General features: G+C 69.8%; 60 protein-coding genes and 1 tRNA gene. 16 read left to right on the top strand and 45 right to left on the bottom strand.

Annotation, left to right across the window (positions count from 1 at the left end):
- Positions 1–85: 85 nt before the first annotated feature.
- Positions 86–1,183 carry a site-specific DNA-methyltransferase gene (locus DOO78_RS23710; RefSeq protein WP_207803033.1) on the bottom strand — a complete coding sequence of 366 codons (1,098 nt, stop codon included), beginning with the start codon at positions 1,181–1,183 and terminating at the stop codon, positions 86–88.
- Positions 1,184–1,424: 241 nt separating this feature from the next.
- Between DOO78_RS23710 and DOO78_RS27170 the strand changes: the two genes are divergently transcribed.
- Positions 1,425–2,741, top strand: a complete 1,317-nt coding sequence (locus DOO78_RS27170) for a P-loop ATPase, Sll1717 family (RefSeq protein WP_128080138.1) — start codon at positions 1,425–1,427, stop codon at positions 2,739–2,741.
- 316 nt (positions 2,742–3,057) lie between these two features.
- Here the strand turns inward: DOO78_RS27170 and DOO78_RS23705 are convergent, their stop codons facing one another.
- Together DOO78_RS23705 and DOO78_RS23700 are read right to left on the bottom strand one after the other, a co-directional pair.
- A complete protein-coding gene (locus DOO78_RS23705; RefSeq protein WP_111472366.1) occupies positions 3,058–3,690 on the bottom strand; it encodes a ribonuclease HII in 633 nt (210 codons plus the stop codon).
- A gap of 101 nt (positions 3,691–3,791) precedes the next feature.
- Positions 3,792–4,211: a cupin domain-containing protein gene (locus tag DOO78_RS23700; protein WP_111472365.1), complete on the bottom strand. Its 420-nt coding sequence runs from the start codon at positions 4,209–4,211 to the stop codon at positions 3,792–3,794.
- Positions 4,212–4,343: 132 nt separating this feature from the next.
- On the opposite strand from DOO78_RS23700, the gene DOO78_RS23695 reads away from it, so the two are divergent.
- Complete coding sequence (locus DOO78_RS23695; RefSeq protein ID WP_207803032.1) at positions 4,344–4,763, top strand: cupin domain-containing protein; 420 nt, start codon at positions 4,344–4,346, stop codon at positions 4,761–4,763.
- Positions 4,764–5,095: 332 nt separating this feature from the next.
- Here the strand turns inward: DOO78_RS23695 and DOO78_RS23690 are convergent, their stop codons facing one another.
- The gene (locus DOO78_RS23690) at positions 5,096–6,211 is read right to left on the bottom strand and encodes a PA0069 family radical SAM protein (RefSeq protein WP_111472364.1); all 1,116 of its coding nucleotides are present in this window, start codon (positions 6,209–6,211) and stop codon (positions 5,096–5,098) included.
- Positions 6,212–6,298: 87 nt separating this feature from the next.
- Here DOO78_RS23690 and DOO78_RS23685 point away from each other — a divergent pair, with 87 nt between their 5' ends.
- Positions 6,299–6,973, top strand: a complete 675-nt coding sequence (locus tag DOO78_RS23685) for a TIGR04283 family arsenosugar biosynthesis glycosyltransferase (protein ID WP_111472363.1) — start codon at positions 6,299–6,301, stop codon at positions 6,971–6,973.
- 213 nt (positions 6,974–7,186) lie between these two features.
- A complete protein-coding gene (locus tag DOO78_RS23680) occupies positions 7,187–7,816 on the top strand; it encodes a TIGR04282 family arsenosugar biosynthesis glycosyltransferase (RefSeq protein ID WP_111472362.1) in 630 nt (209 codons plus the stop codon).
- Positions 7,817–8,031: 215 nt separating this feature from the next.
- On the opposite strand, the gene DOO78_RS23675 is transcribed toward DOO78_RS23680, so the two are convergent.
- The 6 genes from DOO78_RS23675 to DOO78_RS23650 form a co-directional block, all read right to left on the bottom strand.
- Positions 8,032–8,367, bottom strand: coding sequence for a BrnA antitoxin family protein (locus tag DOO78_RS23675; protein ID WP_207803031.1), 336 nt, complete (start codon positions 8,365–8,367; stop codon positions 8,032–8,034).
- Positions 8,330–8,602, bottom strand: a complete 273-nt coding sequence (locus DOO78_RS23670; RefSeq protein WP_111472360.1) for a BrnT family toxin — start codon at positions 8,600–8,602, stop codon at positions 8,330–8,332. The genes DOO78_RS23675 and DOO78_RS23670 overlap by 38 nt, the downstream gene beginning before the upstream one ends.
- 204 nt (positions 8,603–8,806) lie before the next feature.
- Positions 8,807–9,898 carry an OmpA family protein gene (locus tag DOO78_RS23665; protein ID WP_111472359.1) on the bottom strand — a complete coding sequence of 364 codons (1,092 nt, stop codon included), beginning with the start codon at positions 9,896–9,898 and terminating at the stop codon, positions 8,807–8,809.
- A 332-nt stretch (positions 9,899–10,230) separates the two neighbouring features.
- On the bottom strand, positions 10,231–11,370 hold the full coding sequence (locus DOO78_RS23660; protein WP_111472358.1) for a 5-(carboxyamino)imidazole ribonucleotide synthase: 1,140 nt from the start codon (positions 11,368–11,370) through the stop codon (positions 10,231–10,233).
- Complete coding sequence (gene purE / locus DOO78_RS23655; RefSeq protein WP_111472357.1) at positions 11,367–11,891, bottom strand: 5-(carboxyamino)imidazole ribonucleotide mutase; 525 nt, start codon at positions 11,889–11,891, stop codon at positions 11,367–11,369. The genes DOO78_RS23660 and purE overlap by 4 nt, the downstream gene beginning before the upstream one ends.
- A gap of 55 nt (positions 11,892–11,946) precedes the next feature.
- Positions 11,947–12,147, bottom strand: a complete 201-nt coding sequence (locus DOO78_RS23650) for a YdcH family protein (protein WP_111472356.1) — start codon at positions 12,145–12,147, stop codon at positions 11,947–11,949.
- Between the two features lie 133 nt (positions 12,148–12,280).
- Between DOO78_RS23650 and DOO78_RS23645 the strand changes: the two genes are divergently transcribed.
- Positions 12,281–12,451 (top strand): YdcH family protein, encoded by a 171-nt coding sequence (locus tag DOO78_RS23645; protein WP_111472355.1) that lies wholly within the window; start codon positions 12,281–12,283, stop codon positions 12,449–12,451.
- Positions 12,452–12,672: 221 nt separating this feature from the next.
- Here the strand turns inward: DOO78_RS23645 and DOO78_RS23640 are convergent, their stop codons facing one another.
- Positions 12,673–13,248, bottom strand: coding sequence for a DUF1013 domain-containing protein (locus tag DOO78_RS23640; protein WP_111472354.1), 576 nt, complete (start codon positions 13,246–13,248; stop codon positions 12,673–12,675).
- A gap of 117 nt (positions 13,249–13,365) precedes the next feature.
- On the opposite strand from DOO78_RS23640, the gene DOO78_RS23635 reads away from it, so the two are divergent.
- Complete coding sequence (locus DOO78_RS23635) at positions 13,366–13,557, top strand: DUF1192 family protein (RefSeq protein WP_111472353.1); 192 nt, start codon at positions 13,366–13,368, stop codon at positions 13,555–13,557.
- A 163-nt stretch (positions 13,558–13,720) separates the two neighbouring features.
- Here DOO78_RS23635 and DOO78_RS23630 read toward each other — a convergent pair whose 3' ends face one another.
- The 3 genes from DOO78_RS23630 to rpmE form a co-directional block, all read right to left on the bottom strand.
- A complete protein-coding gene (locus DOO78_RS23630) occupies positions 13,721–14,560 on the bottom strand; it encodes a helix-turn-helix transcriptional regulator (RefSeq protein WP_111472352.1) in 840 nt (279 codons plus the stop codon).
- Between the two features lie 131 nt (positions 14,561–14,691).
- Positions 14,692–15,177: an Hsp20 family protein gene (locus DOO78_RS23625; RefSeq protein WP_111472351.1), complete on the bottom strand. Its 486-nt coding sequence runs from the start codon at positions 15,175–15,177 to the stop codon at positions 14,692–14,694.
- Positions 15,178–15,373: 196 nt separating this feature from the next.
- Positions 15,374–15,601 (bottom strand): 50S ribosomal protein L31, encoded by a 228-nt coding sequence (gene rpmE, locus DOO78_RS23620; RefSeq protein ID WP_111472350.1) that lies wholly within the window; start codon positions 15,599–15,601, stop codon positions 15,374–15,376.
- A 445-nt stretch (positions 15,602–16,046) separates the two neighbouring features.
- Here rpmE and DOO78_RS23615 point away from each other — a divergent pair, with 445 nt between their 5' ends.
- Positions 16,047–17,642 (top strand): 2-isopropylmalate synthase, encoded by a 1,596-nt coding sequence (locus DOO78_RS23615; protein WP_111472349.1) that lies wholly within the window; start codon positions 16,047–16,049, stop codon positions 17,640–17,642.
- A 31-nt stretch (positions 17,643–17,673) separates the two neighbouring features.
- Here DOO78_RS23615 and DOO78_RS23610 read toward each other — a convergent pair whose 3' ends face one another.
- The 5 genes from DOO78_RS23610 to DOO78_RS23590 all read right to left on the bottom strand — a co-directional run bounded on the left by DOO78_RS23610 (position 17,674) and on the right by DOO78_RS23590 (position 20,985).
- On the bottom strand, positions 17,674–18,579 hold the full coding sequence (locus DOO78_RS23610) for a helix-turn-helix domain-containing protein (protein ID WP_111472348.1): 906 nt from the start codon (positions 18,577–18,579) through the stop codon (positions 17,674–17,676).
- 341 nt (positions 18,580–18,920) lie between these two features.
- Positions 18,921–19,160, bottom strand: coding sequence for a hypothetical protein (locus DOO78_RS23605; RefSeq protein ID WP_111472347.1), 240 nt, complete (start codon positions 19,158–19,160; stop codon positions 18,921–18,923).
- A 364-nt stretch (positions 19,161–19,524) separates the two neighbouring features.
- Positions 19,525–19,683, bottom strand: coding sequence for a NepR family anti-sigma factor (locus DOO78_RS23600; RefSeq protein ID WP_456309954.1), 159 nt, complete (start codon positions 19,681–19,683; stop codon positions 19,525–19,527).
- A 111-nt stretch (positions 19,684–19,794) separates the two neighbouring features.
- Positions 19,795–20,403, bottom strand: a complete 609-nt coding sequence (locus tag DOO78_RS23595) for a sigma-70 family RNA polymerase sigma factor (RefSeq protein ID WP_111472369.1) — start codon at positions 20,401–20,403, stop codon at positions 19,795–19,797.
- Positions 20,404–20,481: 78 nt separating this feature from the next.
- The gene (locus tag DOO78_RS23590; protein WP_111472345.1) at positions 20,482–20,985 is read right to left on the bottom strand and encodes a sigma-70 family RNA polymerase sigma factor; all 504 of its coding nucleotides are present in this window, start codon (positions 20,983–20,985) and stop codon (positions 20,482–20,484) included.
- 93 nt (positions 20,986–21,078) lie between these two features.
- Between DOO78_RS23590 and DOO78_RS23585 the strand changes: the two genes are divergently transcribed.
- Both DOO78_RS23585 and DOO78_RS23580 read left to right on the top strand, forming a co-directional pair.
- On the top strand, positions 21,079–21,867 hold the full coding sequence (locus DOO78_RS23585; protein ID WP_111472344.1) for a PhyR family response regulator anti-anti-sigma factor: 789 nt from the start codon (positions 21,079–21,081) through the stop codon (positions 21,865–21,867).
- A gap of 229 nt (positions 21,868–22,096) precedes the next feature.
- A complete protein-coding gene (locus DOO78_RS23580) occupies positions 22,097–22,261 on the top strand; it encodes a DUF1328 domain-containing protein (RefSeq protein ID WP_111472343.1) in 165 nt (54 codons plus the stop codon).
- Between the two features lie 286 nt (positions 22,262–22,547).
- Here the strand turns inward: DOO78_RS23580 and obgE are convergent, their stop codons facing one another.
- The 3 genes from obgE to rplU form a co-directional block, all read right to left on the bottom strand.
- A complete protein-coding gene (obgE, locus tag DOO78_RS23575; protein ID WP_111472342.1) occupies positions 22,548–23,591 on the bottom strand; it encodes a GTPase ObgE in 1,044 nt (347 codons plus the stop codon).
- An 85-nt stretch (positions 23,592–23,676) separates the two neighbouring features.
- Positions 23,677–23,946 carry a 50S ribosomal protein L27 gene (gene rpmA, locus DOO78_RS23570; protein WP_111472341.1) on the bottom strand — a complete coding sequence of 90 codons (270 nt, stop codon included), beginning with the start codon at positions 23,944–23,946 and terminating at the stop codon, positions 23,677–23,679.
- A 12-nt stretch (positions 23,947–23,958) separates the two neighbouring features.
- Positions 23,959–24,276: a 50S ribosomal protein L21 gene (rplU, locus tag DOO78_RS23565; protein WP_111472340.1), complete on the bottom strand. Its 318-nt coding sequence runs from the start codon at positions 24,274–24,276 to the stop codon at positions 23,959–23,961.
- Positions 24,277–24,525: 249 nt separating this feature from the next.
- Here rplU and DOO78_RS23560 point away from each other — a divergent pair.
- Both DOO78_RS23560 and DOO78_RS23555 read left to right on the top strand, forming a co-directional pair.
- A tRNA-Ser gene (locus tag DOO78_RS23560) sits at positions 24,526–24,615 on the top strand.
- Between the two features lie 160 nt (positions 24,616–24,775).
- Positions 24,776–25,204 carry a hypothetical protein gene (locus DOO78_RS23555; protein ID WP_111472339.1) on the top strand — a complete coding sequence of 143 codons (429 nt, stop codon included), beginning with the start codon at positions 24,776–24,778 and terminating at the stop codon, positions 25,202–25,204.
- Here DOO78_RS23555 and DOO78_RS23550 read toward each other — a convergent pair.
- The 5 genes from DOO78_RS23550 to DOO78_RS23530 form a co-directional block, all read right to left on the bottom strand.
- Positions 25,197–25,724 carry an OB-fold nucleic acid binding domain-containing protein gene (locus tag DOO78_RS23550; protein WP_111472338.1) on the bottom strand — a complete coding sequence of 176 codons (528 nt, stop codon included), beginning with the start codon at positions 25,722–25,724 and terminating at the stop codon, positions 25,197–25,199. The genes DOO78_RS23555 and DOO78_RS23550 overlap by 8 nt on opposite strands.
- A 138-nt stretch (positions 25,725–25,862) precedes the next feature.
- Positions 25,863–27,956: a hybrid sensor histidine kinase/response regulator gene (locus DOO78_RS23545; RefSeq protein WP_111472337.1), complete on the bottom strand. Its 2,094-nt coding sequence runs from the start codon at positions 27,954–27,956 to the stop codon at positions 25,863–25,865.
- On the bottom strand, positions 27,953–29,455 hold the full coding sequence (locus DOO78_RS23540; RefSeq protein ID WP_111472336.1) for an ATPase domain-containing protein: 1,503 nt from the start codon (positions 29,453–29,455) through the stop codon (positions 27,953–27,955). The genes DOO78_RS23545 and DOO78_RS23540 overlap by 4 nt, the downstream gene beginning before the upstream one ends.
- On the bottom strand, positions 29,448–29,804 hold the full coding sequence (locus tag DOO78_RS23535) for a HigA family addiction module antitoxin (protein WP_111472335.1): 357 nt from the start codon (positions 29,802–29,804) through the stop codon (positions 29,448–29,450). Before DOO78_RS23535 ends, DOO78_RS23540 begins: the two co-directional genes overlap by 8 nt.
- A 248-nt stretch (positions 29,805–30,052) precedes the next feature.
- Positions 30,053–30,289: a hypothetical protein gene (locus DOO78_RS23530; RefSeq protein ID WP_111472334.1), complete on the bottom strand. Its 237-nt coding sequence runs from the start codon at positions 30,287–30,289 to the stop codon at positions 30,053–30,055.
- A 180-nt stretch (positions 30,290–30,469) separates the two neighbouring features.
- Here DOO78_RS23530 and DOO78_RS23525 point away from each other — a divergent pair, with 180 nt between their 5' ends.
- A complete protein-coding gene (locus DOO78_RS23525; protein WP_111472333.1) occupies positions 30,470–31,153 on the top strand; it encodes a class I SAM-dependent methyltransferase in 684 nt (227 codons plus the stop codon).
- A 304-nt stretch (positions 31,154–31,457) separates the two neighbouring features.
- Here the strand turns inward: DOO78_RS23525 and DOO78_RS23520 are convergent, their stop codons facing one another.
- From DOO78_RS23520 to DOO78_RS27165, 11 genes are all read right to left on the bottom strand, one after another.
- Positions 31,458–32,675 (bottom strand): hypothetical protein, encoded by a 1,218-nt coding sequence (locus tag DOO78_RS23520; protein ID WP_128080136.1) that lies wholly within the window; start codon positions 32,673–32,675, stop codon positions 31,458–31,460.
- Positions 32,676–32,723: 48 nt separating this feature from the next.
- Complete coding sequence (locus DOO78_RS23515) at positions 32,724–33,560, bottom strand: hypothetical protein (RefSeq protein WP_111472331.1); 837 nt, start codon at positions 33,558–33,560, stop codon at positions 32,724–32,726.
- On the bottom strand, positions 33,560–34,480 hold the full coding sequence (locus DOO78_RS23510) for a hypothetical protein (RefSeq protein ID WP_111472330.1): 921 nt from the start codon (positions 34,478–34,480) through the stop codon (positions 33,560–33,562). Before DOO78_RS23510 ends, DOO78_RS23515 begins: the two co-directional genes overlap by 1 nt.
- On the bottom strand, positions 34,480–36,468 hold the full coding sequence (locus tag DOO78_RS23505) for a transglycosylase SLT domain-containing protein (protein WP_165839057.1): 1,989 nt from the start codon (positions 36,466–36,468) through the stop codon (positions 34,480–34,482). The genes DOO78_RS23510 and DOO78_RS23505 overlap by 1 nt, the downstream gene beginning before the upstream one ends.
- Complete coding sequence (locus DOO78_RS27735) at positions 36,437–36,886, bottom strand: hypothetical protein (protein ID WP_165839056.1); 450 nt, start codon at positions 36,884–36,886, stop codon at positions 36,437–36,439. Before DOO78_RS27735 ends, DOO78_RS23505 begins: the two co-directional genes overlap by 32 nt.
- Positions 36,883–37,455, bottom strand: a complete 573-nt coding sequence (locus DOO78_RS23500) for a hypothetical protein (RefSeq protein WP_243634761.1) — start codon at positions 37,453–37,455, stop codon at positions 36,883–36,885. The genes DOO78_RS27735 and DOO78_RS23500 overlap by 4 nt, the downstream gene beginning before the upstream one ends.
- Entirely contained in the window at positions 37,452–37,919 is a 468-nt protein-coding gene (locus DOO78_RS23495) for a hypothetical protein (protein ID WP_111472328.1), read from the bottom strand. Before DOO78_RS23495 ends, DOO78_RS23500 begins: the two co-directional genes overlap by 4 nt.
- A gap of 280 nt (positions 37,920–38,199) precedes the next feature.
- Positions 38,200–39,444, bottom strand: a complete 1,245-nt coding sequence (locus DOO78_RS23490; protein ID WP_111472327.1) for a VapE domain-containing protein — start codon at positions 39,442–39,444, stop codon at positions 38,200–38,202.
- On the bottom strand, positions 39,441–39,683 hold the full coding sequence (locus DOO78_RS23485; RefSeq protein WP_111472326.1) for a hypothetical protein: 243 nt from the start codon (positions 39,681–39,683) through the stop codon (positions 39,441–39,443). The genes DOO78_RS23490 and DOO78_RS23485 overlap by 4 nt, the downstream gene beginning before the upstream one ends.
- Before the next feature lie 117 nt (positions 39,684–39,800).
- On the bottom strand, positions 39,801–40,286 hold the full coding sequence (locus DOO78_RS23480) for a bifunctional DNA primase/polymerase (protein ID WP_165839055.1): 486 nt from the start codon (positions 40,284–40,286) through the stop codon (positions 39,801–39,803).
- Positions 40,276–40,623: a hypothetical protein gene (locus tag DOO78_RS27165; protein ID WP_128080135.1), complete on the bottom strand. Its 348-nt coding sequence runs from the start codon at positions 40,621–40,623 to the stop codon at positions 40,276–40,278. The genes DOO78_RS23480 and DOO78_RS27165 overlap by 11 nt, the downstream gene beginning before the upstream one ends.
- Before the next feature lie 253 nt (positions 40,624–40,876).
- On the opposite strand from DOO78_RS27165, the gene DOO78_RS27160 reads away from it, so the two are divergent.
- Positions 40,877–41,134: a hypothetical protein gene (locus DOO78_RS27160; RefSeq protein WP_128080134.1), complete on the top strand. Its 258-nt coding sequence runs from the start codon at positions 40,877–40,879 to the stop codon at positions 41,132–41,134.
- Positions 41,135–41,262: 128 nt separating this feature from the next.
- Here DOO78_RS27160 and DOO78_RS23470 read toward each other — a convergent pair whose 3' ends face one another.
- From DOO78_RS23470 to DOO78_RS23445, 6 genes are all read right to left on the bottom strand, one after another.
- Positions 41,263–41,481: a MerR family transcriptional regulator gene (locus tag DOO78_RS23470; RefSeq protein ID WP_207803030.1), complete on the bottom strand. Its 219-nt coding sequence runs from the start codon at positions 41,479–41,481 to the stop codon at positions 41,263–41,265.
- A gap of 129 nt (positions 41,482–41,610) precedes the next feature.
- Positions 41,611–42,024, bottom strand: a complete 414-nt coding sequence (locus tag DOO78_RS23465) for a hypothetical protein (protein WP_111472323.1) — start codon at positions 42,022–42,024, stop codon at positions 41,611–41,613.
- A 65-nt stretch (positions 42,025–42,089) separates the two neighbouring features.
- The gene (locus tag DOO78_RS23460) at positions 42,090–42,440 is read right to left on the bottom strand and encodes a hypothetical protein (RefSeq protein ID WP_128080133.1); all 351 of its coding nucleotides are present in this window, start codon (positions 42,438–42,440) and stop codon (positions 42,090–42,092) included.
- A 13-nt stretch (positions 42,441–42,453) separates the two neighbouring features.
- Positions 42,454–42,855 carry a hypothetical protein gene (locus DOO78_RS23455; RefSeq protein WP_111472321.1) on the bottom strand — a complete coding sequence of 134 codons (402 nt, stop codon included), beginning with the start codon at positions 42,853–42,855 and terminating at the stop codon, positions 42,454–42,456.
- Positions 42,856–42,907: 52 nt separating this feature from the next.
- The gene (locus DOO78_RS23450; RefSeq protein WP_111472320.1) at positions 42,908–43,396 is read right to left on the bottom strand and encodes a hypothetical protein; all 489 of its coding nucleotides are present in this window, start codon (positions 43,394–43,396) and stop codon (positions 42,908–42,910) included.
- Entirely contained in the window at positions 43,393–43,758 is a 366-nt protein-coding gene (locus DOO78_RS23445; protein WP_111472319.1) for a hypothetical protein, read from the bottom strand. Before DOO78_RS23445 ends, DOO78_RS23450 begins: the two co-directional genes overlap by 4 nt.
- Positions 43,759–43,904: 146 nt before the next feature.
- On the opposite strand from DOO78_RS23445, the gene DOO78_RS23440 reads away from it, so the two are divergent.
- Positions 43,905–44,156, top strand: a complete 252-nt coding sequence (locus DOO78_RS23440) for a helix-turn-helix domain-containing protein (RefSeq protein WP_111472318.1) — start codon at positions 43,905–43,907, stop codon at positions 44,154–44,156.
- 53 nt (positions 44,157–44,209) lie between these two features.
- On the opposite strand, the gene DOO78_RS23435 is transcribed toward DOO78_RS23440, so the two are convergent.
- Positions 44,210–44,476, bottom strand: a complete 267-nt coding sequence (locus DOO78_RS23435) for a hypothetical protein (RefSeq protein WP_128080132.1) — start codon at positions 44,474–44,476, stop codon at positions 44,210–44,212.
- A gap of 114 nt (positions 44,477–44,590) precedes the next feature.
- Here DOO78_RS23435 and DOO78_RS23430 point away from each other — a divergent pair, with 114 nt between their 5' ends.
- Together DOO78_RS23430 and DOO78_RS23425 are read left to right on the top strand one after the other, a co-directional pair.
- On the top strand, positions 44,591–45,049 hold the full coding sequence (locus DOO78_RS23430) for a hypothetical protein (RefSeq protein ID WP_111472316.1): 459 nt from the start codon (positions 44,591–44,593) through the stop codon (positions 45,047–45,049).
- 294 nt (positions 45,050–45,343) lie between these two features.
- Positions 45,344–45,643 carry a DUF1902 domain-containing protein gene (locus DOO78_RS23425; protein WP_111472315.1) on the top strand — a complete coding sequence of 100 codons (300 nt, stop codon included), beginning with the start codon at positions 45,344–45,346 and terminating at the stop codon, positions 45,641–45,643.
- Positions 45,644–45,742 lie beyond the last annotated feature (99 nt).

The raw sequence follows: 45,742 nt of genomic DNA, 5'->3' as shown, positions 1-45,742 counted from the left end.
CCCTCGCAGGCCTGCACGTCATCGCCTTCGTCAGCCTCATGCTCGCCAAAGCCACAGCCGCCTTCGACTTGGTCCGTAACACCGTCTAGCGCGAGCCGAGCATCTCCGCCCGGTACTCGTCGAGCAGGCGCAGCGTCCCGCCCGGCTGCTCGACATGCCAGAAGGCCCAGCCGTTGCAGGAGGGCGCCTCCTGCACCGCCGCCCCGACCTGGTGGATCGAGCCCTGCGCCCGGCCGCAGCGGATCGAGCCATCGGCCGCGACCGTCGCGCTCCAGCGCCGGGCGCGGTCGGTGAGGATGCTGCCGGCCGGGATCACGCCGCGCTCGACCAGCGCGCCGAAGGGCAGGCGCGGCTGCTCGCGCTTGCTGGCCGAGACCAGCGCCGCGCTCTCCGGAATCGGCTCGATCGCGGCGATGCGCGCCTCCGCCGCCGCGGCATAGACCGGGTCGCGCTCGAGGCCGATGAAGCGGCGGCCGAGCCGGCGGGCGACGGCACCGGTGGTGCCGGTGCCGTGGAAGGGGTCGAGGATCACCTCGCCCGGCAGGGTGCAGGCGAGGATCACCCGGTGCAGCAGCGCCTCCGGCTTCTGAGTCGGGTGCAGCTTGGCGCCCGTCTCGTCGCGCAGCCGCTCGGCGCCGGTGCAGAGCGGGATGAACCAGTCGCTGCGCATCTGCAGGTCGTCGTTCAGCGCCTTCATGGCGGCGTAGTTGAACCGGTAGCGGCTCTCCGGCCCGCGCGCCGCCCAGATCAGCGTCTCATGCGCGTTGGTGAAGCGCCGGCCGCGGAAATTCGGCATCGGGTTCGCCTTGCGCCAGATGATGTCGTTCAGCACCCAGAAGCCGAGATCCTGCAGCGCCGCACCGAGGCGGAAGACGTTGTGGTAGCTGCCGATCACCCAGATCGTGCCGTCCTTGCGCAGCACCCGCCGCGCCTCGGCGAGCCAGGCGCGGGTGAAGGCGTCGTAGGCGGGCAGGCCGTCGAAGCGGTCCCATTCCTCGTCGACGCCATCGACCAGGCTGTCATCCGGGCGGCGGAGGTCGCCCTTGAGCTGCAGGTTGTAGGGCGGGTCGGCGAAGATGGCGTGCACGGAGGCCGGCGGCAGGCGCCGCATCAGTTCGATGCAGTCCCCGACCATGATCCGGTCGAGCGGCAGATCGAGCCCGGTCCCCACGCTGTCCCTCATTCCATTGCGGCGCGCCGGCCTCCGTCCTGCCCGGATCGCCCGGATCGGTGCGAGCGGGCGCGACTCCCGAAGAGCCGCCACCATCGCCGCGCCGAGTCGCCGGGTCAACCGAAGCCTGACCGGGTTCGGCCGTTATATCGTCTGGTATAGCTAAATGGGAGCTGGAAGCGCGTTGGAGCCCTGAAACAACATAGGGAACAATAGTCTAAGTATATTGCTTTGGGCAGTCAGCACTGGCAAAGTGTTCAACACGCACCCTAGATTTGCCAAACCTAAAAATACTGAGGGAAGAATGACAATACCCGTGAAAAAAATTAAATTCGGCGAATTAGATGCAAAGAACGAATTGTTTCAGCAGGACAGGTACGGACAGTCGATATTTATGAATTCATTCCAAATTCCACCAAAAATTGACTTAGATGAGCTTAAATTAGGATCTAGGTTCTTTATATATGGACAAAAAGGTTGCGGTAAGACAGCTTTGATGCTGTACATCCAGAGAATTCTTGCTGATTGCGGAGCAAACACACATGTAATACTGTTTAAGTCAGGAATTAGTGAGACTGAGAGGGCTAAAATTGCCGGAAAAATAGATTTTGATTTGATAGATACTAAAAGCGGAATTGATATACAATACAACTACTTAACAAATTGGCTTTGGATGATTTACAAGAATCTTCTCTTTCTTATAAAAGATGAAGACATAATGGATGGGCATGACTACGTCACTTCGCTGAGTAAGCTATTCGGCGTTTCGAAAAATATGCGGCGCTCAGTTTTTTCTGATCTTGCTTTGGGCCCATTAAAACTGGCCGCAAAACTCGGGTTAGCGGCTGGTCCATTCAATGCTGAAATTACCACAGATGTGGAGACTGCAAAAAGAGATATTGATAACAGGGGGCCACAAGAAATTATCGAGATATGCGAGAGATATATAGGGAAAATAATTTTAAGGCCCAGAAACAGATGTATTTTGTTTTTTGATGAGTTGGAATTATTTTGGAATAGGCCAGATCAGCGCGAAAGAGACCTATTTTTGATTCGAGATCTCTTGGCTGCTGTAGCCAGAGTGAACAGGATTATTGGAAATAACAATGCTTCTTTTGTGGTTTATGCTTCGGTTCGCTCAGAAGTTCTTGAAGATGTTAATCGGGTGGGGCCTGAAATCGGAAGAGATATTAATGATTTCGGCGTTCCAGTGCAGTGGAATGCTAGTGTTTCATCGGAAAATCAACCAATACTGAAAATTGTTGAAGCAAAAATTAGCGCTTCCGAAATAGAAGAAGGCATTCTAGTCTCTGATGATCCATGGCAGGCTTATTTTTCTGAAGAAAAAATCTATAGGAAAGATATTAAAAGGCATCTCCTTGACATATCGATGTTTAAGCCCCGACTTATTGTGAGTCGTCTGACTTTAGCGGCTCAATTTAATGGTGATGCACAAAAATTACAGCGAGAGCGTTGCAAGAGACTTTATTGGGATTTTCTCAAGTTGCATGGCGTGAAGTTGAAGAAGAATTGCTTAGCCGATATGCGCCTCAAAAAGTCCAAGGCATAAAAACAATATTTACAAATTTCAAACATGTTTTTCGAATAAAAGATCTTCACGTAAGAATAAATGAAATTAGCAGAATTGATCATAGGATCACGAATGGCTTTCGAGAAAGGGAAGAAATAGTGGATTTGTGCATATCGCTCTACAGAGCTGGCGCAGTCGGCAACAATTTCAAAATAAATAATGGACCAAAATCTGAAACTAGAAATCGCTGGTCTTTTCGGGGTTTAAATGATCCTGTTTTGGATGCTGATTTTATTATTCATGAATCATTGCGGAAGGTATTTCAACTAGGCTATAGTTAAAAATAAATTTTGATCTATGCACTTGTTTGATTTTTCAACCGAGCATTCTCGACCGGCGCATAGCCGCGGCGGTGATGCGGGCAGGGGCCGTGCGCGGCCAGCGCCGCGCGGTGCCGCGCCGTCGGGTAGCCGGCATGGGCGGCGAAGCCATAGGCCGGCCAGCGCGCATCGAGCCGCGCCATCGCCCGGTCGCGCGTGACCTTGGCGAGGATGGAGGCGGCGGCGATCGAGAGGCTGAGCCCGTCGCCGCCGACGACGCAGCGCACCGGGCAGGGCAGGGGCGGCGCCCGGTTGCCGTCCACCAGCGCGAGCCGCGGCGGCGCCGCGAGCCGGGCCAGGGCGCGGGCCATGGCGAGCTGCGTGGCGCGCAGGATGTTCAGCCGGCCGATCTCGGCGGCCGAGGCGGCGGCGACGGCGCATTCCGCCTCGCCCCGCCGCGCCGCCTCGCGCAGCGCCGCGAAGGCGGCCAGCCGTGCCGCGACGCTGAGGCGCTTGCTGTCGTCGAGCAGCCGGGCGAGCGGCGCCGGCACGCCCGCCGGGAAGACCACGGCGGCGGCGAGGACCGGGCCGGCGAGCGGGCCCACCCCCGCCTCGTCGAGCCCGGCGACCCGGCCGCCGGCCTCGCGTTCCAGATCGAAGCTCGGCATCGCCGCCTTCTACCGCGCCCGGCCCGGCCTGGGCAGTGGCTTGCCGGGCAGGGGCTTCGGGGGTGGGGGCTTCGGGGGTGGGGGCTCCGGGGGCAAGGGCCTCAGGCCGGCGAGGCGAGCGGCTTGTCCTTCTCGACGACATAGGTGATGGCCAGGCGCACGCGCGAGACGGTGCGGCCGCCATGCGGCAGGCCGGGGGGCACCTGGAAGCCCTCGCCGGCGGCGAAGCGCTTGGTCGGCTGGCCCTGCACCTCCAGCTCCAGCTCGCCCTCCATCACCACCGAGGATTCGATGCCGGGATGGGTGTGGCGCGGGATCACTGTGTCGGCCGGGGCGTCGAGGGTCATCAGGATCGAGATCTTGCCGTCGCCCGGATAGTCGATGGTGCTGAGCGTCTTGCGGGTGGTGCCGCCCGGCGTCGGCGGCTGCCCCTGGGCGAGGGCGGGGCCGGCGACCGCCGTGGCCACCAGCCCCGCGGCGCTGCAGAGGGCGCAGGCGAGGAATCCGCGACGCATCGCCATGATGGCTGACCTCTCCGGGTGTTTCGATGCCGTCACGCTATGCCGCGCCGCCGCCGCCGTGCAAGCGGCTTGGCCGTGCCGGCCGGCGCGCGCTACGCTTCCCGCGCCAACGAGAACAGAAGGGATGCGTCCATGCCCGACGGAGCCCAGAAGCCCATGCGCCGGCGGCTGACCGCCGACGCACCCTCGCCGCGCTCGGTCTTCCTCGACGTGCCCAACATGCCTTGGGAGGAGACCAAGTTCCCGGGCATCCGCTGCAAGACCCTCTTCACCGACGGCAGCGGCATGGCGACGCTGCTGATGCGCCTCGAGCCCGGCGCCGAGGTGCCGCTGCACGAGCACACGGCGATCGAGCAGACCTATGTGCTGGAGGGGCATTTCATCGATGAGGAGGGCGAGTGCCTGCCCGGCCAGTTCGTCTGGCGTCCGGAAGGCAACACGCATGTCGCCTGGGCCGGCAAGGAGGGGGCGACGATCCTCGGCGTCTTCCTCAAGCCGAACATCTTCGCCGATGGCCGCCCCTTTTTCACCGAGGAGAAGGCGGGGGACTGACCGCCCGCCGCGCCCAATCCGCCACACCCAAGGCCGGCCACGCCCAGGCCCGCCCAGGCTGCCGGCAGGGCCTCCCGCCATGCACGGCACCGGCGCGGGGGGTGCCGGTGCCGTGCACCCCGCCCGGCCGCGCATCGGGGGGATGCGCCCTGGGCGGGATGGCCGGCGGGCCCGGGGAGAGGCTGCCGGCCAGGGGGGAGGGGAGAAGGCGAAGGCGCGCGCCCGGCCCCGTCGGGCCACGATCCGCGCAGGCGGTTCACGGCGCATGGCCCAGCCCGATGCCTGGCCGCGTGACGGCCGCCTTCGGCGAGGCCATCCCGGGCGACCATCCTCTAGAGCAAGGCCAGTTGCCGCGCCGCGCCCTGCGGCTGCGGCGGCGCGAATTGCGAGCAGTCGAGCGGCTGGCTGCGGGCATTGGTCCCGAGCAGGCCGAGCCGGGTCGCCGCCAGCCGGAAGCGCCGCGCCAGCATGTCGGCATAGACCCCGATGCCGGTCTGGCGCAGGCCCCAGCGGCTGTCATAGGTCCGGCCGCCGCGCGTCTCGCGCACCAGCGCCAGCACCCGCGCGGCGCGGTCGGGGACATGCGCCTGCAGCCACTCCTCGAAGAGGGGCGCGATCTCGAGCGGCAGGCGCAGCAGAACATAGCCGGCGCGGGTGGCGCCGGCCGCGGCGCTTTCGGACAAAATCCTCTCCAGCTCGGCGTCGTTCAGCCCCGGGATCATCGGCGCCGCCAGCACGCCGGCCGGCACCCCCGCCTCGGCCAGGGCGCGGATCGCCCCCAGCCGGCGCAGCGGCGAAGCCGCCCGCGGCTCCATCCGCCGCGCCAGGGTCGGATCGAGCGTGGTGACGGAAAGGCAGACATGCACCAGGTTGCGCCGCGCCATCCGCGCCAGGATGTCGAGGTCGCGCAGCACGCCGGCGGATTTGGTGACGATCGTCACCGGATGCCCGAAGCGCTCCAGCACCTCCAGCACCTGCCGGGTGAGGCGCAGGCTGCGCTCGACCGGCTGGTAGGGGTCGGTGTTGGCGCCGAGCGCGACCGGCCGCGGCACATAGCCCGGGCGGCCGAGCTCCTTCTCCAGCAGCGCCGGCAGGTCGGGCTTGAACAGCAGCCGGGTCTCGAAATCGAGGCCGGGCGAATAGCCGAGATAGGCGTGGCTCGGCCGGGCATAACAGTAGATGCAGCCATGCTCGCAGCCGCGATAGGGGTTGAGCGAACGGTCGAAGCCGATATCCGGGCTGTCGTTGTAGGTCAGCGCGCTGCGCGAGCGCTCCCGCAGGAGGGTGGTCGGCAGCGGCGGCAGATCGGACAAATCGGCGAGGCTGCCCCAGCCATCGTCGAAGGCCTCGCGCGCCGTGCTCTCGAAGCGCACCGCGGGGTTCGAGACGGCGCCGCGACCCTTGCGCGGCGCCAGCAGCCCGGAATGGGGAGCGAGACCGTCCGGCATCGGCGTTCCCTTTCTGTTCGTTCACACCTTGCCGGCATGCATCGGGGGCTGTCAAGAACATCCTAGGAACGCCCGGTTAATGCCCCCATGCCCCAGCGGCTGACCATCGTCATCTCGACGCTCGATGCCGCGCCCGGCCTCGGGCCGGTGCTGGCCGCCTGCGCCGAGGCCGGGGCCGGGATCGTCGTCGCCGATGGCGGCAGCCGGGACGGGACCGTTGCGCTCGCCGAAGCCGTCGGCGGCCGGGTGGTTCAGGCGCCGCGCGGCCGCGGGCCGCAGCTCGCCGCCGGCGCCCGGGCCGCGCCGGGCGACTGGCTGCTCTTCCTGCATGCCGACACCCGCCTGCCCCCCGGCTGGTCGGCCGCCGTCCACCGCTTCATGGCGGCGCCGGAGAATGCCGGGCGCGCCGCCTATTTCGCCTTCGCCCTCGACGACCCCTCGCCGGCGGCGCGGCGGCTGGAACGCCGCGTCGCCTGGCGCTGCCGCCTCCTCGGCCTGCCCTATGGCGACCAGGGGCTGCTGCTCTCGCGGCGCCTCTACGACAGCCTCGGCGGCTTCCGGCCGATCCCGCTGATGGAGGATGTCGACCTCGTCCGCCGCATCGGCCGCCGCCGCCTGGCCGCGCTGCCGGTCGCCGCCCTGACCTCGGCGGCGCGCTGGCGGCGGGAGGGCTGGCGCCGCCGCTCCGCCCGCAACCTGCTCTGCCTCTCGCTCTGGTATCTCGGCCTGCCGCCGCGGCTGATCCAGCGGTTCTACGGCTAGGGCGCGTCCCCTGAACATCGGTTCATGGGACGCGCCCTAGCTACTGGTTTCAGGGCATCTCCACCCGTTCGCGTGGTTCCCCCCGAACGGGATCCGCTCTAGCGCAGGCTGCGTCCACAGGGGGTCACGCAGCATGCTCCGTCCTGGTGTCCTGCAGGCATCGTCACGCCTTCGGATGGTCCCCTCCGAACGCGATCCGCTCTGAGCCCGGCGATGCGGGGCGATACCGTCATCCTCTTCGCCCGGGCGCCGCGGCTCGGCACGGTGAAGCGGCGGCTGGCGCGGGAGGTCGGCGCCATGGCGGCGCTGCGCTTCCACCGCGCCCAGCTCCGCCGCCTGCTCCGCCTGCTGGGGCGCGACCGGCGCTGGCGCTGCGAGCTCGCCATGACGCCGGACCGGGCGCGCTGGCCGACGGGGCTGGCCCGGGCCGTGCCGATGCGGCCGCAGGGCCGGGGCGATCTCGGCCAGCGCATGGGCCGGGCGCTGGCGCGGCACCGGCGGGCGGTGCTGGTCGGCTGCGACATCCCGCAGCTCGGGCCGGCGGACATCGCCGCGGCCTTCCGCGCGCTCGGGCGGGCGCGGGCGGTGTTCGGCCCGGCCGAGGATGGCGGCTACTGGCTGGTCGGGTTCGGGCCGCGCCGGCCGCCCGCGCCCTTCGCCGCGGTGCGCTGGTCGAGCGAGCATGCGCTGGCCGACACGCTGCGGAATTGCGCCGGCCATCCCGTCGCGCTGCTGCGGCGGCTCAGGGACGTGGACGACGCGGCGGGGCTGCGGGCGCTGGGCCGGGCGTCCGGAGCGGATCCCGTTCAAGTGGACACACTCGAACGGACGAAGATGCTCTGAAAACAGGAGCCTGGGGCGCTTCCCATGAACCGGCGTCCACGGGAAGCGCCCCAGGCCATCGTGTGGTCGCGGGAGTCATGCTTTCGGTGTGTCCGCCCCAGGCGATCGCGCTCCAGAGCAGATCCCGATCAGGTGGACTCACCTGATCGGGTGAAGATGCTCTCAAAACAACACTCTAGAGCATTTGCCGTGAACCGGCGTGAACGGGAAATGCTCTAGCCGGATTTGCCGCCCTGCCTGGCATTGGCGTAGGCGCGCAGGACGGCATTCACCTTGGTCTGCCAGCCCCGCCCTTGCCGCCGGAAGAAATCCACCAGATCGGCATCGAGGCGGATCGAGACCGGCACCTTCGGCCGCGGCATCGCTGCTTCGGCGCTGCGGTGCCAGTCCCGCGGCACGTCGCGCCAATCGGGATCCTCGGCGATGGCGCGTTCGAGCGCCTCCTCGGTCAGGGCGTCGATCTGGGCGAGGTTCGTCCGACTCTCGCCGCGCGCGGCCATCGCAAGCAGGTCCTCAGCCGAATAGCGCTTGATGTCTTTGTCGTTCGTCACGGCGCGCACTCCGGATCGAGATCAGGCGGATGGTCTCGCCACGCATCGTATACACGGCCGTGGCGTAGCGATCGCGGAGGATGCCCGTTGCTATCCAGCGCTCCTCGCCGTCCTGACCGTCACGCGTCCTGCCCGTCATGTGGGGCTTCGAAAACAATAGGGGAGCATCCACGAAATCGAAGCCGTGCTTCTCGATGTTCCCTTGGCGTTTAAGCTCGTCCCACTCGAACAGCATGGGCAGGCTTATCCCTGAGGCATCGGCCCTTCTCGCTCCGCGCCGGGCAGGATGCCTTGGCGCCTACGGGGTCTCACCCATCGCACCACATAATGTATATACAAACCGGGCTGGCTGCAACCTGATCCGCTCCGGTGGGGGCCGGCAAACGAAAAAGGGCGCCTCGCGGCGCCCTTTCCCATCTCTCCGTGCGGGAGCGTCCGATTACTTGAGGACGATCTCGACGCGGCGGTTCTGCGGCTCGCGCACGCCATCCGCGGTCGGGACCAGCGGCCGCGTCTCGCCATAGGCGGAGACGGCGATCTCGCTGCGCGACACGCCCTGGCGCACCAGCTCGGCCGCGACCGCATCGGCGCGGCGCTGCGACAGGCGCTGGTTGTAGGCCGCCGAGCCGGAGCGGTCGGCATGGCCCGCGACCTCGATGCGCGTGGTCTGGACGCGGCGGGAGGCGCCGGCGGCCTCGGCGATGATCTGCCGCGCGCGCTCGGTCAGCGTCGCCTTGTCCCAGTCGAAGAAGACCAGGTAGGTGCGGGCGACGGCCGGCGGCGGGGCGGCCGGGGCGACGACCGGCGGCGGCGGCGGCGCGGCGTTGAAGGCGTAGCGCACGCCGAGCAGCACGGAGGCGTTGTTGTTGTCCGGCTTCCAGGTGGTGTGCTGGGAGACGGTCGGCGAGACGCGGATGGAATCGTCGAACTTCGGCGCCTGGCTGCCGAGGTAGCGGCCCTCGAGGGTGAAGGCGAGGCCCGGCACCATCGGGCTCATGTCATAGGCGAGGCCGAGGATGCCCTGATAGGCGAAGGCGCCCTCGGTCTGGGTGCCCGCGAAGCCGAAGCGGTTGCCCTTGCGGACCTCGTTCCAGACATAGCCGGCGCCGACGCCGACATAGGGGACGATCGGGCCGCCGATGTGGAAGTCGTAGAGGACGTTCACCATCGGGCCGAAGCTGTCGTAGTAGCCGCCGCCCGGGATGCTCGGCGAGCCCGTCACCTTGAAGCGGCGGATGTCGTTGGTCCGGTAGTTGCCCTCGGCCTCGACGCGCAGCCCGTTGCCGAAGCCCCAGCCGAGGCTGCCGACCGCGGCCCAGCCGACCTCGGCATTGATCCGGCCCTGGCCGGCCACGGTCGTGGTCGGCACGGCGAGCGTGGAGATGCGGGAGCGGCTGTAGTTGCCCTCCGAGTCGAACTTCCAATTCGCGCCCACCCCGGCGCCGACATAAAGCCCGGACACCGGCTGGGCCTGCGCCACCGCCGGCAGCGCCAGCACCGTCGCGGCCAGGAGGGCCTTCCTGAGGGTCATCCTTGTCTCTCCTCGATCCCAAGAAGCGATCCGTCACGCTGCCGGTCCCGCGACGAGCACGGACGCGACGATGCGTGAGCGGAAACTATCACCGTGAACCCACCAATGGCAGACGGGATGGACCATTTCCGCATCAATGTGGCTGGATCGCCACAGCATGGAATGGCAAATTCATCACAGTTGACTAAGGCGTTGATCGGAAACGCCTTGCTGGGAATGCATCTGTGCATGCCGCGATGGGCGCGGGCCTTCGCCGCGCCGCCGCTCCCGCCTCGGGCGGCGCGGCGGGCCGGGAGAGGGGCGCGCCGCGGGGCGGCCGGCCGCGACTCCGCTCAGAGCCCGTCGAGCGCCTCGTCATCCGCCAGTCCGGCGAGAGCGCCGAGCGGCAGCAGCCGGTTGGCGTGGCCGAGCTTGCGGCCCGGCCGCGCCTCGGCCTTGCCGTAGAGATGCGGCACCACGCCCGGCTGCCGCAGCAGGGCCGGCCAGCGGGCGATTCCCTCCGGCCCGACCAGGTTGCGCATGACGACGTCGTGGTGCCGCCCGGCGCTGGCGAGCGGCAGCCCGGCCACGGCGCGGATATGCTGCTCGAACTGGCTGGCGGCGCAGCCATCCATGGTCCAGTGGCCGGAATTGTGCGGCCGCGGCGCGATCTCGTTGCCGAGCAGCCCGCCATCCGGCAGCAGGAAGAGCTCGAGCGCCAGCACTCCGACCAGGCCGAGCGCCGTCGCCACCGCCGCGGCATGGCGCCGGGCCTGCTCGGCCACCGCCGGCGGCAGCCGCGCCGGGGCGAAGCTGAGGTCGAGGATATGGTCGCGGTGCCGATTCTCGACCGCGTCGTAGACCGCCTCGGCGCCGTCGGCGGTGCGGGCGGCGATCGCCGAGAGCTCGGCGGCGAAGGGCACGAAGGCCTCGAGGATCAGCGGCTTCGGCGCCAGCCGGGCGAAGGCGGGCGCGGCGTCCTCGGGCCGCCGCAGCACCGCCTGGCCGCGGCCGTCATAGCCGAGCCGGGTGGTCTTCAGCACCGCCGGCAGGCCGATCGCGGCGATGGCGGCGGCGAGGTCGGCCTCGTCCCGCACCGCCCGCCAGGGCGCGACCGGCACGCCGGCGCGCTCGAGGAAGGCCTTCTCCTGCAGCCGGTCCTGGCAGATGCGCAGCACCGCGACGCCGGGGCGGCAGGGCACCAGCGGCTCGAGCGCCGCGAGGGTCGCCGCCGGGACGTTCTCGAACTCGAAGGTGACGACGTCGACGGCGTCGGCGAAGGCCGCCAGCGCCTCGGCATCCTCATAGGGCGCGACGGTCGCGGCGGCCGCCACCTGCATGCCCGGCCCATCCGGCTCCGGCGAGTAGATGTGGCAGCGATAGCCGAGCCGGGCGGCGGCGAGGGCCGACATCCGCCCGAGCTGGCCGCCGCCGAGGATGCCGATGGTGGCGCCGGGCGGCAGCGGGAAGCGGCTGGCGAAGGGGTCGCTCACGCCGGCGCCTCCGGCACGCCCGCTTCCTGCGCGGCGCGCCAGGCGTCCAGCCGGGCGGCGAGATCGGGATCGGCCAGCGCCAGGATGGCGGCGGCGAGCAGCCCGGCATTGATCGCCCCGGCGCGGCCGATGGCCAGCGTCCCGACCGGGATGCCACCGGGCATCTGGACGATGGAGAGCAGGCTGTCCATGCCCTTCAGCGCGTGGCTCTCGACCGGCACGCCGAGCACCGGCAGCGGCGTCATCGCCGCCGCCATGCCGGGCAGGTGCGCCGCGCCGCCGGCGCCGGCGATGATCACCCGAAGGCCCCGCCCGCGCGCCGCCCGGGCATAGTCATAGAGCCGGCCGGGCGTGCGGTGGGCGGAGACCACCCGGGTCTCGTGCGGCACGCCGAGCGCGGCCAGCGTCTCGGCGGCGTGGCGCATCGTCTCCCAGTCGGAGCGGCTGCCCATGATGATGCCGACCAGCGGCGCCGACGCATCGGACGGGGGCGCCTCGGCGGGCAGTGCCTCGGGGGTCATGGTGGTCTCGGGCCTCTCCCGTGCGGAGCCGCCGGCATCAGGCGATCATGATGCATCAGGCGATGATGTCGGGCAGCAGCCGGCCTTCCAGCCAGGCGATCTCGTCCTTCAGCTTCAGCTTGCGCTTCTTCAGCCGCTGCACCTGGAGCTGGTCGGTCAGGCTGTCCGAGAGCCGGGCGATGACGGTGTCGAGGTCGCGATGCTCGCTCCGCATCTCGTGCAGCCGGCGCAGCAGGGATTCGCGATCATCCAGCATCGGATCGGGCACTCGGCAGTGAAAGGAGGCGTGCATTGCGCCCCCCGCCGCCATTACCATGCCCCCGCGCGGGCGCAACAGCAGGGCCGTGCCGGCCACGTCCGCGCGTCACGCAGCGCAGGGAGAATGCTGGATGAACGTTGCGCCGAGGCTCCGTTCCCTCGAGGAGCGGCATGCGGTCCTTGACCGGCAGATCGGCGACGAGGATGCGCGACCGAGGCCCGACGAGGCCGAGCTCACCCGCATGAAACGGGAGAAGCTCCGCCTGAAGGAAGAGATGGAGAGGCTCCGGCGGGAGGCCTGAGGGCCGCACCCGGCGGGAGCCCGGCGCCGCACCAGGTCCGGTGCGGCGCATCGGCGGCCCCGAAGCCCCAGGCCAGCCTGACGTCGCGGGGTCCCCCGGGCATGACCCCCGGGTATCGTGGCCCCTGGGCACCGTGACCCTGGGCACCATGACCCTGGGCACCGTCACCTCCGGGCGCCGCCCGGCATGCCGCCGGCCCCAAGGCGCCCGGCCGGCGCCGCTCAGGCCAGGCTTTCCTCCTCGGCATCGTGCAGCGGTGGCACTGGCAGGCCCGGCGGGCGCTCGCCGGCGGCGGCGATGGCGGCGTTGAGGTCGGACTGGGTGCAGAGGCCGAGGATCACCGGGTCGCGCGGCTTGATGTTGGCGCTGTTCCAATGCGTCCGGTCCCGCACCTTGGCGATGGTCTCCTTGGTGGTGCCGAGCAGCTTGCCGACCGCCTGGTCGGAGAGGTGCGGGTAGTGGCGCAGCACCCAGGCGATGGCATCCGGCCGGTCGTTGCGCTTCGAGACCGGGGTGTAGCGGGCGCCTTTGCCGCGCGGCTTCGGCACCGGCAGGGAGGAGGCGGAGATCTGCAGCCGCGAGGTCGGGTCGGCCTCGCAGCGGGCGATCTCCTCGCGCGTGAGCTGGCCGTTCAGCACCGGGTCGTAGCCGATGATCCCCTGCGCCACCTCGCCATCGGCGATCGCCTGCACCTCCAGCGGATGCATGCCGACGAACTCCGCGACCTGCTCGAAGGTCAGGGACGTCTTCTCGATCAGCCACACGGCGGTGGCCTTCGGCATCAGGGGCTGGGTCATGAGGCGAACCTTTTCGGGGCGAGCCGGGGAGGGCCGGGCATCCCCGACGCGGCGTCGGCTGGCATATAGAGGCGGCCCCTCACAGGGTCAAAGCCCGCAGGGCACAGGAGAAAGGCGATGATGGAGGAGGAGCGGCCACGCCCAACCACGGGTTTCACGCCGGCGGTATTGGAGGGCCGGGACATCGAGGAGCTGCGGCGCTACATCGTCACCCTGCAGGCCGAGATCGCCCGCGCCGAGGCGGCGATCGCCCGCAAGGAGGCGCATCGCGGCGCCGCCGACGCCTTCTTCCGCAAGCCGGGCGGCTAGGGCGCTTCTCGTGAACACCGGTTCACGAGAAGCGCCCTAGACTATTGTTGTCAGAGCATCTTCACCCGATCAGGTGAGTTCACCTGATCGGGATCTGCTCTAGGTATTTGTTTTTACGAGCATCTTCACCTGTCCGGATGAGTTCATCCGGACAGGATCTGCTCTAGGCCGGGTGGTAGGTCTCGATCCGCAGCTCCCGCAGGGTCAGGTCCTGCGCCGTGCCGAGGGTGGCGATGGTGGTCAGGAAGCGCTGCGTGCCCCCCTCCGGCCGGCGCATCTCGACCGGCACCAGCAGCGGCGCGGCGGGCCCGGCGGGGCGCTGGCGGAGCAGCGACGCGACGCCCGGCTGCGCCAGCGCCTCCTCGAGCGGCGGCCGGCGCGCCGGATCGGCGCTCGGCAGCCGCGCCTCGCGCTGGACCCGGTCGATCAGGGCGCGCGCCACTTCGGGCCAATTGCCGATCAGCCGGCGGGCGCCGGCCGGGTGGCAGAGCAGCCGCAGCAGGTTCGGCCGCGGCGCCGGCAGCAGGGCGAGGCGCGGCGGCGCCGCCCCGCCGAGCCCCGGCTCGGCGCCGCCGGCGAGCAGCGCATCGAGCGCCCCGCCATAGGCCTCGTTCAGCATGACGATGTCCCAGGCGGCATCGAAGGCGACGGCCGGCAGCGGGTCGTGCCGCGCCAGGATCAAGCGCAGCGCGGCCAGCACCTCGGCCATGGCCGGGGCCTCGAGCGGCGTCTCGCGATGCGCCGGGGCGTGGCCGGCGGCGAGCAGCACCCCGTCCGCCTCCCGCGGCGGCACGCCGAGCGCCTCGCAGAGCCGCAGCACCAGGCCCGGGCTCGGCCGCGCGCGGCCGGTCTCGACGAAGCTGAGATGCCGGGTGGAGATGCCGGCCTCGAGCGCGAGGTCGAGCTGGCTGCGGCGGCGGGCGCGCCGGGCGCGGGCGAGCAGGGCGCCGGCCGTGGCGGGGCCCGGCGGCGGGGCGGGCGGGGCGGTCTGGAGGCCGTGCATGCGGCGCAGCCTGCCGCGGCGGCGGCCGCGATTCCATGACCTCCGAGGTCATGCCGGCGGCGCGGCGGGCATGAAAAAGCCGGCGGGGAAACCCCGCCGGCCCTCGTCCGAGGCCGAACCTCGCCGGACGGTCAGGCCGCCTGGGCCTGGCCCTCCTGCTCGTTGGCCGTGGTGATCCGCGGCTGCGCCGGCGGCTTGCCGGCCTGCACCGGGATCTGCCGCGGCTTCAGCGCCTCCGGCACCACGCGCTTCAGGCCGAGCTGCAGCAGCCCGTTCTCCAGCGTCGCGCCCTCGACCACGATGTGGTCGGCCAGCACGAAGCGGCGCTCGAAGGCGCGGCCGGCGATGCCGCGATGCAGGAAGCTGCGGCCTTCCTCCGGCTGCGGGGCGCGGCCGGCGACGGTCAACACGTTCTCCCGCGCCACCACATCGATGTCGCCCGGGCCGAAGCCGGCGACGGCCATGGTCAGGACATAGGTGTCCTCACCGGTCTTCTCGATGTTGTAGGGGGGGTAGCCCTGCGCGTCGCCGAGGCTGCGGGCGCTCTCGAGCTGGCGGGCGAGCCGGTCGAAGCCGATGGCGGTGCGGAAGAGGGGAGAGAAATCGAGGGTGTTCACAGTCGAACCTCCTTGGGAAGCAAGGTCGATCAATGCCTGCGATCCCCAGCCGGAACGGCCCCGATGCGGGCGCCGCGAGGACGGGAACCACGCCCGAGACCCCGGCAGGGCGCCTCGTGCCCCCCTGACATGGAAAACGCCGCCCCCGGCTTCAAGGGGGCGGCGTTCCGAAAAATTCCGCTGCGGGACGAAGGGCTTACTTCTTCCGGGCGCCGATGCCGGCGAACTTCCTGTTGAACTTCGCCACCTGCCCGCCGGTGTCCATCACGCGCTGCACGCCGGTCCAGGCCGGGTGCGACTTCGGGTCGATGTCGAGCCGCAGCGTGTCGCCTTCCTTGCCCATGCAGGACCGGGTCTTGAAGGTCGTCCCATCGGTCATGACGATGGTGATCTCGTGATAATCGGGATGGATGTCGGACTTCATGGCGCGCTCGTGCAGCTTGGCGCAGCCGATACCGACCGGCCGCGGGAAGCTGCGGCCTATAGGCGATGGGCCCGCCCGGCGCAATGCGCCAGGCCCCGCCCGGCGCGAAGCCGGGGACTGGACCGGCGCGGAGCCGGGGGCCGGACCGAGGGGCGGCGCTGATCCGGATGTGTGGCCGCCCGGCCCGCCGCGGGCATTTCCGGGCTGGACGGGCCGGGTGGCCCTAGCTAGGGTGCGCGCCACCATGGCACCGCATGCGCGCATCGCTGGCCTCCTCCGCGGCATCCCCGCCGCCGGCCGCGCGCGCCTGCCCCTCGCCCTCCTTCTTCGACTTAGCCGCCCCTGGGCGTGACGCGCGGCTGACCGGCCGCCACCGCTCAGGGGGACCTGAGGCGCCGCCTGCGCGCCCGCCTGGCTGACGACACCGCTCCGAAGGACCCGATCCATGGCCATCACCCATCCCAGCTTCGGCACGCTGGACGACAACCGCATCATCTTCTTCGACACGACCCTGCGCGACGGCGAGCAGTCGCCCGGCTTCTCGATGAACCTCGAGGAGAAGCTGCGCATGGCCGAGGCGCTGGCCGAGCTCGGCGTCGATGTCATGGAGGCCGGCTTCGCCATCGCCTCGCCCGGCGATTTCGAGAGCGTGCAGTCGATCGCCCGCAAATTCGCCAAGGACGGCCCGGTGGTGGCCAGCCTGTCGCGCGCCAACGCCGCCGACATCAACGCCTCGGGCGAGGCGCTGAAGCCCGCCGCCCGCAAGCGCGTGCATATCGTGCTGGCGACCAGCGACCTGCACATGCGCGTCAAGCTGCGCATGAGCCGCGAGGAGGTGCTGGAGGCGATCACCCGCAGCGTGACGCTCGGCCGCAGCCATTCGGACGACGTGGAATGGTCGGCCGAGGATGGCAGCCGCACCGATCCCGACTTCCTCTGCCGCTGCGTCGAGGCCGCGATCAAGGCCGGCGCCACCACCATCAACATCCCCGACACCGTCGGCTACTCGCTGCCCGAGGACATGGCGCGGATCTTCCGCGACCTGCGCAACCGGGTGCCGGGCATCGAGAAGGTCGTGCTCTCGGCGCACAACCACAACGACCTCGGCATGGCGGTGGCGAACACCGTCGCCGCCATCCAGGCCGGGGTGCGGCAGATCGAGAGCACCATCAACGGCATCGGCGAGCGGGCGGGCAATGCCAGCCTCGAGGAGGTGGCGATGGCGCTGCGGACGCGGCACGACGCGCTGCCCTTCCGCACCGGCATCACCTCCGAGCGCATCCTGAAGACCAGCCGGCTGCTGGCGACCATCACCGGCTTCGACGTGCAGCCGAACAAGGCGATCGTCGGCCGCAACGCCTTCGCGCATGAGAGCGGCATCCACCAGGACGGCGTGCTGAAGGACGCCTCCACCTACGAGATCATGACGCCGGAGAGCGTCGGCTGGTCCACCAACTCGCTGGTGCTGGGCAAGCATTCCGGCCGCGCCGCCTTCCGCGACAAGCTGCGTGCGCTGGGCTATGGCGAGCTCGGCGACAACGCGCTGAACGACGCCTTCCGCCGCTTCAAGGACATCGCCGACCGCAAGAAGGTGGTCTATGACGAGGACGTCGCGGCGCTGGTCGATGACGAGGTGGTGCGCGGCAACGACCGGGTGAAGCTGACCGGGCTGAACGTCTCGACCGGCCTCGGCACCAAGCCCATGGCCTCGGTGACGCTGGAGGTGGACGGCCAGCGGCAGGACGGCATGGCGAGCGGCGACGGCGCGGTGGACGCCACCTTCATCGCCATCCGCCAGGCCTTCCCGCATGAGGTCGGGCTGAAGCTCTATGCGGTGCAGAGCGTGACCGGCGGCACCGACGCGCAGGCGCGGGTGACGGTGCGGCTCGAGGAGCACGGCAAGCTGGTGGACGGGCAGGGCTCGGACACCGACACCATCGTCGCCTCGGCCCGTGCCTATGTGCATGCGCTGAACAAGCTGCTGGCCAAGCGCGAGCGCACCGCGCCGCCGGAGATGCAGGCGACCGCGCTCTCGGCCTGAGCCGAGGGCCCCGGCCAGGGCACCTTCCCGATCAGGGGAGGCCCCCCGATCGGGCGTCGCCCTGGCCGCCCGGGTCCTGCCGCCGCGCCTCGCGGCGCAGCTGGCCCGGGGTGACGCCCTTCCACCGCCGCAGCGCCGCCGTCATGTGGCTGGGGCTGGAGAAGCCGGCCGCCTCGGCGACCTGGGCCAGGGGCATGTCGGTCGTCCTGGCCAGGTGCTCGACCAGCAGCAGGCGCTTCTCGAGGACGTAGCGATGCGGCGACTGGCCGCAGCTCTGGCGAAAGGCGCGCAGGAAGTGGCTGGGCGACACGCCCAGCATCTCGGCCAGGCGCGGGATGGACAGGTTCGCCGAGAGGTTGGCCTGGATATGCTCCACCACCCTGCGCCAGGTGTTGGGGGGAAGCCCGCCGCGGCTCGGCGCGCGGCCCTGCCCCACCAGGGCGGGATGCTCCCGCAGGAGATGGATCTTGAGGGCTGTCAGCAGGGCCGTGAGATAGGCCTCGTTCCGGCGGGGGCCCTGCAGCATCTCGTCCCTGATCAGGCCCGCGATGACCCTGGCCCTCTCGTCGATCGTGCCGAGCTTCGGGGGGTGAAATTCGAAATCGCCCCTCCCGCCCTCGAGGGCGGCGCGTTGGGCGAGCCCGTCCTGGTCGAAGGCCAGCAGCAGGCATTCCTTGGGCGCGATCCAGCGGGCGAAGCAGGCGGCGTCCGCCGGCATGAGCTCCAGCGATCCGGCGGGCGCCTGGATTGTCGTCGGCTGGGTGCCGTTCGGCGCAGCCGCCCGGCAGGGCTGCGGCAGGACCATGACCAGGACCAGATGCGCCGGCGCCGTGAACCGGATCCCGTTCGGCCCGGCTCGGGTCAGCGCGACCGCGCCGCCTTCGATCCGGACCGTTGGACCCCAGGCATCGGGCACGAAGCTCAGCAGGACCGGCATGGCCGTCTCCGGAATGGGGGCCGCGGAGGGCAGCGTGCCGTGGCTTGCCTGGCGAGTTCCGTCAGTGGCGACCGTCCCCGGGGATCATGTGGGAGGTCCGTCCCGGCCGCGACGCGCCAGGTCCCCGGCCAGCCGAGGAGCGATCACGCCCTGCGGCGGGGCGCGCCGAAGGCGTGACGCACGCGACCAAACGCCGCGCTGGACCAGGGTCCGCGAACCGGCGTGAGTGGATCGCGGTCTAGAGCATTTTCCGTTCACTCCGGTTCACGACAAATGCTCTAGCCTCTTGTTTTTGCAGCATCTTCACCCGTTAGAGTGTTTCCACTCGAACGGGATCTGCTCTAGTCGCGCCAGGCCGGATGCTGGAAGGGAGGGAGCCGGGTGCCGGCGGGGCGGATCTTCCGCGGGACGGTGCGCGAGAGTTCGCGGCGCCGGCGCAGGACCGGATCTTCCAGATCAGGCCGGCACCGACGCACGAGCTCGTGCTTCAGCGCCGTCAGCAGCCTTTCCGTGTCCGCGATCTTGGAAAACAACTGGTCCAGCGTAATGCCGGTCAGGCCGAGCAGCTCAGGCTTGTCCAAAGGTCGCCTCCGTCCTGGAGAATACCGCACCTTCCAGTCCGTCTCCGCGGCCGCCTTTCTGGCAGCTTCGCTCACCTTTCTAGAATTCATTGTTGGATCTTTAAAATATCGATAAACGCTCAAATATCAAAGAATGCTCATGATCCGGTCCCGGCGGGAGCGGACCCGCCAGAGGGCCAAACCAGAGGGCCAAAACGCGCCGGCGCCGAGGGGAGGGGGCCTGCGGCAGGGGTCACGCCAGACGCGACTCATCACGCCGCGCGGCGGCCCAAGGCCATGCGGCATGCCCCATCCTCTCGGCCTGGATATCAGGCTGGACCGAGGCCCGGCCGGGCGGGCGCAGCGCGCCGCCTGGCCCGGCCGATCACTGCTGCTGCGACTTGCGGTCGTCCTCGATCATCCGGAGCAGATCCTCCGGGATCGGTTCCTTCGCAACGGTGTCGTAGAGTTGGTGCAGCCCACGCCTGAGCCACAGGTCGAAGGCGTTATCCACCGCCTCGCCCTCCTCATCCGTCTCGGCCATGGCCGGGTTGCTCGGTCTCTTCTGATCCGTCTTGCCCATCGCAGCCGCCGAGAAGGACGGGCAGGCGGCGGGCCGCATCAGGACCGCCGCCGTACTCCGCATCGTACTATATTAGACTGCGGCGCGGATTTCGCCAATCCTAATGACATCGGAACGCTCCGGCCGCGGCGCCTGCCGCTCGGACCGCTCCTCGCCGGTCAGCCAGGTCTGCAGCTGGCGGCGGGCCCGGAACACCCGGCTCTTGGCGGTGCCGACGGCGCAGCCGGTGGCCTGCGCCACCTCCTCGTAGGACAGGCCCTGCAGCACCACCATGAACAGCGCCTCGCGCTGATCGCTCGGCAGCCGGCCGAGGGCTCGGGAGAGCTCCTTCAGCACCATGCGGTCCTCATGCGCGGCGCCGACCGCGAAGGCCGACATCGGCAGGTCCTCGATATCCGTGGTCTCGCGCTGCTTGCGCAGGGTGGAGATGAAGCGGTTGCGCAGGATGCGGTGCATCCAGGCGGCGAAATTGGTCCCCGGGGTGAAGCTCTCCTGCGCCGCCAGGGCGTTGGCCACGGCGTCCTGCACGAGATCCTCGGCCGCGGCGCGGTTGCGGGTCAGCGCCAGCGCCTGCACGCGAAGCTTGGGGAGAAGGGCAACGAGCTGGTTGTGGAACTCGGCGCTGGCGGGGGTGCCGCGCCGCGGCTTCGTCTCGGTGGTCTCCGGCTGGATCCTGGTCATGCCGTCCATCGATGCGTCCCCTTGCTTTCTGATACTGACCAATGATCCCCGGGACCGGAGGGTTGCATCGCGGATCCGTTAACTCGTAACAGAACCGAGAGCGTCCGCGAGCAGCTTCCGCCCGCGCGAGACGCGGGCCTTCACGGTGCCGACCGGCACGCCGCAGACCGCGGCCGCTTCGGCATGCGACAGGCCCTGGGCGCCGACCAGGATCACCGCCTCGCGCAGCAGCGGCGGCAGGGTGGCGAGGGCGCGGGCGAGGTCGCGCATCTGGCCGGGCGTCTCCTGCGTCGGCGGGCTGGGATCCTCCGGCACGGCGTCGCGCAGCCGCGTCGCCTCGCGCTTGCGGGCCCGCAATTGCTCATGGAAGACGTTGCGGATGACGGCGAGGCACCAGCCGCGAAGGTCCTCCACCGGCTCGGCCCGGCTGTCCAGGCTGCGCAGGGTCCGGGCGAGGGCTTCCTGCACGAGGTCGTCCGCCTCGATGCGGGAGCCGCAGAGAAAGCGGGCAAAGGCGCGCAACTCGGGCAACAATCCCGCGAGGGCGGCCCGCTGTCCCCTATCCGTGGCTTGTTCGGTCACCGGACGCTCAATATCAACCGTATCCTATGGCAGCGAGGACGTCGGGCTTGTGCGCCAGATGACAACCCGAAGAGCGGTCGAGGCGCGGGCGAGATGACAGTGATGGATCGCGGGGCGCTGATCCGGGCCCTTCCCTATGCGCGGCGCTATGCCCGCGCCCTGACCGGGAGCCAGCAGCGCGGCGACGAGGTCGTGGCCGAGGCGCTGCGGCAGGTCCTGGCGACGCTGGGCGCCAGCCTGGCCGCGGATGCCGAGGCGCGGGTCGCGCTCTACGGCGCGATCGGCGACCGGGTGCGGGGCGCGGAGTCGGAGTCCGGCCAGGGGGCCGGTCAAGGGGGCGGCCAGGCGGCGGAGGGGGGTGCGGAGATGTCGCTGCTGCAGCGCATGCTGCTGCTGCTGACCGCGCTCGAGGAACAGCCGCTGACGGCCGCCGCCGCCGCCTGCCGCATCCTGCCCGCCGCCGCCGAGCTGGAGCTGCGCCTGGCACGGGACAGCCTGCGCACCGGGGTCGCGACCCGGGTGCTGATCATCGAGGACGAGCCGATCATCGCGCTCGACATCCAGGAGCTGGTGGAGCGCTGCGGCCACAGCGTCGTCGGTATTGCCGCGACCGAGGCCGAGGCGGTGGCGCTGGCCGAGGCGGAGCGGCCCGGCCTGGTCCTGGCCGACATCAATCTCGGCGCCGGGGGCGACGGGGCGAATGCCGTGGCGCGCATCCTGAAGCACCTGACGGCGCCGGTGATCTTCGTCACCGCCTATCCGGAGCGGCTGCTGACGGGCGAGGCGCTGGAGCCGGCCTTCGTCATCACCAAGCCCTTCGACCCGACGACCCTGGCGGTGGCGACCTTCCAGGCGGTGACGCGCGGCGTGCAGCCGGTCTAGGCGCCAGCCCGGCTGGTCTGCGGCCTGCGGTGGGGAACCCATGCGTCGCACCGGCAGGGCAGGGGGAGCGCTGTGCCCTCGCCGAGGCCACGCGATGCCGCAGCCGCGGCCCCGGCGGGACTGGGCCGCCCGCCGATCGCACACCGACCTGTGGCGGCGGATTCGTTGAGCATCGGCAACCGCGGCGCGGAGGTGGCGTTCACCCGCGGCCAACGCTGCGGAGGAGCGCATGCTCTACTGGACCCTGATCTTCCTCGTGATCGCCCTGGTGGCCGGCCTGTTCGGCTTCGGCGGCATCGCTTCCGCCTCCGCCGGCATCGCCAAGGTGCTGTTCACCATCTTCCTGGTGCTGTTCGTGATCTCGCTGATCTTCGGCGTCGTCCGCGGCGTCTGATACGAACGGCCGTTGCTGGTGACCATCAACGGCCCCCATGGGCAGTCCCCCTGGCGCCCGGCGCAACCTTCCGGTTTGCCTGGGCCTGCGCGCCACGGGGCGCCCGGCATGAATGAATCCCTCATGCCGTTGGCATGACACCGAGCGCAGGCCGATGTTGCCGTCCTGCGCCGCAAGCGCTAGGCGCCGCGTGGCCTGGCCTCGCGGCACCGCATGCGACGGGCAGGCCTGCGGCCCGCGCCCGACAGGACGCCGGCAGCCCCGAGGGAGCCTGCCGGCGGCCGCCTCAATCGGCGGCGGCTGAAGGGGAGGGGGCGATCGCTTCCTGCCGCGCCGCCCGGGCCGCGGCCACCTCCACCGCCAGCGCCCGCAGCACCTCCGGCACGCCCTCGCCGGTCGCGCCCGATACCAGCATCACGGGCCGGCCCGCGGCGCGCTCCAGCGCCTGCCGGCGGCTGGCCCGGGCCTGCGGCGTCATCGCATCCAGCTTGTTGAGGGCCAGCACCTCCGGCTTGCCGGCGAGGCCGTGGCCATACTGCTCCAGCTCGCCGCGCACCGTGCGCCAGGCGCGCACCGGGTCCGGCTGGCTGCCGTCGATCAGGTGCAGCAGCACGGCGCAGCGTTCGACATGGCCGAGGAAGCGGTCGCCGAGGCCGACCCCCTCATGCGCCCCCTCGATCAGGCCGGGGATGTCGGCGAGGACGAACTCCTCGGAGGCGTTCAGCCGCACCACGCCGAGCTGCGGGTGCAGCGTGGTGAAGGGGTAGTCGGCGATCTTCGGCCGGGCCGCGGAGACGGCGGCGAGGATAGTGGACTTCCCGGCATTCGGCAGCCCGACCAGCCCGGCATCGGCGATCAGCTTCAGGCGCAGCCAGATCCAGCGCTCCTCGCCCGGCCAGCCCTTGTCGGCGCGGCGCGGGGCGCGGTTGGTGCTGGTCTTGTAATGCGCGTTGCCATGGCCGCCATCGCCGCCGCGGGCGATGACCACCCGCCGGCCCGGCGCGTCGAGATCGGCCAGCAGCGTCTCCTTGTCCTCGGCCAGGATCTGGGTGCCGACCGGCACCCGCAGCACCACATCCTCCGAGCCGGCGCCGGTGCGGTCCGAGCCGGCGCCGTTGCCGCCCTTGCGGGCCCGGAAATGCTGGGCGTAGCGGTAGTCGATGAGGGTGTTCAGCCCCTCCACCGCCTCGGCGAGGACATCGCCGCCCTTGCCGCCATTGCCGCCATCGGGGCCGCCGAACTCGATGTATTTCTCGCGGCGGAAGGCGACGACGCCGTCGCCGCCATCGCCGGCCTTCACCCAGACCTTGGCTTCGTCCAGGAATTTCATGGCGGAGCGGGACCCCAAAAAAGCAAACGGGGGCCAGGAGGCCCCCGTTCCAGCGCGCGGTCGCGGGCTGACGTGATGCGGCGGGCTATTCCGCCGCCTGGGGCAGGGCCTCGACCGAGACGGCGACGCGGCCCTCGGCCTTGCGCTCGAATTTCACGCGGCCGTCGATGGCGGCGTGCAGCGAGTGGGTGCGGCCGACATAGACATGGCGGCCCGGCATCATCTTGGTGCCGCGCTGCGTCACGATGATGTTGCCGGCGCGCACGGCCTGGCCGCCGAAGAGCTTCACGCCGAGGCGCTTGCCGGCGCTGTCGCGCCCGTTGCGGGAGGACCCGCCGGCCTTCTTATGTGCCATCGTCCTGTCTCCTTAGGCCGCCGCGATCTCGGCGATGCGCAGCACCGTCAGGTCCTGACGGTGGCCGCGCTTGCGGCGGTAGTTCTGGCGACGCTTCTTCTTGAGGATGATGACCTTCGGGCCGCGGGTCTGCTCGACCACGGTGGCGGTCACGCTCGCCCCGGGGACGGTCGGCGCGCCGAGGGTCAGCCCGCCCTCACCGCCGAGCGCGAGCACGTCGTGGAAGGTGATGGTGGCGCCGGGCTCGGCCTCCAGCTTCTCGACCGTGAGCACGGCGTTCGGCGTTACCCGGTACTGCTTTCCGCCGGTGCGGATCACTGCGAAGGTCATCGTGCGGCCCCTCCTGGCCGAGCCAGGATTGCGTGCCGAGGCGGCACCGCCCCGGAAGAGTTCTGTGGATCGTCCGGCCGCAAGCGGCCGCCGTCGGCGCAAGGGGCGCCGCCGGGAGGCGGGGCTTATAGCGGCGGCGGCCGGGCGGCGTCAACGCCGCGTCACTGGCTGCGGCCCGCCCTGGCCGGTGGCGGCAAGGCCGTTGCGCCGGCCCGCCGCACCGCTTATAGGGCCGCGCGACCCGCCTGCGGAGAGGTGGCGGAGTGGTCGATCGCGTCGGTCTCGAAAACCGAAGTAGGTGCAAGCCTACCGTGGGTTCGAATCCCACCCTCTCCGCCAGCAGCCTAGGGAATTCAGACTCTTAGGCGGCAGCATCGCCACAGTCCACAATCTGGTCCACAACATCGGACGGCGCTGGCCTGCGACGCGCTGGGACGATGGGGAATAGATCGGCGTGGCCGAACGCTTCAGAGCCTGCTCGCCGTGTTCGGACCCGCCCATGACCCGCTCCTCGCCGATCAAGATCAACCGCGCGCCCGTCCTGACGCTCTGGGCTGCCGTGGTGGCCGAGCGTCTCGGGCACCCGCCCGATACCGCCCTCAGCCTGGCCAGCGCCGTTGCCGGCACTGCGGCCCGGGCGAAGGCGCGCCGGCTCGGCATCTCCGAGGAGAAGGACCATGCTAAGGATGCGCATGCCACCGCCCCGGCGAAGCCGCAGGACACCACTGAGCTGCTTGGACGCAGGATCCGGCTGATCCATGACGGGGACGGCGTGGTCCTGGCGGAAGGCAAGGGGAAGCCGGCGCCGGCAACCGGCTTCGGGCCGGGGCCAAGCCCCGACGCCGGTCCCGATGCGCTGAGCGACGACTGCCGCAGTGCAGACAAGCGCCTCGGAAATGCTCGCCTTCGGGCTGGCGCGGTCACCTGAAGTCCCGGCTCCCCGGCATCCTGATCCGCGCCGGCCGCCGGCTGCCCAGCTCCGGCTTTCTCACCTCGTCGGCCCGCGCCAGCGCCTGCCCGGCCCAGTCGCCGACGGCCTCGCGCCCCGCAGCATCGAGCCGGTCTACCAGCGGCGAGAGGTCGAGCAGCCGCCGGACGATGAGATGGGTGATCGGCACCTCGGCCTCGGCCACCTCGCGCTCGATCCGCCCCTCGGCCAGCAACAGCCGGCCGGCGACCAGGGCGGCGCGGTCGCGGGCGGCGGCGTCCGGGTAGACGACAAGGTTGCCGGTGCCGTGCTCGTCCTCGATGGTGAGGAAGACGATGCCCTTGGCCGAGCCCGGCCGCTGGCGGATCAGCACCAGTCCGGGCAGCCGCAGCCAGGCTCCGCCAGGGCGCTGGTTGAGCTGCCCGGTGTCGTCGTAGCCCTCGGCGTCGAGGAGGGGCCGCAGCAGGGCGAGCGGGTGCCGGCGGAGCGTCAGGCCGGTGGCGCGGTAGTCCTCCACCACCGCCTCGCCCTCCGCCTCGCCCTCCGCCTCGGCAGATAGGGCAGGGGCCGGCTTCGGCAGCAGCAGCGAAGAGCAGCAGGTCGTGCGATCGCCGGCGTCGGCGTGCCGACGCCGGCCAGGGCATCGATCGGGTCCGCATCAGACTCTCGTCGAGAAGGCCTGGGCCAGCACCTCGGCGAGTTCCTGTATCCGGAAGGGCTTCCGCAACACGGGCAGCCCGATCAGGCCGTCCATGCCGAGTTCCGCGGCGGCGGCATAGCCGGTGGCGAGAACGACCGGCAGGCCGGGGCGCAGGCGCTGCGCCGCGGCGGCGACCTGGGCGCCGGTCAGGCCTGGCATCGCGAAGTCCACCAGCATCGCATCCGGTGCGAGGCTCTCCAGCGCCGCCAGCCCGGCGCGGCCATCTGCGGCCTCGGCGACGCGGTAGCCGAGCGCGTCGAGCCAGCCGACCAGCGCCCGCCGCACATCCGGGTCGTCGTCCACCACCAACACCAGCGCACCGACGCTTTCGGCGGCGGTCACTGGCGCGCCGCCCGGCATCGCATCCTCCGGCTGGCGCGCCAGGATGCGCGCCGCCGCCTCGCTGCCGGCCGCCGGCAGCAGGATCGTCACCATGGTGCCGCGCCCTGGGACGCTCTCGATCCGCGCCGCGCCGCCCGACTGCCGCGCGATGCCGTAGACTTGGCTCAGCCCCAGCCCGGTGCCCTTTCCAACGCCCTTGGTCGTGAAGAAAGGCTCGAAAGCGCGCGCCAGCACCTCCGGCGCCATGCCCTCGCCGGTGTCGGACACGGAAACAGCCACGTAGCGGCCCACCGGCAGGTCGGCGGCGAGGCCGAATTCCAAGGCCCGCACCGCGACGGTGAGCGTGCCGCCGCCTGGCATGGCGTCGCGCGCGTTGATGGCGAGGTTGAGGACCGCAAGCTCGAGCTGCGTGGCATCGGCCAGCGCCAGGCCGGCCCCGTGGTCGACATCGAAGCGCAGCCCCATTCCGGGCCCGAGCGAGCGCGCCAGCAGGTCGCGCATGCCCTCGACCAGCTCGCCTGTCGCCACCGGCGCCAAATCCATCTTCTGCTTGCGCGAGAAGGCCAGCAGCTGGGCGGTCAACCGGGCGCCCCGCCGCGCGGCCTCGCCGCCCGCCACCGCGAGCTTTTCGACCTGGACCGGATCGGTCGCGCGACGGCGGATCAGGTCGAGGCTGGCCAGCACCGCCTGGAGCAGGTTGTTAAAGTCGTGCGCGAGGCCGCCGGTGAGCTGGCCGACCGCCTCCATCTTCTGCGCCTGCAGCAGCGCCGCCTCGGCTTGGTCCCGCTCCTCGGCCGCCGCGCGCAGCCGCCGGTTGACAGCCTCGAGCGCGCGCGTCCGCTCAGCGACCTGCTCCTCGAGCTGCCCGCGGTGGCGGCGCAGCTCCGCCTCGGCGGCGCGCCGCGCCGTGGTGTCGAGGGACACCCCAGCCATGAGAAGTCGTCCCCTCGCGTCCCGGAAGGCGCGGCCGCGCACCTCGGCCCAGTGCGCCGACCCGTCCGGCCAGATGGTGCGGTACTCGATGTCGTAATCGCCGCACTCGGCCAGCGCGGTTGCGACGGCATCCTGCATGCGCCCCAGATCGTCGGGGTGAATTGCGGCGAGGAGGTCCGGGTAGCCGAAGCGATCCCCGGGTGCACGGCCGAACACCGCCTTGCAGGCCTCCGAGGCCCGGAGCTCGCCGGTGCCGCCATCGAATTCCCAGGAGCCGAGCCGCCCGGCATGGAGGGCGAAGCGCAGACGCTCCGCGGCGGTGACTTCGGCCGCCAGAGCGTCGCGCGCCTGACGCTGTCTGCGGCGCGCCGCCAGCGCGCTGCGCACCGCGCTGGCCAGGATCGTCGGGTGGAACGGGCGCTCGAGGAAAGCGACATTGCCGAGGAAGCCGGCCAGGCGCGCGGCCTTCGGGCTCCGTTCGGGCCCGCCGCCACGGCGCGTCAGCACCACGAAGGGAAAGTCCGACCAGGGCGGCTGCGCCAAAGTCCAGCTCGTGAGGGCGCGGAGGTCGGTCCCGGCGAGCGCCTCCTCGGTCAGCACGGCGGCGCTGGCCTGGTCGAGGCCCTGGGACAGGGTCGCCAGGTCGGGGCAGGCCTGGGCCGGGATGCCGGCCTCGCGCAGAATCGCCGTCGCCACCGCGGCGTCGCGGCCGCCGGGGGCGAGAACCAGTACCTCGGCGCCCCGGCCCTCTACGCCGCTGCCGGCATCGTCATTCACGCCGGGCGGTCCCCGAGCAGCGTGCCATCCTTGCCGATATAGGTCGGCACGCCCCGCAACACCCCCTGGAACTCGTCGAGCGGCCTGCCGACCCGGACGCCGCCGGCATCGATGCGGAACTCGCGGATGGTGTCCTCATGGCCGCCAGCGCGCTTCTTGACGACCGAGATCGCCCGCCGGACCTGGCCCAGCGCCTCGAAGTAGCGCAGCAGCAGCACCGTGTCGGCCAGGTAGGTGACGTCCACCGGCGCCTGCATGTCGCCTAACAGCCCGTGCTGCGTGACGACGAGGAAGGTCGAGACGGCCTGGCGGTTCAGGTATTGCAGCAGCTCGTGCATGTGCAGCACCAGGAACTGCTCGCCCGGCATCGCCGTCTGGTAGCCGTTCAGGCTGTCGATGATGACGGTGCGCACGCCGCCCTCGACATGGGCCCGGATGCTGTGCGCGAAGGCGCCCGGGGAGATCTCGGCGGCATCGACCTGTTCGAGGATCAGGCTGCCCGCCTCGCGCATCGCTCCGAGGTCGAGGCCCATGGCCCGCGACCGGTCCAGCAGCAGCGATATTTCCTCGTCGAAGATGCAGGCCAGCACCCGCTCGCCGCGGCGGACCGCGGCGGCGGCGAAGCTCAGGGCGAGCAGCGACTTGCCCGTGCCGGCCGGGCCGAGCAGCAGGGTGCTGGTGCCGCGCTCCACCCCGCCGCCGAGCAGGGCATCGAGCTCGGGGATCCCGCTCCTGAGCTGGTCGCGCCGGAAGCCGGTATGGTGCTCGGCGGAGACCAGGCGCGGGAAGACCCGGACACCACCATGCGAGAGAGTGAAATCGTGGTGGCCGCCGCGAAAGGTCGTGCCACGGTACTTGGTAACCCGAAGGCGGCGCCGCTCGGCGCCGTAATCCGGTGCCAGCTCCTCCAGTTGCAGCACGCCATGGGCCACACTGTGGACCGTCTTGTCGCCGGGCTCGGCCGTCAGGTCGTCGAGCATCAGGACGGTCGCATCCTGGCGAGCGAAATGGTGCTTGAGGGTCAGCACCTGCCGGCGGTAGCGCAGCGAGCCCTGCGCCAGAAGCCGGAACTCGGAGAGGCTGTCCAGCACGACGCGGTGGGGACGGATGCGCTCCACCGCCTCGAGCAGCGAGCGCGTCGTCTCGCCGAGCTCAAGGTCGGAGGCGTAGAGCAGGCTCTGCTGCTGGTCGGGGTCGAGCAGGTTCTCCGGCGGCACCAGCTCGAAGATCTCGATGCCGTCGAGCGACCAGCCATGCGAGGCGGCGCCGTCGCGCAGCTCGGCGGCGGTCTCCGACAGGGTCACGTAGAGGCCCCGCTCGCCGGCGCGGGCGCCCGCCAGCAGGAATTGCAGGCCGAGCGTGGTCTTGCCGGTGCCCGGATTGCCCTCGACCAGGTAGAGGCGGTTGCGGATGAGGCCGGTGGCGAGGACGTCGTCCAGCCCGGCAATGCCGGTGGCCGCTCGCCCCTGCGGCGGCGCGGGCATCGGGGCATCAGTCATGCGCGGCGTCCCTGAGTTCCTGCTGCAAGGCCCAGGGCAGCGCATGGGTCGGGATGCGCCCGAGGATCGCGGCCAGCGCCCGCTCGGTATGCCAGAGGTCGTGCGCCTGCTGCCGGGCGAGCCAGTGGCGGGCCGGCACGCCGCTCAGGCGGGCCAGCCGGGCGGCCATTTCCGGCGTGACGGCCTGCTCGCCCGCGAGCAGGCGGTGGAGCGTCGAGCGGGCGATCCCGAGCTCGCGCGCCGCCCGGCTGACGGACAGGCCGAGGCCGGGCAGCACCCGATCCCGCAGCAGCCGGCCCGGATGCGCCGGCGGGATGGCGGCAGGGAGCTCTTGCTTGGGGCTTGGCATGAAAGTTCCTGGCTTGTCGGGCCGACCTGTGGCGCAGCGCGCGACAGGCGGCGAAGTTCAACAGCGCATTAAGAGGCTGTGCCACGGGGCGCTTGGTAAGGGCCGGTCCATTCCACCTGCACCCGCATGGCGGCCATGCGACCGGTCGGGCGCTTGCCGAGCAGATCACGCGCCTGCCCGAGGTCGTCCTTGGTCACCACAGGCTGGCGGCCCCAGGCAGCGGCCGCCGTGAGGCTGCCGCGTGAGCGTCAGCCTTCGGGCGTCGTCAAATCCGACAAGGATATCCTGCCGGAGGCGAAGTCTTCGAGCGTGGCGGTCACCCTATCGAGGCAACGGATCTGCTCTTCTTTCGGCAGATCCTCGATCTCGTCGAGGGCCGCCGAGTAGACATTCGCGACTGCAAAGGCTGGAAGCCGCCGGAAGGCCTCGAGGTAGGCATCTTCGAGCCGCCCCTGCGCAGCCCAAACGTCGGGATCAGTCGCCACGGGTCGCCCTCCAAGGACGACGGCTTGCCGGCCTAGCTCCCCAACACAGCGGGGATTGATTAATTTCATCGTCGCGATTGATCGCTAAGCGAGATCTTCCCCGTGGCGAGCAGCGCAGTCACTGGAACGAGGAAGGCATTCCGCTGGAAACACCAGAGCGCGCCTGTGTAGGATGAGCCGATGAGCGAAGTTGCCATGCCGCCGACGTCGTTGGATGCGCTGCTGGATCAGGTCTCGGATGGCGTGTGGGAGGAGGGCCTGCGAGTCCTGCAAGGCACCAAGCTCGCCCCGACCGAGGCCGAGCACGTGTCGATCCTGCTTCGCCTCATGGCGCCGCCGTTGGGATCCGTGATCCTCGACGCCGGCTGCGGCTTCGGCGAGGTGGCGCGGCTCATGCGGGCCGAGCGGCCGGATCTAGCCTTCGTACTGCTGAACCGGAACGGCACGCAGCTGCGGCGCGCGCCACGAGGTTCGGGCTTCACCTCGATCCAGGCCGATATGGGCGCCGTCCCGCTGGCCGATGGGTCGGTGGGCGGCGCGATGTTCCTCTATGCGCTCTGCCACGTGGACCCGCTGGCGGCGCTTAGCGAGGCGGCGCGCGTGGTACGGCCCGGTGGCTTCTGCTTCATCTTCGACTTCGTGCGCACCGGTGGCGACAACGCGCTGATGGAGCGGCACCTGCACGCCCGAGCCCACAGCGCCGGCGACTTCATGGCCGCATGCGAGGCGGCCGGCTGGCACGACGTGCGTGCCGCGCCGGCGCCAGGCGACGATGGCACCTTTCGGGCGCTGTTCGCGGATCAGGCCCTCTTCGATGCGATCTTCGCGGAGGTGCGGCCGGTGCTCTGGCGGCTGACGAAATAGATGCCTGCTCTCTCACCGCGCGGTGGACGGCCTCGCCGAGGTCTGGCCAGCGCTGTTCCCGGCCGGGGTCGTCTCCGTGGTCGGACCGCGCGGCGTGTCGGTGCACCCTGCGATGAGCATGAGGGCGGCGAGGAGGGCGGCTGACGCGCCGAGGGGCAGACTGCGCATGGGGGGCCTCCTGCGATCTGGTGGTCTCAGCCTAACCGCCCACATCGTGGCAGGTTCCTGGTCGACATCCTGGATCCGCGGGCTGCTTGGCACCTTCGCTGCAACAGCAGCGCCGCGGGCCGCAGGATGCGAGAGGTTACCCACCCGAGCCCTGGCGACTGGCGGCAGCTGACGCCAAGGCGGAGATCAGGGACGCTGCGACGGTGCCAGTAGTGGCGTTCCCGCTCGCTGCATTCTGGACCTTGGCGTTGTAGGCATTGTTTTGGGCTGCGATCTGCCCGTTGATCAGGCTCACATAATCGGTCCCGGCCGCGTTGCTCTGCGGCGTAGTCTGCAGCTGCGGGTACTGCACCTGCTGGCCGCCGAGCAGTGCCGCGATCTCGTTCAGCGGGATCTGCCGCTGCGCCAGCATCTCGTTGATGCTCTGCTGGCGTAGCGCGTTCGACTGGTTGAACTGCTGCTCCTGCTCCTGATCGAACAGCCCGCGCGACGCCGCCTGCTGCCCGAACAGGGTGTTCTGCGCATTGAGCAGCGCATCCCGGTTGCTGGCCTTCTGGTTGAACAGGGTGTTGGCGATGTTGGCCTGCGTCGCCTCCTCCTGCCCGCCGGCCGCGATCACCGCCAGCCGCGCGTCATTCTCCTGCTGGCCGAGGTCGCGCATGGCATTGGTGTACGCCTCGGAGCCCGGCGTGAGGCCCTGGTTGCGCAGGCTCGTCTCCTGCGCCGCGCGCTGCTGCGCCTGCACCGGAGAGAGCCGGTCGAACATCGCCTGCTCGACGCGCTCGCGGCTCTGCGCCCCGTAGCCGATGTTCGGGTCGATGGCCTGCCACGCATCCTGCGTGAGCGTCGGCGCAAGCTGGCCCTGCTGCTGGTACGCCTGCCCGGCCGCCGGCACGCCGGAATAGTCCACCGGGGAGCCGATCTTGTCCTGAAGCTGCGACAGGCCGCGCAGCGCGGCGTTGCCGTACATCGTCTGGCCCTGCACCGTCTGGTTGTAGAGCGTCTGCTGCTCGGGGCTCAGGCTGGTCGTGGCGGTCCACGTGTCCTTGTAGGGGTTCCAGTCGGCATTGAGCGCGCCCTGGTACTCGGTGTTCCAGTCGAACTGGCCGCCGTTCTGCGTCGGCGTGTAGGTGCCGGCGTCGTAGGCGGCCTTCGCCTTCTGCGTCTGCTGCTGCGCCCAGTCCGCGCCCGAGTTGGTGTAGGTCAGGTTGCCGTAGGGCGTGACCTGGTTGACGCGGTTCAGCGCGGCATTGGTGCGCGCCGTGTCCACATTGCTCTGCGTCTGCGCCTGCGCGGTGACGACAGGATCAGGTGCCGAGGGCGGACTGCCCGCTGACTTGCCGATGACACGCACTCCTCTGGCCGATCATGCACATGAAGGCTCTTCCGGTCGCGGGCGGTCTCACCTCGCCAGCAACGCCGCGGCGAGAGCCGCCTTCGAAGGCTGGGGCAAGTCCTGACGCTGCGGCTGGGCATGGCTCTTCCCACGCGCCGCCAGCACCGCCGCAATCACCTCCGGCGTGACCTCGGGCAGGGCGGCCGGCGCAGCGCGGGGGTTCAGGTATCCGGTCGCCGCCAGGCCGCGGTATGCGGCGGTGGGGGCATAGGCCAGCGCGGCGGTCATCGGGTCGATCGCGGTCAGCCCGGTCAGTCCGCCCGTCACCATCGTCCGCACCACCTGGTTGCCCGCCGTGCCGCTGTCCTTCACGGACGGTTCGACAAGCAGCTTCCCGACATCGGCCAGGTCATGCAGGTCGCCGCGGCCCGCAGCCATCGAGCCTTGGCCGAGGCTCCGCTTCAGCGCCGCGCCGAGCTGGGCCGGCGAGACGTTGTCCGCGGCGGCGGTCTGCGTCGGGCGGTCCATCGCACTCCGGATGGTCATCAGGTTCGCATACTGCCGGTTGGCCTCGCGCAGGTCGGCCGCATCCATGCTGACCATGCTGCGGTCCATGCCGGAGGTCAGCGCATCCCGCATGCCGATGAAGTACCGCTTCAGGTCCTCGTTCCCGGTGCGATCGATCTGATCCCGCAGTGCCGTCCGGAGCTCCCGCACCCGATCACCGGGGACGACGCCGCCGTTCTGTATCTGGCGCAGCAGGTTGCCATACATGTCGATGACCGCCTGGGCCCGGTCGGGGAGCGCATACTGCCGGGCCTCCTGCAGCGGGCCGGCGAGCTCCCGCACGTTCTGCAGCCCCTCCGGGGTGTTCGGGTTCAGGTTCAGTTGGTTCCGCGACATCACGTGTCGATGCGCTGGCCCAGCGCCGCCCGCTGCGCCTCGAGCACATCGGGGCTGGCATAGTCCGCGTCGATGCCGGCGCGGCGCAGGACGGCCCGGTTGTAGGCCTCCGGCAGGCCGCGGTTGATCGCCGCCGGCCCGTTGCCTGGCACGTACCGCATCATGTCCTCGGCGCGGCGCAGCCCCTGGCTGCCGCTCTGCTGGCCAGGGGTCAGGTGCTGGGCGATGCCCTCCTGCTCCGCGATGCGCAGGGCGTCCCGCATCCTCGGGTTCTCATTCGGCCGGACCGGCGCCGCGACGCGGCCGAAGAGGGCGGCGATGCCGGGCACGGCGAGGGCAGCCGCGGTGCCGGCCAGCGGGCTATCGGTGCCGCCCTCCACCGCGCCACCGGCGGCGCCGGCCGCGATCTGTATGCCAGGGCCGGCGGCGAGCCCCTGTCCCACGGCGCCGGCGAGGCCACCAGCGCCCTGCAGTGCCGCGCCGCCCACGAGCATGGGCAGGGCCGACGCGGCGCCCTGGACGGCCCCGGAGGCGATCTTCTCCCCCTGCGTCTCGGGCTTCGGCAGGCCGGCCGCATCGGTCAGCGCGGCGATGTTCTCCGCGGCCGGGTTGACCCGCGGCAGGGACGTGCCGGCGAGGGCGTTCACGCCACGGATGCCGGCATTGATGGGCGCCGCGGCGGCGTCATAGACCATGCCCGGCAGGGAGGAGAGGCCCTCGACAGCGGCGCGGGCACCGAGGCCGAGGCCGCGCATGGCCTGCTCGCCGAGGCTGGGGGCCGGCTGGGAAGCGGGAGGTGCGGCGGGCTTGCTGCCCATGTTCTGCTGCGCGAAGGACAGAATGTCCGCCTCGCTGGCCCCCTCCGGGGCCGTGACGACAAACCTGCTGCCGTCCGGCGCCGTGATTTCGAAGTCCGGCATCAGTTGATCCTCCGAATGGAGAAGCCTTGGAGGTTGCCGCCCGGCGCCGCCGGACCCTGTGGCTGCTGCTGCTCGCGCTGCCGCGGGGTGAGCACGCTCTCGATGGCCGGCAGCGCCTTGCCGCCGCCCTGCGGCCCGTAGATGGAATACTGGTCCTGCAGCAGGCTCATGTACTCCTGCCGGAAGTTGCCGAGCTTGGCCCGGATCGTCTCCGGGCTGTCGCTCACCTTCGGGATGAAGGGCCGCAGCCGCGGTTCCTCCGAGGCCGAGACGGCGGCGCCGGATCGGTCATGGATTTTCAGGCTGCCGATATCGGCGATCAGGGCGCGCGTGGAGGTGCCCTGCGGGTCGGTCCGGTTCACCAGGAAGTCGGGCATGACGGCATTGCCGAGCCCCACCGCATTCTGCCCCTGCGGCGTCCCGAGCTGCGACAGCGCCTGGTCGATCTTCCGGATGGCGTTGGCATTCTCCAGCATCCCGCCGACCATGGTGGAGGGCGGCATGTTCTGGCTAGGCGCCGGCGGCGCCTGATAGATCGGCTGCCCGGTCTTCGGGTCGATGACGGTCGAACCGGGCGAAACCTGCATCGGGCGCGGCGGCTCCTGATAGGGCGCCTGCCCCGCAGCCTCCGACCGCGGCGTCAGCAGTGGGCCATTCGGGCCCTGCGTCGGCACCAGTGGCTGGTTCGCCATGTCGCGCGTCGCCTGGAACCGCTGCTGGATCTCGAGCTCGGCGAGCTTCCGCCGCCAGTCCTCGTCCCGCTGCGCCGCCGTCCGGGCGTCCACCTGCCCGGCGCGCTGCCGCTCCCAGTCGAACCGGTCACGCTGAAGCTGCAGCCCCTCGTCCCGGCCCTGCGTGGTGGCAAGCTGGGCGAGGAGGGAGGCCTTCTGGCGGATCAGCGGGTTGGGCGAGTTCGCCGCTTCGATGGCGGCGCGGCGGTAGTCCGGACCGGCGCTGGCCTGCTGAACCGCAGCGCGCCGCTCCGGCGGGAGCAGCTGCTGCGCCAGGGCCATCCGGCCCCGGTCCGGCAAGCCGGCCGCATCGGTCAGCATCGGCGCGTTGGCGAAGGCCTGGGCGAAGCGATCGGGCCCGGCCGGCGCGGCGGGCGCCGGCGCGGTCGTCGCGCCGCCCGCTCCAGCCATCAGCGCATCGGCAATCGGTGCCATCTTCGCCCGGACGTTCTGGACGTAGTTGGGATCGCCGCCGCCGTTGTAGGCCCGCAGCGCCAGGTCCTGATGGCTCGGGTTCGACAGGTCGAGGCCCTTGGCACGCGCCCGGGCGCCGAAGTAGTCGGCCGCGAAGTTGATGTTGGCGGTCGGGTCGTTGAGCGTGGCCGGATCCACCCCCTGCATGCCGAAGCCCGGGTTACGGGCCGTCGAGGGCAGGATCTGGCCGAGCCCAACCTCCCCCGCGCCGCCGCGGGCGTTGGGGTTCCAGCCGCTCTCGCGCGAGAGGATGCCGGCGAGGAGCTGCGGCGGGATGCTGTTGCGCTGGGCGGCCGTCTGCACCGCCGGCGCGAACTGCGGTGGGGTCTGCGCCGGGGTGGCGGCAGGCATCGGCTGCGGGTTCGGGTCGCTGGGCGGCGGCGCGGCCGCAGGCATGGTCATCGACGGCGGCGCGCTGGCCGCGGGCAGCGACATGCCCGTGTCGGGAGAAGCGCTTCCGCCGCCGGTCAGCCCGAACTTGGCATCGAATGCGGTCGAGCCCTCCTGCCGATCCTTCGCCAGCGCGTCCGTGTCCCGCCCGGCCTGGACTTGCAGGAAGGCGCCGGCGAGGGCCTGAGCTACCGGGCCAAGCCACGAGTTCCGGTGTGTGAAGTTGCCCTGTCCGGACATGCTCTGCGCAAGGAGGGCGTCTGCCTGCGCCCGCCGGCGACGGATCGCCTCGCCCTCGGGGTCGTATCCGATCATCTCTGTCATGGCTCGCGGGCCTTTCCCAAGGTTCGCAGGGTGGTGGTCATTCGTCGCCGCGCGCTCGGCGCTCGGCACGCCACAGCGCTTCGCCGATCGTTTCGATGGGATCGCCAGCCATCCCGACGACCAGCGGGTTATCGCCGAACAGGAGCGGCTGCGGCCCGGCGTTCCGCGGCGGCGGGGAAGGTGCCGGCGGAGGCGCTGGCGCAGGGGTGAGGATGAGCGGCTCCGGCAACTCGCGCTCGGCAGGCACGTCCTCATGAGCCGGAGCCTCGTGGGCCTCGAGCTCGTCCCACGCGGGGAGCGCGCCGGTGATGTTGACGACGATGGTAGGGCGCCTGGTCCCGGGCGCGCTCGGCGGTGGCACGGGGCCAATGTCCTCGCCGCCACACCGCAGAAACAGCGCAGCGCGCGCGGTCTCATGCGTCTGCCGGCGCTGTTCGAGAGCCTCGAGGCGCTTCAGCAGCGCCGCATGGCTGACCGCGCGCCTCACGACCTCCGCCTCTGGCTTTCGGCTACTGCGCGATGTCTGGGCGAGGCCGCCGCACTCGGCTCTTTCCGCTGGCCGCCCTCGGCATCGATCGCCCACAGCAGGATGGCCAGAGCGTCGGCCTCGTTGTCGTCCCCCGGCGCGAAGCCGCGGGCGCGGATCGCCGCGATCACCGCCGCCTTGTCGGCATTTCCCTTGCCGGTGGCGAACCGCTTGATCGTGCCCACCGGCACGCCTTGGTAGGGCACGCCTGCACCCTCGCACCAGGCGGTGAGGTGCGCCAGGAAGCCGCCATAGACATGCGCTGCGGTGGTGCCTGCGTGGCGCCGCACCTCCTCGAAGACGACGCTCCCGATCGGGCCCGTCATGCCGGCCATCTCTTCGAGCCAGCGCCGGAACCGTAGCCAGGCCATCCCGCCGCCCTCGAAGCGGCCCGGGCGAAAGGTCGCGGTGCCGGAGGTGATGCCGGCGCGCGGCTGCCGGACAGCCCAGCCGAGGGTGCTTCCCAGATCCAAGGCAAGCAGGACCGGTTCAGCGGTGGCGTCGGCAGCTGGCATGATCGAGTGGCTCATGACCCGGTCCCCCGGCTCTCGAGCGCAGCCAAGCGAGCCTGGATCTCCTCCAACTCGAGCGCAGCGTGGTGCCGTGTCAGGAGGCCCGAGAGACCCTCGGCTTCATCCAACGTGAGGTGCCCGCTGCAGACCGCCTCGATGACCTCGCTGTGCGCGCGCGTGGCATCAGCCGCGGTCTCGATGCGCCCGATGTCGATGGAGAACGGGCGGCTCTTCCGGATCGGCCAAGCGCGCTGGAGAATAAGCTCCGCGGCACGGGTGTCGCCCGCCTCAGCCCGCTCCGCGAGGGCCCGCACGATGTTCTGCGCGCGCTCCTCACCGATGGCGTCGAGGGCGAGGACCGCCTTCGCTCTGCTGCCTGCTGGCCGGCCCTTGCCGAAGCGATTGCCCGCCCCGAACCGGAACGGGCCGGTGCTCCCGCTCCCGTTATTAGACGGGCTGTCGGGCGGATCCTCCGCGTTCATCGGAGCGCTCCGGGGGCCGCGGGGAGAGGGGTGTTACCAGCGTTACCACTACCACCTCTCTCCCACACAATCCCTGTAATGCGCGCAATTATCATACCTACATACGTTGTGTGGTGCAGGTGGTAACGGTGGTGTCGAACCATATGCCGCTGGTGTTTCCACCTCACGAGCCGAGCCGCGCGGTTACCACCGAAAGAGGTAACGTCTGTTTCCACCTCACTGCCGAACCCGCCCGGGAGCGCGTCGTCGGCAACCCATCCGAGGGGAGGTAGTAGCGAACTCATTCCGGCCATCGCCAAACCTTCCGAAGCTTCCCATCGGCACGCGCGGTGTGTCGGCGCAAGCCGGCCTCGACCAAGATGAGGCCCGCGCGCATCTCCTCCCGTCGCCCCATTTGGGACGCGGAGAGCCCAAGCCCTTCACTCAGCAGCCGAGCGGCAGTCACGTAGGTTGCCCCGTTCTGACGCTGTTCCTTCAGCCAGGACGCAGCACGCTCACTCCAAAGATCGGTAACCAGGCGGCCCGCTGCTTCCTCAACCTGGGCGGCTGCAGCATCCTCTTCGAGCCAAACGGTTTCGCCGGCGGCTTCACGAGCCGCCGCCTCACTCCACAGCTGATCGCGGTTTTCGGCGATCCAGCCCTCGTCAGCATAGTTGCAGCGCACGGGCCAGAAGCGTCGGCCACCGGTGCTGTCCTTCAAATAATTGTCGCTGTTGGTCGAGCCGATGAAGATCGATTGCCGACCGCGCTTTAGGAAGGCTCTTTCGTAAGGTGGTCTGAACCGTTCGACTGGGCGGCTCAAGAAGGCCTTGATGAGTTCCGGATCGGTCCGGACAAGGTGCTCGATCTCAGCAAGTTCGATGCCCCAAATGCCGAGCACAGCCATCGAGCCGTCTTTGCTGGCCAGATCCGGCGGCATGGCATCGCTGAACCAGCAATCACCGAAAAGCCTGCGTAGGCAACGGGACTTGCCGATACCTTGGTTGCCCTCAAGGATCAACAGATTGTCAAATTTGGCGCCAGGCACACGGATGCGCCGCACCGCTGCAATCACGGTCTTCGCGCCAACGGCTCGAGTGTAGGCTGTATCTTCAGTGCCGAATGCCGTGGTGAGCCACCTGTCCAGTCGCTCGACGCCATCCCAGCGGAGTGATGCAAGCCAGTCCCGAACGGGATGGAAGCGATGCCGCTCTGCCTCTGCCCGAAGCGCATCCTCGACGGTCTGGCGCGTAGCACGCGGGAGAAAGGCACGTTGAATGTGCGCAGCGATGGCGATCACGTCGGAGATGCGCAGCGCCCACGGATACGGGCCGACCGCCGGCGCGTCACCGGGGTTCAGGGCCGGTGGCGGGCGTAGCAGCTGCTGCTCCTCGGTGAATTCGCAATGCCCGATCAGCCCTGCCAGTGCCGGATCGAAGGCAAGGATGGCCAGGACGTTGGCGACGTGCGGGTAAGGGTTGCCCTTCGCATCGACCTCGAGCCGCGCAGCGAGCACTGAAAGGGGAGGCGCGTCGACGGAGTTCATCTGCGTGCCTCCCACTCGATCGGGCGCTGCAGCCCACGGCGGATCCCGCTTTTGATGGTCGCAACGACCTCGTGCCGCGGAAGGCCAGCGGCCGTGCCGGCAGCGACGAGCTCGCGCTCCACCTCGGCCTCGCCGATGGCGCCGGCGGCGAGGTAGCCGCCCATCAGCGTCGCGCGCCGAAGCAAAGCGACATTCCGGCCGCCTTGGGGAGCGTCGGCGATGGCGCTGAGGGCGCGCATGAGGGCTCGGGTCGCGCGGTCGGGGGTGGGGATCAGCGGCCGGTGCGGCCTCGGCGGGAGAGGGGGCGGCGCCAGCAGCTCGAGCAGCCACGATGGGGCGGGAGGGGGAGCGAGCTCTCAAGGTGGTATGACCCAGCGATAGACACCATCGCGGCGGCGCGACGGGGCGACCATCGCGGCAAGCCGATGATGGAGAATGTCGATGCCGGGGCCAAGCACGCCGGATCCACGCCGGACGGGCGTGCCAGGATCGCGGAAGACGAGCAGGTGGCCACCGCTGGGTGTGCGTCCGTGCGGTCGCGGCGGTAGTGGGCCGTGCGCCGCGCAGAGTGCGCGAAGCGTGGCGACGCCGTCGTCCGCGTGTGTGGCGCCCGTGATGTCTATATCGAGAAGCAAGATGCCCGAACCGTCCGGTACGGCCTTCCAGCTGAAACCAGGGTGGGCGCCGGCCCATTGCTCCAAAGTGTCGAGATCGCAGGTAGCAACGTCGAGATAGCCGGGAAACAAGCCGCGCTTGTTCGCCGTCGCCGGCGTCAAGCGCCAGCCGAGAAGCGCAAGCCGCTCGATCTCGACCGGGAGAGGTGAAGTCCGCTCACGGCGCACGACGCCTGCCCTCCGCAACGGCACGCTGCAATTCTGACGCAACGAGCCGATCGAGCTCGAAGGTGACAAACGGATACCCGCGGCGCTCATTGATCGCCGCGACGACAGGGAACACGACCGCAAGATCGGCCAAGCCTGTGACGCGCGGTCGGATTGCCGCACGAACCTCCGCCTCGGTGTCCTCGCGAACTTGCGTCCAGTGCTCGATGGCGGCGTCCAGGCTCTGCGCGACACGCATCGTCATGCCGGATGCTCGAGCCTCGGCAGCAAGTGCTTCCGTCAGCGCGTCTTCTGGATCCAAGAGACGAAGCGCGATCAGCCGGCCGATGCGCAGCATCCCGGCGGGTGGGGGCTCGCTCATTCGGCAGGATCTTCGGGCACGGACGTCGCATCCTCGGCCGTCGGGCGAGCGGGCGCCCGCGCCTTTGCGCGTCGCGGGCTGCGCCAGACAGGCTTTGCCTTCGCCCGTGGACAATCCGCGCGCTTGGCGCGGAGTTTCTCGAGGAGATGGCGCGCTCCGGCGGCCAGAAACTCGTCGAGATCGTCGGCCGGCCCGGTCACCGTACGGCACTCCGGGTGGGCGGCACGACGTGCAGCGGCTGCACCGGAAAGCGATCGCCGCCGACGCGCCGCACCACTGCAGGATCGAGCTGGGCGAACGCCTCCAGCGCATCGAGGATGTCCCCGACGTGTCGGTGGACGCCGATCTCCAACACTGCCTCGAGGCACGCGCGCGCGCCGAGGCGGTGCACCTGAACCATCGCGCGCTCGAGCCGGAACCGCGTCAGCGGATCGACCTTGGGGGGGCTAAGTCTTTGACTTTGCATTGTCACTTCCGCGTGTTTTGACGCGGAGGCAACAGACTGGGGTGGCGCGCATGCTGGCAGCATTATAGTGAGGAGGTGCTGTAGTAGTTGCTGCCGAAGTTGGTTTTCGCATGGCGCCGGGGGTCTGATGGCCTCCGGTGTTTTGCGTTTCAGGCAGCCGTTTTCCCGATTTCGGCCACCGGAAGACTGGCGAGGAAAGCCCGCACCGACGCCATATCCAGCAGGGACGTACGGCCAACCTTAAGCAGGCGCAGATTTCCACGGGCGACTTCGCGATAAATCGTGCTTCGGCTCAAACCGGTGATTGCTGGCGCGCGGGCCAGCGGAACTGCGAGCGGCTCGATCTTCTCGATGGTGGCAGGGATCATTTCCAACGTCCTCATCCAGCGTTGCTACGGGTGGCGGGCAGTCCGCGGTTCCGGGGAACACTGGGCGACATTCCCAATACGCCGCTCCGCGACTGCGCGCGCTAGTCGAGATTTCACCGAAACCTCGACCTACTTTTCGAAGAGCCTGGCATAGACGGCCGCGAGCTTTCGCCGGAGCGCCGCCCTCGCTTCACGGTCACGGTTTGGGTCCTGCGCGTCCTGCTCCGCGAGCTTTTGCAGGAGCGCGATCTGCCGGTCACGCTCGGCCGCATACCGCCAGTCGGCACGGACTTTCGTGATTGCTGCAGGCGACTTTCCGCCGCCCCGCTCAGCTCCGAACTGTCGGCCAAGCTCGCGGAGGGCACCGTGTCGGAACTGTCCCTCGACGACCATGCGTGCCTCGTGATGGGCCATGGCGATCCACCAGGCCGGCACATTTCGCGAGTATCTTGGCGGCCCGTCCGGGTTGATCTCGATCGAGACGAGCGGCAGGTCCGCCTTCTTCGGCCGGCCTGCCGGCTTGCCCGTGCGCTTGTACGCCACGCCTCCATCTCCTCGGCTGTCGGACTGCCATTCCAGACGATCAGCGGCCGCCGCAGGAAGGCCTGTCACGGTCGGGTGCCCCCGGAGGCGACCACCCGACAGACGGACCGCGCCAGCGTCTCGCCGCCGGCTCCAGGCGCAGCGATCGCCGCTGCCGCCATTGCCCGAACTCCGACCGCCGTCTGCGGCCGCTGCCGCGCGAGCCGCCCCCGGAGCCGCCGCGCCGCCCGGACCATCTGGTGTTGCAACTGCTGTACCTCGCGCGGCGGCGCGGCCTCCGCGTCGTCAGCCCAGGCCGTCGCCAGCGCCTGATCGGCGGCCTCGAGTGCGACCACCGCCCGCGCCAGCGCGACGATCTCGGCATCCGGCCCCTCGGCGGCACCCCCCGCCGCCATATCGGCGGAGGTGCCCTTCACGGCTCGGGTCATATCAGGCTTTGTCTCCGTGGATCGCCAGGAGTTCCTTTACGACCTGCCCTGTCCACTGGGCTGCGCAGCTGTCATCCCATGTCGCTCCTGCTGGCCGGTCCTCTGCCCACCACCGCGCGATCCGCGCTTTGGCGAGCAGGCCCCTCGTGCTCGTGGCTTCGATTGCCTCGATCCGATCCTCGAGGGCTCGGATCGGCTTCCAAATCGCGTCGAGCACCTCGTCCTCGTCGCTCTCGCAGGCCTCGTAGCCCTTGAGCCGCTCGATGATCTCGTCGCAGAGTCCGACGAGCTCGGCGTCGGCGTCAGGTTCGGCGCTTGCTGCTGCGATCGGCGCAGTACCTGCCGCGGCTGCGGCGATACCAAAGCGCAGCGCATCGCGCCGCGAAGTCGCGGTCCTTGCCATGTCTCTCTCCATGCTTCTTGGCGGCGCCGCTTGGCGCGGCGCCTGGCTTCGCTCAGGTCCGCGCGCGTCGCGCCTCGAGGCGCACCACGCTGCTGGGCAACGCACCCGGCACGAGGCGCAAATGCGCCGGCACTGCGGCCTCCTCTCGCTCCTGAACCTCGCCGGCCAGCGCGCTCAGCGCCGCGGCGACGGCTTCGACACGGAAGCCGCCCGGCGCCGCGCCGGCGAGCACATCGGCCAGCCGCGCAAGCCGCGCTCCGAGCCCATTGCCGCTGCGCGAGGGCTCCGGGCTAATGCAGAGGCCGCGGCTGGTCAGCATCTCGACCAGCCTGCGTGCCGCATCGCGCGCATCGGCGGGATGGAGACCAGCGGCCATTACGACTTGGCACCCAAGGCGATCGACGAAGGCCTCGTCGGCCCGGATCCAGCTGCCATTGTCTGCTTCGCGCACACCGGCAAAGCGAGAGACGACGGCCGGAAGCAGCTCCTCGACCGCATCCAGAACCAGGGATGGAGCGATTGCCATCTCCGCCTCCCTCATGCCGCCAGGGTCATCGGCAAGGCGCAGGCCGCGCGGACCTGCGCCGCCGCAGCCCGCTCGGCCTCGTCGCCGGCGGCGGTGTAGGCGGCCGGCACAGCGGCGACGCGGTCGAGGAATAGCGCGATGGCAGCGCAGGCCACGTCCTCGTCCGTGTCCTCGACCAGGTCGAGCCACTCGCCGAGGCGCAGGTGCACCCGGGCTGCGTGACCCGCCGGCGCGCGCCGCAGCTCGGCGACGCGGATGCCGGCGAAGACCAGGGCGACCAGATCAGGATCGCGGGGGGCAGGGTGGTCGAGAACCGTGACGTGACGGAGGGCGGCGAGACGAGCCTGCGCCGCATGCGCTATGGAGACGGAAGCCATATGCCGGGGTCCTTGAAGGGGCCGGTTGTGGTGAGGATCAGCCGGAGGGGTAGGAGCCTTCGGCTGGTCCGCCCTTATCGGGCGATCAAATTCTTATCGTCTTTCTGCGCTTCCCTGCAAGCGGAAAAATATCGTACGATCAGATTATGATCGATCCTGTTCAGTGTCGGATGGCTCGCGGAGCTTTGGGCTGGAGCCTGCAGGACCTCGCAGACCGTGCCGCGGTGGGGGTCGCAACCGTGGCCCGCTTCGAGACGGAAGCATCGCGCCCAACGCGAACGACGCTGCTGCGCCTACGCCGGACTTTCGAAGAGGCGGGCCTGATCTTCATCGAGCAGAACGGCGGCGGCCCTGGCGTTCGGCTGCGGTCGTCCCAGCGGCCTGGCGGCGAGGGGTAGGGGCGGGAGGCGGCGGCTGCGAGCGCGCCGGGCAGCTCAGGCGCTGGGCGCTCCTAATCCGACGAACTGCTGTCGCTGCTGCCCCCGCCGTCACTGCCGCTGTCCGAGCTGTCGCCGCTCGACGAGTGCCCGTGGCTGTGCGTGGTGTTGTGGCCCAGGTCGGCATCGCCGGTTGATTCGCTCAGCGTGGACGAGCGATCACGCGAGAGGGGCGAAGCGGTGGATGCGGAATGCGCAGGGTCGCTCACCCGCCGCTGCCGCACGCTTCGCGCCACGAAAAACACGGCCACCGCCAGGACGAGGAACCAAAGATCGCCCATCTCGTCCCCCACCCTGACTAGGGAAGTGTGGCGGAAAGGTTGGTCTGCCGGATAGAGGCCTCAGCGCCGCCAGGAGGCGCTATGGGTGGGCCCTGACCCCGGAGTGGATTCGCGATGAAGCGCCTCTTCCTGGCCGCCGGCCTGACCATAGCGGCGGCGGCGCCTGCCTCGGCCGATTGGGAATACACCCGCTGGGGCATGACCGCCGAGCAGGTCATCAGCGCATCGGGTGGCCGGGCGCACGCCATGCCGGCCTCACGCCGCTACCGTGACGACGCGGGGCACTTCGAGATCACGGTGGACGCGAGCGACCCGGGGCCGCCGCGGACGTCGATCGGCTTCCAGTTCGGGCTTCCGAGCGGCGGCCTGCAGTGCGTGCTCATCAACGCCACGGGCAGCGACGCCGATGGTCTCTTGGCGCGGTTCCTGGAGCGCTACGGCGCGCCCGACAGCGACGACAGCCTCGGTCCGACGCGCATGCTGGAGTGGCATAGGGCGGACACGATCGAGCTCACGGCCAACGCGGCGCCGAAGGCTGCCGTGGTGAACCAGTGCCAGCCGGGAAGGTCGTGAGCCAGCGCAGACAGGCCGAGATGCAGCGCCTCGTCGCGGAGGTGGCGGCGAGAGCGCCGCGGCCGGCGCGGTGGACGCCGGAGGTCATCCAGGCGTTGGGGCTTGCCCGACGTCATGACCTGACCCTGCAGCTAGCTCACACCGGGTATTCCGAACGTTCGCGACAACGCGGTTGTCACGTTAAACGGGACATTCCTATTATATGTATGAGGCGCCAAGCGATATACTGGGGATAGTTGCCATTCGGCAAAATCTCTCCAGCAGTGGAGCTGGGTGGTGAACTAAGGAGATCACATGAGCAACAACGATGTCATCGAAAGGGAGATCAAAGTTACAATCGTAGAACATCGTGATACTCATCTCCTGGTTGCGATTAGTAACGATCTTTCAGGATTATTCGTTGCCGGACGCACGATCGAGCAGATCGAGCGCGAACTTCCAACTGCTATACGTGAGGTGTTGGAGGCAAATGGGCACGAAGTATATTCAGTGACCGCTGACGAAAATCAGGGGCAAAGTCGCGATTTTCTGAGCCGCACCATCCTCGCGAATGCTGTTTTAAATGCGAGACAGCAACGGGGTAGTGGTGCCTAAGAGCCCATCCGGGAAGTTCTGATTCAGGCGGAGGGGGTTGCGGCCAGCCGTCGCAGCATGATGCGGATCATGGCCAAGCGGACGAAGGCGCAAGCGATG

The sequence above is a fragment of the Roseicella frigidaeris genome (assembly GCF_003258945.1).
In the GTDB taxonomy this organism is placed as follows: Bacteria; Pseudomonadota; Alphaproteobacteria; order Acetobacterales; family Acetobacteraceae; genus Paracraurococcus; species Paracraurococcus frigidaeris.
This window is presented reverse-complemented; position numbering and strand designations above follow the sequence as displayed.

Excerpts from the sequence above, each read along its gene's own strand:
- DOO78_RS23710 (WP_207803033.1), bottom strand. The coding sequence starts at position 1,183 with ATGAGGGACAGCGTGGGGACCGGGCTCGATCTGCCGCTCGACCGGATC.
- DOO78_RS23705 (WP_111472366.1), bottom strand. The coding sequence starts at position 3,690 with ATGCCGAGCTTCGATCTGGAACGCGAGGCCGGCGGCCGGGTCGCCGGG.
- DOO78_RS23700 (WP_111472365.1), bottom strand. The coding sequence starts at position 4,211 with ATGGCGATGCGTCGCGGATTCCTCGCCTGCGCCCTCTGCAGCGCCGCG.
- DOO78_RS23695 (WP_207803032.1), top strand. The coding sequence starts at position 4,344 with ATGCCCGACGGAGCCCAGAAGCCCATGCGCCGGCGGCTGACCGCCGAC.
- DOO78_RS23690 (WP_111472364.1), bottom strand. The coding sequence starts at position 6,211 with ATGCCGGACGGTCTCGCTCCCCATTCCGGGCTGCTGGCGCCGCGCAAG.
- DOO78_RS23685 (WP_111472363.1), top strand. The coding sequence starts at position 6,299 with ATGCCCCAGCGGCTGACCATCGTCATCTCGACGCTCGATGCCGCGCCC.
- DOO78_RS23680 (WP_111472362.1), top strand. The coding sequence starts at position 7,187 with ATGCGGGGCGATACCGTCATCCTCTTCGCCCGGGCGCCGCGGCTCGGC.
- DOO78_RS23670 (WP_111472360.1), bottom strand. The coding sequence starts at position 8,602 with ATGCTGTTCGAGTGGGACGAGCTTAAACGCCAAGGGAACATCGAGAAG.
- DOO78_RS23665 (WP_111472359.1), bottom strand. The coding sequence starts at position 9,898 with ATGACCCTCAGGAAGGCCCTCCTGGCCGCGACGGTGCTGGCGCTGCCG.
- purE (WP_111472357.1), bottom strand. The coding sequence starts at position 11,891 with ATGACCCCCGAGGCACTGCCCGCCGAGGCGCCCCCGTCCGATGCGTCG.
- DOO78_RS23650 (WP_111472356.1), bottom strand. The coding sequence starts at position 12,147 with ATGCTGGATGATCGCGAATCCCTGCTGCGCCGGCTGCACGAGATGCGG.
- DOO78_RS23645 (WP_111472355.1), top strand. The coding sequence starts at position 12,281 with ATGAACGTTGCGCCGAGGCTCCGTTCCCTCGAGGAGCGGCATGCGGTC.
- DOO78_RS23640 (WP_111472354.1), bottom strand. The coding sequence starts at position 13,248 with ATGACCCAGCCCCTGATGCCGAAGGCCACCGCCGTGTGGCTGATCGAG.
- DOO78_RS23635 (WP_111472353.1), top strand. The coding sequence starts at position 13,366 with ATGATGGAGGAGGAGCGGCCACGCCCAACCACGGGTTTCACGCCGGCG.
- DOO78_RS23630 (WP_111472352.1), bottom strand. The coding sequence starts at position 14,560 with ATGCACGGCCTCCAGACCGCCCCGCCCGCCCCGCCGCCGGGCCCCGCC.
- rpmE (WP_111472350.1), bottom strand. The coding sequence starts at position 15,601 with ATGAAGTCCGACATCCATCCCGATTATCACGAGATCACCATCGTCATG.
- DOO78_RS23615 (WP_111472349.1), top strand. The coding sequence starts at position 16,047 with ATGGCCATCACCCATCCCAGCTTCGGCACGCTGGACGACAACCGCATC.
- DOO78_RS23610 (WP_111472348.1), bottom strand. The coding sequence starts at position 18,579 with ATGCCGGTCCTGCTGAGCTTCGTGCCCGATGCCTGGGGTCCAACGGTC.
- DOO78_RS23600 (WP_456309954.1), bottom strand. The coding sequence starts at position 19,683 with ATGGCCGAGACGGATGAGGAGGGCGAGGCGGTGGATAACGCCTTCGAC.
- DOO78_RS23595 (WP_111472369.1), bottom strand. The coding sequence starts at position 20,403 with ATGACCAGGATCCAGCCGGAGACCACCGAGACGAAGCCGCGGCGCGGC.
- DOO78_RS23585 (WP_111472344.1), top strand. The coding sequence starts at position 21,079 with ATGACAGTGATGGATCGCGGGGCGCTGATCCGGGCCCTTCCCTATGCG.
- DOO78_RS23580 (WP_111472343.1), top strand. The coding sequence starts at position 22,097 with ATGCTCTACTGGACCCTGATCTTCCTCGTGATCGCCCTGGTGGCCGGC.
- obgE (WP_111472342.1), bottom strand. The coding sequence starts at position 23,591 with ATGAAATTCCTGGACGAAGCCAAGGTCTGGGTGAAGGCCGGCGATGGC.
- rpmA (WP_111472341.1), bottom strand. The coding sequence starts at position 23,946 with ATGGCACATAAGAAGGCCGGCGGGTCCTCCCGCAACGGGCGCGACAGC.
- rplU (WP_111472340.1), bottom strand. The coding sequence starts at position 24,276 with ATGACCTTCGCAGTGATCCGCACCGGCGGAAAGCAGTACCGGGTAACG.
- DOO78_RS23555 (WP_111472339.1), top strand. The coding sequence starts at position 24,776 with ATGACCCGCTCCTCGCCGATCAAGATCAACCGCGCGCCCGTCCTGACG.
- DOO78_RS23540 (WP_111472336.1), bottom strand. The coding sequence starts at position 29,455 with ATGACTGATGCCCCGATGCCCGCGCCGCCGCAGGGGCGAGCGGCCACC.
- DOO78_RS23535 (WP_111472335.1), bottom strand. The coding sequence starts at position 29,804 with ATGCCAAGCCCCAAGCAAGAGCTCCCTGCCGCCATCCCGCCGGCGCAT.
- DOO78_RS23525 (WP_111472333.1), top strand. The coding sequence starts at position 30,470 with ATGAGCGAAGTTGCCATGCCGCCGACGTCGTTGGATGCGCTGCTGGAT.
- DOO78_RS23515 (WP_111472331.1), bottom strand. The coding sequence starts at position 33,560 with ATGTCGCGGAACCAACTGAACCTGAACCCGAACACCCCGGAGGGGCTG.
- DOO78_RS23510 (WP_111472330.1), bottom strand. The coding sequence starts at position 34,480 with ATGCCGGACTTCGAAATCACGGCGCCGGACGGCAGCAGGTTTGTCGTC.
- DOO78_RS23500 (WP_243634761.1), bottom strand. The coding sequence starts at position 37,455 with ATGAGCCACTCGATCATGCCAGCTGCCGACGCCACCGCTGAACCGGTC.
- DOO78_RS23495 (WP_111472328.1), bottom strand. The coding sequence starts at position 37,919 with ATGAACGCGGAGGATCCGCCCGACAGCCCGTCTAATAACGGGAGCGGG.
- DOO78_RS23490 (WP_111472327.1), bottom strand. The coding sequence starts at position 39,444 with ATGAACTCCGTCGACGCGCCTCCCCTTTCAGTGCTCGCTGCGCGGCTC.
- DOO78_RS23485 (WP_111472326.1), bottom strand. The coding sequence starts at position 39,683 with ATGCGCGCCCTCAGCGCCATCGCCGACGCTCCCCAAGGCGGCCGGAAT.
- DOO78_RS27165 (WP_128080135.1), bottom strand. The coding sequence starts at position 40,623 with ATGCTGCGCATCGGCCGGCTGATCGCGCTTCGTCTCTTGGATCCAGAA.
- DOO78_RS23470 (WP_207803030.1), bottom strand. The coding sequence starts at position 41,481 with ATGATCCCTGCCACCATCGAGAAGATCGAGCCGCTCGCAGTTCCGCTG.
- DOO78_RS23455 (WP_111472321.1), bottom strand. The coding sequence starts at position 42,855 with ATGGCAAGGACCGCGACTTCGCGGCGCGATGCGCTGCGCTTTGGTATC.
- DOO78_RS23450 (WP_111472320.1), bottom strand. The coding sequence starts at position 43,396 with ATGAGGGAGGCGGAGATGGCAATCGCTCCATCCCTGGTTCTGGATGCG.
- DOO78_RS23445 (WP_111472319.1), bottom strand. The coding sequence starts at position 43,758 with ATGGCTTCCGTCTCCATAGCGCATGCGGCGCAGGCTCGTCTCGCCGCC.
- DOO78_RS23440 (WP_111472318.1), top strand. The coding sequence starts at position 43,905 with ATGATCGATCCTGTTCAGTGTCGGATGGCTCGCGGAGCTTTGGGCTGG.
- DOO78_RS23435 (WP_128080132.1), bottom strand. The coding sequence starts at position 44,476 with ATGGGCGATCTTTGGTTCCTCGTCCTGGCGGTGGCCGTGTTTTTCGTG.
- DOO78_RS23430 (WP_111472316.1), top strand. The coding sequence starts at position 44,591 with ATGAAGCGCCTCTTCCTGGCCGCCGGCCTGACCATAGCGGCGGCGGCG.
- DOO78_RS23425 (WP_111472315.1), top strand. The coding sequence starts at position 45,344 with ATGAGCAACAACGATGTCATCGAAAGGGAGATCAAAGTTACAATCGTA.